Here is a 57,671-nt window from a genome sequence, read left to right as displayed (position 1 = left end):
AGCGCTTCGGCACCCAGTGCCGCTGCTACATCGCTAGAAGCCGGGAAAAGCCCGGTAGCCACAGGAAAGCCATTCGGCAGTCGCGTGGACACGTTGGTAGTCCCCTGCTGACCAGGTGTTGGTGCACGGAAGCCGGTACCGATGGAGGAGCGCAGCCCGATACTATCGGTGATGTCATATTGCATCGCCAGCTTGCCGACGAGTTCGGAATCAAAATCCGAATAATCTTCAAACCGCATCGCAGCCTGCACAAACAACTGGTCACTGAGGTCGGTACTCAGATCGCCATAGACAGCATAGGAATCGCGAGAATAGCTGCCGCTGTATTCCGGTGAGTAACCGGGGAAACCGTTCGATCCTACTCCGACCACGGTGTACACCGGGTCGTCGGGGTTGTCACAGGCGAGACTCGAGCCGGCAAGAATCGCGGCGTTCCCCGCTTCCGTGGCTGTACCGTCGTCGTTACAAAGATTCCAGGGGTCCTGAGTGGCGTAGGGTCCAGCAGCATAGGAATCTGCGTCACCGCCAGTCAGCTCATAGGACTCATCCATATAACTCAGGCCAAACGCAGCCACCACCGGGCTGGAAAGTCCCAGCATCAGCTCCTTGGAGAAGTCCGCCTGAATCTGAAATTCCTCGTTGGCCAATGTGCCCGGTTGAAACGAAGTAGGGCTATCGGGCCCCATTGATGGGTTAATGGTATTTTTCAGAGTGTAAGCCACTTCCGAAAAACCATAGCGTGCACTGAAATCGTACAGCAGTCCGGACGTCATTTCTCCTTTTAGGCCGGATGCCAGGGAGTAATCGGTTACCTCACCGAAAAAGCGCGGGGTAAAGCCTCCGGGAAATTTCTCTAGTGGGCTATAGATGGACCCGTCTTCCTCACGGAGATCCATGATGGTGCCATTGTTGGGATAGCGGTAGTAGAAACTGCCATCTGCTTCACTCTGCGAATAGTTACCGAAAGCGTAAAGCTCTTTGCCATTACCTAAATCGTAGCCGGCATTAAAGAACAATCGCGCCGCCTCCGTGTTTGGCTGCCCCCACGGCTGCACCACATCGCCTTCCAGTGAAGCATTTTTTGCCGCTTCAATAAAATCTGCATCCTGATCATTCAGGCAGAACCAGCTTTCACAATATTGCTCACTGCGCGAGGTAAAATCAGACTGGGAGACTTCGCCAGATATACTCAGGAATCCCTCGCTACCCAGGGGCATCCCCACGTTACCGGTTGCGGTACTTTGAAATCCATCGCCCTCGCTATACTCACCGGCACGCACACCGATGGAACCACCCTCCGCATTATCTTTCAGAATAAAATTGATTACCCCGGCGATGGCATCGGAGCCGTACTGAGCAGCAGCGCCATCGCGCAAGACCTCGACAGATTTCAACGCTGAACTGGGAATGGTGGCAATGTCTGGCCCCTGGGTTCCGGAACCGCCAATCTCAACCAATGCCGCACGGTGACGACGCTTGGAGTTCACCAAAACCAGAGTTTTGTCTGTAGGCATTCCACGCAACTGTGCGGGACGAATGAAAGTACCACCGTCACTGATCGGCTGGCGGGACACGTTATAGGAGGGGACCAGGGTCTTCAGTACATCGTTGGTATCGGTGTGTGATACCGACTCCAGCGCTTCACTACCAAATACATCCACCGGCACCGGAGAATCGGATACGGAACGCGGTTTGCCGCGCAGACCGGTCACCGCCACCTCCTCTATTTCCTCTGCCAATACCGGCGCACTCGGTGCCGTTATTCCACTGGCGATGATTGCTACCACGGCACAACTCAGTACTTTCTTTTGCGTAAGTGACTGCTTCATTAGCGACCCCTTGGTTTGAACGAATGCCATAACGATTATTATTTTTCAGACAAAAGAACCCCCTGCCACGCACACGCTTGGTGCTGACATAGAAACCACATACCAATCCGGCTTTGCTAAAAGGTTCTTAACTAGTGCAGGGCAGCCACCCTGATGGTCGCTGCAGAATCTTTGGTGCCGGCTTCCGCCGATCACTTTCCGGGTTTAGAAATCATTATCCCGGAGGGTCTCACCCTATTGATCAATCTCGAGCAATATGCGTGCCAAATTTTTTTTGCATCTCCCGCATCCAGGAGGTAGCCAGGCCACGTCCTAGAGAAAACCACTGAATTGGATCGAGTAATGAAACCCCTGCTCCCCCTAGTGTTCTCCGCCGCATTCACCTTCGCCACGGTCTCTGTACCAATGGCGGCAGCAGCGACCGAGGAGAATAAAGCTACTGAGGCGTACTCCCGGCAGTGCAATATCGATATTCACCACCAGGTTACCGTCGGCCCCGGCTTCCTCGAAGTTTGGGATGTAGACAGTGGCGGGCCACTGTTTGCCTTCAATGCGCCAGACCAGCTCGCGGTGGGTAACACTGGTCTGCTCCTTACCGCCCAGCAGCAGGAGTTGATGGAGGGCTACCAGCAGGGGCTGCACAGTGCGGGACGGGAAGTCTCCGCTCTTGCCATCGCGGCGGTTGATGTTGCCACCGAAGGCATGGGCATCGCCCTTGTGGCGCTCGCCGGCCCCGATGATTCAGACACCCGCGCCTACCTCGCCGACGCTCGGCGCCTGCGCGATACTGCTGCCAAAGAAATGGAACAACCGGGAGAAGTGTTTACTTATGGCAGCCCCTGGGTGGAGGGCAACTTCAGTACAAAGCTCGAAAGTGAACTGGAGCCGCAGATCGCAGATCTCACTACACGCTTTGCCGGCAAGATTGCCTGGCATGCGATGAAAGCCGCGTTAACCGGTGGGGCCAGTATCGAGGAGCGCGCCGAAGCTGCGGCAGAAGAAGCGGAGAAGATTGTGGAAGCGAAAGCCGAAGTGTTAGAAGCCCGCGCGGACAGCCTGTGTGAACAGGTACAAGAACTGGACCAGCTCGAGCTGGCCCTGCACAAGGCAATTCCGGAGTTAAATGGTATCGAACTGATCAATACCAAGTAACCCCGCTAAACAGATACCCCCTAGTACTCGGCCGCCTGAATCGAATTCTGCGCGGCCTTTTTTAGGGATCAGGATTTCTTGGCCACGCCCAGCTCACCTAATGTACGTGCCATATCCTGAGCACTGGTGGCTGGTTTGATGTCCTTGTCGATCTTGGCAACGTTACCGTCCTTGTCGATGTATATCGTAATCCGCTTGGCCATATTCAGCACCGGCATTTTCACGTCGTAGGCCGCTGCCACTTCCCCCGAGGGATCGCTGAGTAACGGAAAATCGGCCTTCTGCTCCGCGGCGAACTTGGCGTTTTCTTCCACCTCGTCGGTGCTGGCCATAAAATAGGCCACATCGTATTCGCGAATCAGGTGGCCGTTTTCGGCCAGGGATTTGCACTCGATGGTGCAACCTTTGGTAAACGCCTTCGGATACCAGGCAATCACTACCGCCTGCTTACCTTTGAAATCGGCCAGTTTGTAGGTTTTTCCATCCGACGCCTGCAGGGAAAACTCCGGTGCTGGGCTTCCCACTTCCAGTGCCAAAGCGGGAACAGTGATTACCAGCATCCCCAGCCAAAGAAACAGTTTTCTCACATTCCTCTCCTCAAACGATGTTTATTTCACCAGGTCCTACGGCCGGCAAAAAGTGACTTGATATTCAGCTGCAGTTTCAGGCTTTTTACCTCTGGCTTCAACGGGATTCACCTCATAAAATGGCGCAATTTTGCGCAATCAGCATCAGGGAAAAGGGCACCAGGCAGTCATTTACTTGCCGCGCATGGACAACACACAATAATTGATAGCCCCAGCCCTGACATGCCTGAATTCTCCGTTCGCCGAAACCTTACCCTGCGCGTGCTCTGCGCCATCGCCTTCCTGACATTGACCGCCTGTGGCGGCGGCGGTGGCGGAAACGACGCCGTCGAAGACACGGAGTTGCAGCCTCCAGCACCATCTTACGCTCCGGGAGACGACCTGGATTCGTCCGACGGCAACACTCCAGCCTCCGGTAGTGGAGAATCAGAAAATCCGCTGAATCCTGGTGAATATGCCCAGCTGACTTCATGCACGCCGTTTACCGGCAATAACGAGGCCCCTTTCAAGGTGCTTTTTGCCAATCTGGATTCAGCGCCCTTCTTCAATGAAATAGTACAGGATGCCGTAACCAATCAGTTTCGCGCCCTGACGCCTTTCTCCGAATTCCAAAGCCAGTTTGCTTTCTATGAAATCGATCTGCAGGGCTTTTCCGCTCTGGGGTGTTCCCACAAGGACAAGGGCGGATTCAGTTGTGACACTGAGCAGGTGCACCGAGCCATTTTAGAGCAGTGCGCCAGTGATGATATTCACGGGATTCTGAAAGTCGTTATCGGTGAAAGTGATTACGGCGCGTCCGGTGGCGAGATCATCTACGTTGCCAGCGACAGGGACTGGCTGAATATCGAAACCACCCTGCACCAGCTGCGCAATATCATCATCCATGAGATCGGCCATAATTTCGGTCTCGCCGATCTATACGACAGCCCCATTAGTAAGGACGGTATAAGTGCAGAGGGATGGCCCAGTAAATTATCCAGAGAGTGGGCGAATCTGGACGGACCTGGATGCAGTAAATGGTGCAATAGTTTCAAACCAGCATCCGAGTATGTGCAGTCCGCAAACGCCACCTGCCCGACGCTCACCGACAGAGAAAGCTGTACCAGTTATAACCGCACCGCAGATGGCACGTGTGAAACCGATGAGAATGGCAACTACAGTTGCTGCGGCTGGTCAGAGGATACCGTTGACGATTACTTCGGTTCTCAATGTACCCCGGCGTGGGGCTCTGAAAACATTGGCCAAGATTGCCTACAGGGTACCGGCTGCTATTACGGCGGCGCCCATGGCAATAATTCCTGGCGACCAGTAAAAACCTGGGAGGACAGTATTATGTACGGCGCAGGACATTCTCAGTCCTTCGACGCGGTATCGGAGCAGGCGTTGCGTGAGGCCATTCGATGCTGCGGTACCTCGGATGACAGTACAGAGTCCTGCGCAGTATTTCGCGCGGATTACAATACATTTCTTCTCGACTACCAGCCGTTTAAAAATCGCCTGGGTTCCTGCGGTACTTTTTAGTACCACCAGTATTAGTACTGCCAGCACTCTGGAAACCCGTTGATCGACCGCCGTCGTCAGGGGCTCTCTAGCAGAAACCGATCGAACGCAGTCTCTAATCGACGAGCAGCCCCGTGCAGCCCCTTCGCCTGCAGCAGGTGAGCAATACACTCCGCCGTGCACAAACAACCCTCCCGCTGATTACGCCGCAAGGTAAAGCGGGAGGGCTTTGGGGTATCCAGTTCGATTCTTGGTAGTTTGTGCAGGTAGGGGCTACGGTTGTACATTTTGCGGGCCTCCTGCCAGGTGCCGTCTAGCAGGATAAAGGTGTCACACTCTGCGATCCTCAAGGGGCCGGCCTCGCGGCCATCGCATTGAACCTCACTGGCGGGATATAGCAGGGCAGTGCGCGGTCTCTTTAGCAAAGCGAGCAGAGAATCATCCGGCTCCTTACGACGCCACAGGACACGCCGCACCCTGTTGGACACAGGCTCCCCAACTACTTCCAACACCAACCGCCCGGTATTGGTTGGTCGATCCAGCTCGCGCTCGTGGGTGAGCAGGATTACCTGCACATTTCTCACTGTCTACTACCGACTATAAATCACTGAGATTGCAGTACGCGCGTAACATCCAGCATACGATTGGCAAACCCCCATTCGTTATCAAACCAGATCAATACTTTGACCAGTCTGTTGCCGGCAACGCGGGTCTGGCTGGCGTCGACAATGCCGGAACGGGGATCGTGGTTGTAGTCACAGGAGGTGAGGGGCTCTTCACTGTAACCGAGGACGCCACAGAAGCGGGTTTCCGCTGCGGTTTTCAACACGGAATTAACCTCGGCTTGGGTGACGGTCTTTTTCAATTGCACCGAAAGGTCGATGGCGGAGACGTTGATAGTGGGCACGCGCATGGCCTGGGCTTCGAATTTGCCGGCCATGTCGGGGAGCACCCGTTCGATGCCGCGGGCGAGCCCGGTGTCCACCGGAATAATCGACGAGATGGCGGAGCGGGTTTTACGCAGGTCGGTGTGGTGGTAGGCGTCGTTTACCGGTTGGTCGTTCATCGCGGAGTGGATGGTGGTGATGACGCCGGCTTCGATGCCGAAGGCGCTCTCCAGGGCGGCGATGACGGGGATGCTGCAGTTGGTGGTGCAGGAGGCGGCGGAGATGATGGTTTCATTGCCCGTGAGCGCGGTGTCGTTGACGCCGTATACGATGGTGGCGTCGACGTCACTTTGCGCGGGTTGGGAGAAGATGACTTTTTTGGCCCCCGCTTTTAAATGCAGTTCGGCGCGCTGGCGCTCGGTGAAGCTGCCGGTGCATTCGAGGACGATGTCGACCTGGGGATTGCGCCAGTCGAGGTCTTCGAGGTCTCGGTAATGGGTGACGGCGATCTGGTCGTTGTTGATGTGCAGGGTTTCGTTATGCACTTCGACTTTGCCGTGGAAGCGGCCGTGGACGGTGTCGTATTTGGTGAGGTGCGCAATGGTGGCGCAGTCGGCCAGTTCGTTGATGGCGACGATCTGCAATTGGTCGCGCAGGTTGGATTCGTACAGAGCTCTCAGGACGCTGCGTCCGATACGGCCGTAGCCGTTTATCGCGAGTCTTATTGGTGCTTGGTTGGGCATGTATTCCTCGGGCCTTTTCCACCGCCTTCGATCAATGCTCTGTTCCCGTGCGGTGGCGGTCAAGCACCGGGCATAAGGTTTAGGAACCGCTGTGAATACATCCCTGTACGCTGCGTCGGCGACGTCCCTGTCGCCGACGCTTCCGAAACCCTATGCCCGGCACTTGCCCTTCTCGATGGGCCGCTGAACTACGTTAGCAGCTTACCTAGTAATTACTTCAGCAACCCTTCGACAGCTTCAGTAACTTTCTCAGCAGTGATGCCGAAGTGCTTCATCAGGTCACCGGCCGGTGCGGATTCACCGAAGGTGTCCATGCCAATGATGGCACCGTCGAAACCAACGAACTTGTACCAGTAGTCCTTGTGGCCGGCTTCTACGGCGACGCGGGCGCGCACGCTGGAAGGCAGTACGGATTCGCGGTAGTCGGCGGGCTGGGCGCAGAAGGCTTCGGCGCAAGGCATCGAGACGACGCGCACTTTGCGGCCGGACAGTTGTTCGGCGGCGGCGGTGGCGAGCTCTACTTCGGAGCCGGTGGCGATGATGATGGCTTCGGGCTCGCCGTCGCAATCGCGCAGGATGTAACCACCCTTTTCGACGTTGGCCAGCTGCTCTTCGGTGCGCGCCTGCGGGGCGAGGCCCTGGCGGCTGAAGATGAGGGCGCTGGGGCCGTCGTTGCGGGATACGGCCATTTTCCAGCTAACCGCAGATTCGGTGGCGTCACAGGGGCGCCAGGTCTGCAGGTTTGGTGTAGCGCGCAGGGCGGTCAGCTGCTCTACCGGCTGGTGGGTGGGGCCGTCTTCGCCCAGACCGATGGAGTCGTGGGTGTAGACGAAGATGACTTTCTGCTTCATCAGCGCGGCCATACGCACGGCGTTGCGGGCGTATTCCATAAACATCAGGAAGGTCGCGCCGTAGGGCACGAAGCCGCCGTGCAGGGCGATGCCGTTCATGATGGCGCTCATGCCGAATTCGCGCACGCCGTAGTAGACGTAGTTGCCGCTGGCGTCGTCGGCGCTCACGCCTTTGGAGCCGGACCAGATGGTGAGGTTGGAGCCAGCGAGGTCGGCGGAGCCGCCGAGGAATTCCGGCAGCAGCGGGCCATAGGCGTTCAGGCTGTTCTGGCTGGCTTTACGGGAAGCAATTTTCTCGCCGTCGGCCTGACACTGTTTGATGTATTCGTCGGCCTTGGCGAGGAAGTCCGCGGGCAGGTCGCCTTTCATACGGCGTACAAACTCTTCCGCCAGTTCCGGGTGGGCTTCTTTATAGTCTTCGAAGATATCGTTCCACTCGTCTTCCTGTTCGGCGCCTTTGGCGCGGCCGTCCCAGGCGTGATACAGGTCTTCGGGGATAACGAATGGCTCGTGCTTCCAGCCCAGGGTTTCGCGTACCAGTGCGATCTCTTCGTCGCCCAGCGGCGCGCCGTGACACTCTTCGCGGCCCTGCTTGTTGGGGGAGCCGAAACCAATCACGGTCTTGCAGCAGATGATGGTGGGCTTGCGGGTCTCAGAGCGGGCTTCTTCGATGGCGGCCTTAATCGCAGCCGGATCGTGACCGTCCACGTTCGGGATTACGTGCCAGCCATAGGATTCAAAGCGCTTGGGCGTGTCGTCGGTGAACCAGCCTTCTACTTCACCGTCGATGGAGATGCCGTTGTCGTCATAGAAGGCGATCAGCTTGCCCAGGCCCAGGGTACCGGCGAGGGAGCAGGCTTCGTGGGAGATACCTTCCATCAGGCAGCCGTCACCCAGGAAGCAGTAGGTGTTATGGTCAACCAGCTCGTAGCCTTCACGGTTAAACTGGGCGGCGAGGACCTTCTCGGCAAGCGCCATACCCACGGCATTGGTGATGCCCTGCCCCAGGGGGCCGGTAGTGGTTTCTACACCCGGGGCGTAACCGTATTCCGGGTGGCCCGGGGTCTTGGAATGCAGCTGACGGAAGTTCTGCAGCTCGTGGATGGACAGGTCATAGCCGGACAAATGCAACAGGGAATACAGCAGCATGGAACCGTGGCCATTGGACAGCACAAAGCGGTCGCGGTCCGCCCACTCGGGGTTGGCCGGGTTGTGTTTCAGATAGTCGTTCCACAGCACTTCGGCGATATCTGCCATACCCATGGGGGCGCCCGGGTGGCCGCTTTTGGCTTTCTGGACCGCGTCCATGGCGAGGGCGCGGATGGCGTTAGCCTTTTCTGTGCGAGACGGAGTAGAAGACATAGGGATCTCTCGGTTTGGGATCTTCGGTTCATCAGATGCGCTGCGGGCCCGGCTCTGACGGCCAGCTTGCCGCGACCCGTCGGCCGGAGGTTGTCGATGACCGGCAAAACGGGGGCAGTATTTTCCCGTAAACCCCCGCCGGGCGCAAAGGCCGCGGGTTCAATTCTTTACCGAAGGCAGCAACATTTTCCTAATAGATAGCGCTCCTGACGCGGTTCCATCCGCCCGGGCGGCGTTAGTTACATCTGCATCAAATTATTTCGATACACCTTTATCGAAATATTTTGATATAGCCTGAAAGCGCTGCTAGACTCCGCGCCATGCTTGACTCCAGCCAACCGTCTGCGACGGGTGATGCCAACAAAGAATCACACGCCAGCGACCCGATCCCGCAACTGGCGGCGACCCTGAAGGCCGCCGGCGATCCGCTGCGGCTGGAGATACTGCGCCTGCTGAGCCAGGACTCCTACAGCGTGCTGGAGCTGTGCCGCATCTTCGAGCTGCGCCAGCCGGCCCTGTCCCACCACCTCAAGGTATTGGCGCAGGCGGGACTGGTGAGCAAACGCCGCGAGGGCAATAACCTGTTCTACCGCCGCACCGCGGGCAGTGTGCTGCTGCAGCAGCTGTTCAGCGGCTTGGATCAGCTGCCACTGAGTGCATCCCGCGCGGCCACTGTGGATCAGATCGCGTCCGAGCGCGCCGAGGCCTCACGCCGTTTCTTCGCGGATTACGGCAACCGCTTCCGCGAGCAGCAGGAGTTGATCGCCAGTTATAGCGTCTACGGTCCACAGGTAGCACAGCTGCTGAAACCGGGCCGTCACGCACTGGAAGTGGGCCCCGGTGAGGGAGAGTTTCTGGAGGAGCTGGCGAACCGGTTTGGTACGGTGACGGCGCTGGACCTGTCGGAGACGATGCTTACGCGGGCGCAGGCGTTTGCCGATGAGCGGGGGCTGCAGAATATCGAGTTCGTGTGTGACGACACCCGCGCGGCGGCATCCCGTCCGGAAAGTGCGGACTGCATTGTGGTAAATATGGTGCTGCACCACACCCCGGAGCCGGCGCAGATTTTTCACGATTTACAGAAGGCGTTGAAGCCGGGCGGACAACTGCTGATTACCGAGCTGCACGATCACGGGCAGGACTGGGCGAGAGATGCCTGCGGGGATTTGTGGCTGGGGTTTGCGCCTCAGCAACTGGTTGAGTGGGCCGCAGAGGCGGGCCTGCAGAAAGGGCGCAGTGAACACAGCGCCCTGCGCAATGGGTTTCAGATTCAGATTCAGGAATTTTTGAAGCTTTGAGCTTCGTCGCTTTTTGTATGAGCTCTTTTTTAGCTCTGGCTTCACGAACAACATATTTACTTCGTAAGCAGCTTTCGCAAACAGCAACAAAGTCGCGAAATAGGAATTGAAGGCCGAGGGGCCGGGGAAAGGTTTCAAAAGCGTCGGCGACAGGGACGTCGCCGACGCAGCGTACAGGGATGTATTCACAGCGGTTTTGAAACCTTTCACCGGCCCCTTGGCCGCCACAGAACCAGCACCAGTGCTCCGGACTGAAAAGCTACGAAGCACGAAACAAGATTGACGCCAACCGCCGGAAGCGGAAAAAGGAGAAGCTCAAAATGAGTGAATACAGCATTTTTACTTCGGAGTCGGTATCCGAAGGCCATCCGGACAAAATTGCCGATCAGATTTCCGATGCGGTTCTGGACGCCCTGCTGGCGCGTGACAAGAACGCGCGGGTTGCCTGTGAGACGCTGGTGAAAACCGGTATCGCAGTAATTGCCGGTGAGATCAGCACCTCTGCATGGGTGGATCTGGAAGATCTGGTACGCAAGGTAATTACCGATATCGGCTACACCTCTTCCGCCGTGGGTTACGACGGTGAAACCTGTGGTGTGATCAACGTCATCGGCAAACAGTCGGTGGATATCGCCCAGGGCGTTGACCGGGTGAAACCGGAAGACCAGGGTGCCGGTGACCAGGGCCTGATGTTTGGCTACGCCACCGATGAGACCCCAACCTTTATGCCTTCTCCGGTGTACTACGCACACCGTCTGGTAGAGCGTCAGGCGGAAGCGCGCAAGTCCGGTCTGCTGCCGTGGCTGCGCCCGGATGCAAAAAGTCAGGTGACTTTCCGCTACGACGAAAACGGCAAGCCCTGCGCGATCGACGCGGTGGTTCTGTCCACCCAGCACAACGAAGAAGTCACTCAGGAAGACCTGCGCGAAGCGGTGCTGGAACTGATCGTGCACCATGTACTGCCGGCCGACCTGCTGCATGAAAACACCAAGTACCACATCAACCCTACCGGCAAATTTGTCATCGGCGGCCCAGTGGGCGACTGTGGACTGACCGGGCGCAAGATTATCGTGGACACCTACGGCGGTTCCGCACGTCACGGCGGCGGTGCTTTCTCCGGCAAGGACCCGTCCAAAGTGGACCGCTCTGCGGCCTACGCCGGTCGTTACGTGGCAAAAAATATCGTCGCCGCCGGCCTCGCCAACCGCTGTGAGATTCAGGTGTCTTACGCCATCGGCGTCGCCGAACCGACCTCGGTTTCCATCAACACCTTCGGCACCGGCAAGGTGAGCGACGAGCGCCTGATCGAACTGGTTCGGGAAAACTTCGACCTACGCCCCTACGCAATCTCCAAAGCGCTGGACCTGTTGCACCCCATGTATCAGCTCACCGCCGCCTACGGCCATTTTGGTCGCGATCCGTTTGAGCACAGCTACAAATGGATTGATACCAACGGCAAAGAGCAGGTGGAAACCTTTACCGCTTTCCCGTGGGAGAAGACCGACAAGGCTGAGACCCTGCGCGCACAGGCTGGTATTTAATTCATATTGTCGTCATTCCGGCGCAGGCCGGAATCCAGCGCCACGAAACTGGATACCGGCCTTCGCCGGTATGACGGGGAAAAACTTCAAAGATTTAGGTAATGAACCAAATGAGCACCGAATTCAAAGACTTCAAAGTCGCCGACATTTCCCTGGCCGACTGGGGCCGCATGGAAATTGAAATCGCCGAAGGCGAGATGCCCGCGCTGATCACCCTGCGTGAAAAATACCGCGCTGAACAGCCGCTGGCGGGCGCCCGTATCATGGGCTGTATCCACATGACCATCCAGACCGCGGTCCTGATCGAGACCCTGGTGGCCCTGGGCGCGGAAGTGCGCTGGTCGTCCTGCAATATTTTCTCTACCCAGGATCACGCTGCTGCGGCAATTGCCGCCTCCGGCATTCCGGTATTCGCATGGAAAGGTGAAACGGAAGAAGAATACGAGTGGTGTCTGGAACGCACCATCGGCGCAGACGTACCCGGCTGGCAGCCAAACCTGATTCTGGATGACGGCGGCGACCTCACCGAGCTGCTGCACCGCAAATACCCGGAGCTGCTGGATAAGTGCCACGGTATCAGCGAAGAGACCACCACCGGCGTACACCGCCTGCAGGACATGCTGAAAGCAGGCACCCTGAAAGTACCGGCGATCAACGTAAACGACTCAGTAACCAAAAGTAAAAATGACAACAAATACGGTTGTCGCCATAGTCTGAACGACGCCATTAAGCGCGGCACCGACCACCTGCTGTCCGGCAAGAAAGCGCTGGTCATTGGGTACGGTGATGTGGGCAAAGGTTCCGCTGCTTCCCTGCGTCAGGAAGGCATGATCGTAAAAGTCACCGAAGTGGACCCCATCTGCGCCATGCAGGCGTGCATGGACGGCTTCGAGCTGGTTTCCCCGTATATCAACGGCGTCAACGACGGCACCGAGTCCTGCATCAACAAGGAACTGCTGGCGAACACCGATCTGATCGTCACCACCACCGGCAACGTCAATGTGTGCGACGCAAATATGCTGAAGGCACTGAAGTCCGGCGCGGTAGTTTCCAATATCGGTCACTTCGATAACGAAATTGATACCGCGTTTATGCGCGAAAACTGGCAGTGGCAGGAAGTAAAACCGCAGGTGCACAAGATCGTGCGCGACGCGGCCACTAACGACCACCTGTTGCTGTTGTCCGAAGGCCGCCTGGTTAACCTGGGTAACGCCACCGGTCACCCGAGCCGCATTATGGATGGCTCCTTTGCCAACCAGGTGCTGGCGCAGATCCACCTGTACAACGAGAAGTTTGCCGACCTGCCGGCGGACCAGAAGGTTTCCGCGCTCTACGTAAAAGTACTGCCGAAGCACCTGGACGAGGAAGTGGCCAAGTACATGGTCGAAGGCTTTGGTGGTGTGATTACCCGCATGACCGAAGACCAGGCCAAGTACATCGGTGTTTCCGTGGATGGCCCGTACAAGCCGGAAAGCTACAAGTATTAATTGACCTCTCAGGTACTGGATGCCGGCCTGCGCCGGCATGACCAAGCAACGTCATCCCGGACGTGAGCCGGGATCCGGCAAACCGAGGGAATGGAACAGAATAATGAGTGATTTACGCATCAGCTTTGAATTTTTCCCGCCCAAGACCGAAGAGGGTCGGGAAAAACTGAAGAACACCCGCGAAGAACTGCAGGCCTTCGACCCCGCATTCTTCTCGGTCACCTACGGTGCCGGCGGCACCACCCGCGATACCACCGCAAACATCGTGTGCGAGCTGCGCGGAAAGGGTGTTTCCATCGCGCCGCACCTGTCATTTGGTGGCGACAACGAAGAGATCGTTCTCGGCCTGTTGAACCGCTACAAAGAAGCCGGTGTCGATCGCATCGTCGCCCTGCGCGGTGATATGCCGTCCGGTATGGGCTCCGTGGCGCAGCTGGTATATGCCAACGAACTGGTGGCATTTATCCGCCGCCACACCGGTGATCACTTCCACCTGGAAGTGGCGGCTTACCCTGAAATCCATCCGGAAGCGGACAGCTATGATGCGGACATCCGATTCCTGAAAGGCAAGTTCGAGGCCGGCGCCAACAGTGCCCTGACCCAGTACTTCTACAATCCGGATGCCTATTTCTACTTCCTGGATCAGTGTGAAAAGGCAGGTATCGATGCGCCGATCTATCCGGGTATCATGCCGATTACCAACTTCACCAATCTGGCGCGCTTCTCCCGCAACTGTGGTGCGGAGATTCCGCGCTGGTTGAGGTACCGCATGGAGAGTTTCAGCAATCCGGAAGATGTGAAAAAGCTAGGACTGGAGATCGTGACCGACCTGTGCGAGACGCTACTGGAAGGCGGCGCACCGGGGCTGCATTTCTACACCATGAATCAGGTGGGGCCGACGGCCGACATCCTGAACGCTCTGGAGCTATCCAAAGAAGCTTGAATTAATTCCCGGGCGGTGCCGCTACCGGGTATACCCGGTAGCGGCACCTTCGCGGCAACCTTCTTAGAAAATAATTTATTAATTACTCTGCAGCTTCTGCGGATTCCCCAACCGCACATTAATCGGCTTGCCATTAAAGTCGATCACCCGCACCACCAGCCTGCGATTCTGCTCCCTGCCCCGCTGGGTATTGTTGTCTGCGATCGGGTCCGAATCACCCAGCCCGGTGGCCTCTACCCGTTCTGAGTTTATCCCTCGCTCCAGCAAAAACTGTTTCACCCAGTTCGCCCGCCACTGGGATAACTTTCGGTTCTTGTCCGGGTCACCCGCATTGTCGGTGTGGCCCTCCACAACGATTTTCAGCGCAGGGAAGTCCCGCATGATCACCAACAGCGCTTCGATGTCAGCCAAGGTGTCCATCTTCGGCGCAAAGCCGCCGGGGTCAAAGTCCACATTCAGCACAAATGCATCGCCGCGTTCGCGGGTCTGGCCCATCAGGTAGCGGACCATGTCGTCACCGAACGGGGCCGCCTCGCGGGCACTTTTTTCGCCCAGACCATTGCTCACCAAGTCGCGGGGATCCAGGGAATACTTTTTTGTAGGATCTGGGCAACCGCTTACAAGCAGAGCACTCAACACGACGCCGAATGCGACACAGTGACGCAATAGTGGCTGACGGGAAACGACAATTGGCATAGGGGCCGACTCCTTCGAATGGCTGCAATCTATTTCGCGTGGATCGGTAAGCTGAATTTTGAGGAATTCTAGGGTGCGAAACATGTTTTCCCTAGCTGGCTCACCGCGGCGCAATACCACAACGCCATTCGCTATATCCGACGTTCTGAGTGATTCAACGGGACCCTAACCTATGTCACCTATGTCAAAATCCGTACTCACGTGAAAACTTGTACCGAACAGGCTTAAATGCCGGTGCCGGTATCGATACCTGTAGCCCTCAGGGAGATGCAATGAACAAACAGCTTCTGCTTACCATCCTCGGGATCGGCGCTATTGCGCTTTCTCTGGTATTTGGCTCTCGGGTCACAGCGCAGCAGATTGTGACCGTAGATCCCGGTGATGCCTGGCTGAACGCCAGCGAGGGATACCAGGAGAAGGTGACCTGGCGGGTAGCCAGCAAAGGGGGCGCAGCGTCGCCGCGGGGCGTGTTTGTGAACCTGGACAACAACCAGGAGCTGGCGGTGGTGGATCAGATTCTGGAATTCAGCGGCGACCGCGGCGAGGTTACCGAAATCGTGCAGATTTCCCCGGTGCAGGCGCGCAGCTGGCACGCCAAGGGCGTGCGCCGCGTGGGCTACCGCCGGGTATTCGCCGGTGCCGCGGGCAGCCTGTCGAACCATGTGCTGTTTGACCTGGATGCCAGTGGCCGCCTGGCACAGGTTCAGGCCTCACCGCCCTCGCAAACCGTGAGCGATAAGTCACGCAAACTGATGATGGCATGGAACCTGGACAGCGATCTCGGGGAAATCCGGGCATCTTCTGCGAGCGGACAGTTTATGGTGGGTGACCAGGTGATATATGAGGTAACGGAGCCGCTTACCGCACAGGCGGGAAAACCGCTTCGAGAAACAGTGGAACTGCCTCAGGGGCTGGTAAGTACGCTGATTGCCCAGGGAATATACGAAGTACGCTACACCCGCACCTTTGTGGATGACAAAGACACGCGCCGCAGTGCATCGGTGCAGGTACGCCTCACAGACTGAGATGGTAACCGAGTGTTAGCCGGCCCGCTTACGGCGGGTCAGCTGGAACCAGAAGGCCCCTTCCAGGAGGATGCCCAGTACCAGGAAAATCGCTCCACCGGCAGGAATACCAAATACATAGCAGGCAATCGCGGCAAACAGACAGACAACGGCAGCAGGATTCTTTTCAGCGCATCCAATTTTTGCATCTCCCGTTTTTTTAACAGTATTTGGTTGAACCCGGTGGCCGGAGGTTGTCACCGAACGTAGTCCAGCAGCAACTGCATATCATTGATGACCCGTGCTCCTTCCGCCTCAAGCTGGCGCGCGCGCGTGTCATTGTGGCTGTACCCTATCACCGGCATGCCCGCCGCCACCGCGGCTTTCACACCGGCGATGGAATCTTCCACCACCAGACAGTGCGCTGGGTCCATATCGAACTGCGCGGCGCTGTGAAGAAACAGGTCCGGCCAGGGCTTGCCGCGACCAACGTCGTCGGCACTGTAGATACGCCCGTCGAAATAATCCCACAGACCGGTCTTGTTCAGTGTGATCTGCATCTTGGCGTGGGGCCCTGATGAGGCGACACAGGTTTGCAGATCCGTGGTCTGCAGCTTATCCAATACCTCGTGGATGCCGGATACCGCTTCCAGCTCAGTATGAAAAGCCTCGCGAATACGGCTTTCGGTGGCATTGAAGTAGGACTGCGGCAGCGGGCCGCCATAGCGGGTTTCAATGTCGATAATGCAATCCCTCGACGGACGACCACTGAACTGTTCGTCCAGGTCCTCGGCGGTCGCCGGCATTCCCAACTTGGTCATTTCCTCGGCCAGCACCCGGCAGACAATACTTTCACTGTCCACCAGGACTCCATCACAATCGAAAATGACCAGACGGGTATTTGACGCAAACCTTTCCATTACTCTTCTACTTTCCGTTCCGCTATCGATTCTGTTTACGGTTTTTCAGGTAGCGGAAATCAGCAAAATACCAATCAACACACCAACCGCACCGGCTACACGTACAAGGTTTTCATTGCCGTGGACTATACCAAGTACAAATTCCTTGGTGCGCTCGTACCCCGACTGCAATGCATAGGCACCGATTACGATCAGGAAGATACCCAGTACATTGAACAGGGTTCCCCAGCTACGGGTATCAGAGATCAGCAGAAACACCATGCCGATCACAATGCGCGCCCAGCATCCGAAGTAGAACATCTGCGGATTCATCCGCTCGCCGATATCCCGCGCGACCTGCGGTTTTAGAATCACAAGAACAGACATGGCGATGATAGCCACACCGATCAGCCAGACTAATGCTTTCATAAAATATTCCTGTTAAATATCACCCCATTGAAATTGCAGCACTGATAGCGCGGCAACCGGCGCCGTCTCCGTGCGCAACACCCGCGGCCCCAGGCGCAGTGGATGAAAGCCCTGTTGCAACGCCAGCTCGATTTCCTCGACAGACAGCCCACCTTCCGGCCCCACCAATAATAGCGCGCTATCCGGTCGGCCGGACTTTTGCTCCATTTCCGCCAATGTAGACTCGGTGCGATGGTGCAGTACCAGCCTGAGAGTGTCGCCCTGTGTTGTTTGATCCAGTAACTGTGGATACTTCAGCGGCGGCAAAATTGCCGGCACGCGATTGCGCGCACACTGCTCACAGGCACTGATCGCTATCTGCTGCCATTGCCCCAGTTTCTTCTGCAGCCGGTCCCCGGATAGCTTCACTTCACAGCGCTCGGTAAACAACGGCTGAATCCGCGCCACCCCCAGCTCCGTGGCCTTCTGGATAACCCAGTCAAAGCGATCCCCACGGGAAATACCAATCGCCAGGGTAATCGCCAGTGGCGACTCCCGCTCCTCACCAGCAAAGGCACCAAGCTTAACCCGCGCCTTCTTCCCAGCCTCAAGCAACTCCGCCTCATACTCCCCACCCAGCCCATCAAACAGAATCAACGGACGACCAGGCCCCAGGCGCAGCACTTTCACCAGATGGCGCGAAGCGGCCTCATCTAACTGAACTTCAGATTGGCCGGACAACGGCTCGGAGGAAAAAATACGAGGAATACGCAAAGGGAGTTCCAACTCTAGGAAAACATTGCGTGAAGGGTAATACAGGACAGAAAATGTTTGTAGGGCACTTCGGGCCCCAGAAGAGCTCTGTTTGGAGCTCGGTGGCGGGGAAGCACCGGGTACTAGTTTTCAAAACCGAGCTAAGCGCCCCCCTGTGAACCCCCGCAAGCGGGCCCGGCCGCCAATCATAGATTGGCGTCGTTCGGCTGCGCACGAAGCGGTGCTTCGTAAACGCTTGCCTCACCCCTGGGCGCTGCGGCGCAAACATCCTGTTTGCGACGCTTTCAAAAACCAATCCCCGGCACTCCCCCTTCATTCCTTTGTTCGCGCTTCGTAAGAAGTAAAACGCGAAGCCCCTGATCGGGGCGGGGTGATTCGATACGGAACGATTGCCGATGAGGTTGTGGAGTATCGGATTACCCCGTCCCAATCCGGGGCGCCACAGGACCGCCAAACGGCCGCCACTGCACTCCACAATTGCATCAGACTTTCTCGAAGCTCACCGGTAACTCTTCCGAAGCCTTTTCGCCTTTAAACTTGACCCGCAGCACCTCAATCACCTTATACAGGTTCGGCACCAGAATCAGAGTAACGAAAGTCGCACAAAGCACGCCAAACGCCAGGCTCACCACCATCGGGATCAGGAACTGCGCCTGAATCGAACGCTCGAACATAATCGGTACCAGACCGATAAATGTCGTAATGGAAGTCAGGATAATCGGGCGGAAGCGATCGCGTCCCGCCTGTACCACCGCATCCATCACCGCCAGCCCCTGGGCCCGCAGCTGATTGATCCGATCCATCAATACCAGGTTATCGTTCACCACCACACCCGCAGCCGCCAGGAAACCCAGCATCGACATAATGCTGATGTCATAGCCCATCAACAGGTGGCCCAGAATCGCACCGAAGAAACCGAACGGCACCGCCGTCAGAATCAGCAGTGGCTGAGAGTACGAGCGGAACGCGATCGCCAGCAGCGCATAGATTGCAAACAGCGACAGAATAAAGAACGCCAGAATTGCCGTGCCAAATTCCGCCTCTTCCTGCATCTCGCCCGCAGTCTTCAGGCTGAAGCCCGGGAAGCGCGCCTCCCACTGCTTCAGGTTCTCATCCCGCAGCTGCTTCAGGATCTCGAATGCCGGCGCCGAGCCCGGGATCAGCTCCGCAGTCACCTGCACCGTGCGCTCGCGATCGTTGCGACGGATGGTGGTGTAACCCGGCACGTAGACCGCATCGGCCACCGCACTGAACGGCACTTCACCTTCCGCGGTACGCACGCGAATCCGGTCGATCTGGTCCTCGTTGGCGCGCTCTTCCTGTGGATAACGCACCATCACCCGCACGTCTTCACGGCCGCGGGGAATACGCTGGACTTCTTCTCCATAGAAACCCTGGCGCACCTGTTTGGCCACATCGGCAAGGCCGATACCCATGTTGGTGGCGTGAGGCTTCAGCTGGATCTCGATGTCCTGACGGGCAGCCACCAGGTTGTCACGCACATCGTAGACACCGGCAAAGTTGTTCAGCGCCTCTTTCACCGCATCCGCTGCGCGTCGCAGTTCGTCCATATCACCGGATGACGTACTCAGGTTCAGGGACATGCCCGCACCGCCGTCATTGATGGTGTGGTGGATCTTCATTTCTTCCACGCTGGCCGGCAGCTCACCCACGTACTCGCGCCATTTCAGCGCCAGCTGTTCCGAGGTCACATCCCGCTGCTCGCCGTCGGTCAGCTGCAGGAGAACGGTGACGTTGCCGCGCCACAGGAACACCATGGTGTTTTCCACAAACGGTTTGCCACCGTTCAGTGCCAGCATTTCCGGGTCCTTGGCGAGCTGGGCACCGGCGCGCTCAAACTTCTGCAGTACCCGCTTGGATTCCTCGAAGGACTCTCCCTGAGCCATGGTGGTGCGAAGCTCAAGCATGTCCGAAGGCACTTCGGGAGAGAAGGCGGAGCCGATATAGCCGCCCTTGAACACCGCGAAGGACAGGATCAGCGCCACAAAGAAGATCATTACCGTTGCGCGGCTGTTGCCGAGGGATTTTTCCAGTAGCGGCATATAGTATTTGTCGCCGGCCTGCTGCATTGCGGCGGCGAACTTGCCGCGCACGGACTGCAGTTTCATGCCGATCCCGGAGGTCGCTTTTTTCTCGGGCTTTAGGTTCACCAGGTGCGCCGGCAGGATCAGCAGGGACTCCACCAGTGAAAACGCCAGACACAGCAGTACCACCACCGGCAGCGCCAGCATCATCTGCGAGGTCACTCCGGGTAGAAACAGCATGGGCACAAAGAACACCATGGTGGAAACCACGGCAAAGATGACCGGTGCGGAAACGGTTTTCACCCCCGCCTCGGCCGCTTTCAGCCCGGTTTCGCCACGGTCGTGGGCGGCGTGCACCGCCTCCCCCACGATAATCGCATCGTCCACCACAATCCCGAGAATCATCAGGAAGGCGAACAGCGACAGCATATTCAGGGTCACACCGGTAATCGGCAGCAACCAGAAGGCCCCCATAAAGGCGGTGAAAATACCGATGGTCACCCATACCGCCAGCGCCGGGCGCAGGAACAGCATCAACAACACGAACACCAGCGCGAGACCGGTCACCGCATTCCAGAACAGCATGCTCATGCGGCTTTCATAGGCCTCGGAGAAGTCGAACCAGGTCTCGAATTCCATACCCGGAGGCAGGGTTTCCCGCGCCTCTTTCATAAACTCACGGATCGCTTCGGCGGTGGCCACTACGTCCAGTGGCTCGCCCTGCATTACCCGCAGGTTCATCGCCGATTCGCCGTTGAAGCGGATAATCGAACCCTCTTCCTCAAAGCCGTCGTTGACCGTGGCCACGTCCCCCAGTAGCAGCTGGGTGCCGTCGGCGCGGCTCAACAGCGGGATGCGCTCGAAGTCCGCCTGGGTATAGGCCTGACCGCGGGTCTGCACCTGGATATCGCCGCGGTCGGAGCGCACACGGCCCGCCGGCAGGTCCAGGGAGGAGCGGCGCACCGCATTGGCCACGTCATCGAAGGTCAGGTTGTAGCGGCGCAGATTGACCTCGGATACCTCGATAGACACTTCGTCCGCGCGGTCACCCCACACGTCGACCCGGCGCACACCGGGCAGCAGCATCAGTTTGTCGCGCAGGTCCAGCGCGGTCTGCTTCAGCTGACGGTCGGAAACCGGACCGCCGATGGCGATCATCATCATCTGCTGTTCCCACTCTTCCAGAGCGATCACCGGGCGCTCGATGTCCGAGGGGAAGGTGCTGATGGAGTCCACCTGCACCTTGATGTCGTTCAGCAGGCGCAGCTCGTCGTAGCCCTCCTGGGCTTCGATACGCACGGTACTGTGACTGCGGGAAGACCAGGAGTTGATCTCCTTGATCCCTTTCACTTCCGCAATCGCCTGCTCCACCCGCAGGGTAACCTGCTGCTCAACCTCGGCGGGACCCGCGCCGGGATAACTGATATCGACCTTGACGATACCCGGGTTGATGGCCGGGAAGACTTCGCGGCCGACGTGGGAGATACCAAACAGACCGCCGATGATGATCATGATCATCAGCAGGTTGGCGGCCTTACTGTTGCGGACGAACCACCCGATGATGCCCTGCATGATCAGTACGCTCCCTTCGCCGAAACCGTTTTGCTACCCGCCTCTGTTGCACTTTCATCGGCGTCGCTTTCAGGCTGCTCACCGAGCAGCAGCCCGGATGGCTTTTCGTTCAACGGATTGGGGGTCAGTACCATACCCTCGCGGGAGTAGCCGAGGCTGGAAACGACCACCTTTTCACCCGCCGCCAGATCGCCGCGCAACCAGACCTGGTCACCCACCGCCTGCAGCAGGTCCATGTCGCGGAAGCCCAGCTGATTCTCCTCATTCAGCACCAGAATGTGGCCACCTTCATGCAGCGCCTGACGCGGCAGCACGCTGATATCGTCATAGGTTTTGCCAGCAATCTGTGCTTCCACGAAAAGACCGTTAATCAACGGCGCTTCACCGGCGTAGGGGTTCTGGATCTGGGCGACGGCATAGACAAAGCGGCTGTTTGGATCGATCGCCGCCTCGGTGCGCACGATCTGTCCGCGCCACTCCCGCTGCTTACCGGCGAGGCTCGCAGTTACCCGCACCGCCGGGCCATTTTCAATCGCACTGCCCAAGGGCAATTCCAGCAGGGACAGCTGGTGATCGGTCAGCGGCAGCCGCACCTCCGCCACTCCGGTGCTGTGAATACGTGCCAACTTGGTTCCCGGGGTCACGTACTGGCCAATATCCACCAGGGTTTCCACCACACGGCCGGCAAACGGCGCCTTCACCGCGGTGCGCTCCAGGTCCAGTCTGGCCTGGTCGCGATCCGCTTTGGCAGCGGCCAGGCCGGCTTCGGCGGCAGCCAGCTGCGGCTTGCGCAGGAACAGATTGTTCGCGGTTTTGGTGCCCAGGTCGCGCCACTCGCGCTGGGCCTGTTTGGCCATGCCCTGCTCCTGGGCCAGGGTGGCGGCAGCATTGGCCACCTGGGATTCAGCACGGGTTAGGGCGTGCCGGTAGTCCGCCGCTTCGATCTGGATCAGGGAATCGCCCTGCTGAAAGAATCCTCCGGGAACGAACGCGTTGTTCACACTCTCGATGACACCCCCCACCCGCGCTACCACTTCAATCTCGTGACGAGCGCGCACCGAGCCCTGGCTCGGTACCAGCAGGGTCTGGCGACCGGGGTTGGCGTATACCACATCGGCCACCGGCGGAAGTGCTGCCTCAGCAACTTTTTCCTCAGGTTTCGGGGCGAGCAGGGTTACAGCTGCTACGGCGAGCACACCAACCGCTACAACGATTCCTAAGATTTTATTTTTACTGGTGTTTTTATTCGAAGGATTCACAGGCAATTCCGCTGATCAAAATTTAACTAGCTGGGCATTCTACAGGGCTTGCACAACTTTGGAACTGTTCACAGATACCAGCCGTCGCAGCAGAATGCGCTTGACCGCAAAAGACCTCTATGCGCAATTCTGCGCCGCGACCACCCGGTTTAAAAAGGCGCGGTTTTCAATCTTGGTCAGTGGCGTCGCATGGCCCATAATGGCCGCCCTTTTTACACGGCCGGCACCGCCGTCGATTTCGTGAAATACCCATGACTCTGTGTAAGTGACTCTCTGTTAATGACTCTCCGAGGAAGTAGATAACAAGATGTTGGATATCAACGCCCGTATCGCCGAAGAACTGAACGTGCGCCCACAACAGGTGGCCGCGGCCGTAGGACTGCTGGACGAGGGCGCCACGGTGCCGTTTATCGCCCGCTACCGGAAGGAGGTCACCGGTGAACTGGATGACACCCAGTTGCGCACCCTGGAAGACCGCCTGCGCTATCTGCGTGAAATGGAAGAGCGCCGCGCCGCGATCCTGAAAAGCATCGACGAGCAGGGCAAACTGACCCCGGAACTGGCCCAGCAGATCAACGCCGCCGACACCAAAAACCGCCTCGAAGACCTCTACCTCCCCTACAAACCGAAACGCCGCACCAAGGGCCAGATCGCCATCGAAGCGGGCCTGGAGCCTCTCGCCGACGCCCTCTACGCCGACCCGAGCCTGAACCCGGAAGAGGAAGCGCAAAAGTACCTCAACAGCGACAACGAGGATTCCGCCCTGCACGTCAAGGACATCAAGAGTGCCCTCGACGGTGCCAAGTTCATTCTGATGGAGCGCTTCGCCGAAGACGCCGAGCTGCTGGGCAAGCTGCGGGACTTCCTCAGCCGCGAAGGCCAGGTCAAATCCAAGCTGCTTCCCGGCAAGGAAGAGGAAGGAGCCAAGTTCCGCGACTACTTCGAATATGCGGAAGACTGGGCCAAGGTGCCAAGCCATCGCGCCCTGGCGATTTTCCGCGGCCGCAACGAAGGCATTCTGGCTATCAATCTCGGCCTCGAGGGCGACGAAGAGCGCGCACCGACTCAGGCCCACCCCTGCGAGGCGATGATTGCCCGTCATGTGGAGATCGAGGACCAGGGGCGTCCGGCGGACAAATGGCTGGGTGAAGTGGTGCGCTGGACCTGGCGCATCAAGTTGCTGACCAGTCTGGAAACCGACCTGCTGAGCCAGCTGCGCGAGAAGGCGGAAGAGGAAGCCATCAAGGTGTTCTCCCGCAACCTGAAGGACCTGCTGCTGTCCGCCCCCGCCGGCCAGAAAGCCACCATCGGCCTGGACCCGGGCCTGCGCACCGGGGTGAAAGTGGCCGTGGTGGACGCCACCGGCAAGGTGCTGGATCACACCGCCATCTACCCGAATCCGCCGCAAAACAAGCTGGCGGAATCCGCTGCGGTGATCGCCACCCTGTGCAAAAAGTACGACGTGGGCCTGATCGCAATCGGCAATGGCACCGCCAGCCGCGAGACCGACAAGTTTGTCGGCGAGACCATCAAACAATTCAAGCTCACCGCCCAGAAGGTGATGGTGAACGAGGCCGGCGCCTCCGTGTACTCCGCCTCTGAATTCGCCGCCAAGGAATTTCCGGACCTGGACGTGACCATCCGCGGTGCCATCTCCATCGCCCGTCGCTTACAGGATCCGCTCGCCGAGCTGGTGAAGATCGAACCCAAATCCATCGGTGTGGGCCAGTACCAGCACGACGTATCCCAGTCCCAGCTGGCGCGTTCCCTGGACGCGGTGGTGGAAGACTGTGTGAACGGCGTCGGCGCCGAGCTGAACTCTGCCTCCGCGCCACTGCTGACCCGCGTGTCCGGCCTGTCCGCCTCCATCGCCGCCAATATCGTCAGCTACCGCGACCAGAATGGCGCCTTCAAGAGTCGCGACCAGCTGAAAGAAGTTCCGCGCCTCGGACCCAAGGCGTTCGAACAGGCGGCCGGCTTCCTGCGTATCAACAACGGCGAGAATCCACTGGACCGCTCTGGTGTGCACCCGGAGTCCTACATCGTGGTCAAACGCATTGCCGAGAAGAACGGCCGCGAGATCAACAGCCTGATCGGCGATTCCGCTTTTCTGCGCAGGCTGAACCCGATGGACTATACCGATGAAAAATTCGGTCTGCCCACGGTAAAAGACATCATCGCCGAACTGGAAAAACCCGGCCGCGACCCGCGCCCGGAATTCCGCACCGCCAAGTTCGAAGACGGCGTGGAAGAAATCAAGGACCTGCGTCCGGGCATGGTGCTGGAAGGCACCGTCACCAACGTCACCAACTTCGGTGCCTTTGTGGATATCGGTGTGCATCAGGACGGCCTGGTGCACATCTCCGCACTGAGCGAGAAGTTCGTAAAAGACCCGCACGAAGTAGTGAAGGCGAACGACATCGTCAAGGTGAAGGTGATGGAAGTGGACGTGGCGCGCAAGCGTATCGGCCTATCCATGCGCATGAGCGACGAGCCCGGTGAGCAGGGCAGCGGCGGCGTCAAGAAAGGCGACCACCGCGAATCCCGTCAAGCGACCCGCCACAACAACCGCAGCCGCCAGCAACAGGGGAGCGGCAACGGTGGTCGCGGCAGCATGGGTGACCTGCTGGCGGCGGCAATGAAGGGTAAGAAGTAAACCTTTTATTTCCGGCAAAGCAAAATGGGCGGCCAGTGGCCGCCCATTTTTTTGTCCGAGATATTCTCCCCCGGACATGGTGCTACCCCGACCCTAGACGGCCAGTCTCCTGCGCGTCCAGGGTTGCCCCAGCGCGCCGGGCTCGTCAAACAACAAGTTCGAGATGGCCTGCATGATTCGGGTTTGGTCTCCAGTATGAAAATTCACGTTGCGCAGCTCATCCAGATACAGGTTGAACGTGGGCCGCACAACACCACCCTGCGGTGGCCGGAAGATCAGCTGATGCCAGGAGTATTCAGGTTTATAACCGAAGAAATACAGTCCGAGCAGCTCGCGGGCGAACACCCGTGGATTGCCGCCATCGAAGAACATTTTTTTACTGGCGTTAAAAAAAGACTTCCACGCACTTTTCAACGCCGGCGTTTCACCAAACCGCGAAGCATTCACCGCAAAGCGGGTCACCTTATCACCATTGATCCGCTCCCAGCGCAATTGCTCCGCCGAAGTGAGCGCGAGCGCAAACTGTTGCCGGCCCGCGGCGGCGCCAATAATCAACGCATCGTTCAAAATAGGGGTCCACCCTTTTTCACTCAAGATACTGCCGCTGCGCACAACCGGCGCGGGGTTTCTGTCTGCAGTGGGGCTGGGGTTGGTGGTACGTCCGATACGCCGCATGACTTCTGCGTACACATGCTCCTTGGTAGTCCTGTCCTGAATCCCATTGGCGCCGGTGATCCCAAAATTGCGGATATAGGCATCATCCAGTCGAATTTGCGTACCGCCGAGTACCGTAAGCTTCAACATATTGGTCGCTGTCGCGCGATACAGGTTATAGGCACAGTGGATGTAGTGCGCCATGGTATTTTCGTCATTCCAGCTGCCGCTGCGCCAGTTGCCGACCCAGGCATTATCCGCCCGGTATTGATCCCTCAACCCCATTAGTTGACGGGTAAACTCCGTTGCCGTAAGCATCGTGACTAGACTCCCTGTAGCGTTTCCCGAGTGATTCATTTGCCACAAGGTTACAGAGATGACGTGGTAGCCAGCATTTGAAAAAGCGTGGTAATCGGGCAGAAGTTGAGGTTCCCTCGATATCAGTGGTGCGCGATAAACTCGCGCACCGCCCGCACGAAGTCGCGAGAAGCGGCTTCGCGCCCCAGCAGAAGATGGCCGTTGCTATCCAGCCCGACAAATTCCGCACCGGGGATGGAGGCAGCCAGTTCCCGTCCTATATGGACGGGAATGCGCTGGTCACCAAGCGAGTGAATCACCAGGGTAGGCACCTGCACCTGCGCCAGGCGTGCGCGCACATCGATATCACTGAACACGGACAGAAAACGCACCGCATTTTCCGGCGAGGTCGTGCGCCGCTGAAACTCATTGAACCAGGCGAACTCTTCCGCGTTGGCAGACGGCATAAAAGTGGATGAGAAAATTTGCCGGTAAGCTGGATTATCCTGCCCCCAACCCGTGGCAGTGAGTGTCATCACCGCTTCGCGCTCGCGGGTCACCGCCTCACTGGCACCCACTCGCCAGCCAGCGGCGTAGCCGCCAAACAGAATCAGGTGCTTGACCCGCTCCGGGTAGCGCACCGCGTACTCAATAGAGACTGCCGCGCCCTGGGAAATACCCAGCAGGGAAAACCGCTGCTCCCCACAGGCATCGACCACAGTTTCCAGATCGGTCACAAACGACTCAAATGAGATTTCCCCCACATTCCAGTCGGACAGACCATTGCCCCGTTCATCGTAACGGATAAAGCGGTGATCGGAGGCGAGATCACGAAACAGCGGGCTCCATATCGGTGCATCCCAGTCGTGCTCGAGATGTGTCAGCCAGTTGGCAGCTTTGATTATTGTCGGCCCTTCGCCCACGGAGGCGTAGGCGATGCGAGCGCCATCGCGGGCACGGCAGAAATGAATTTTCTGGCGCGCCAACAGCTCGCGACCGGTGAACCCCTTTTCATCCGAGGGCGGTCCGGCTTCGGTTTGTGCCCGCGCTGCTGCTGACCAGGAGATGGCTGCACGCCGGAAGCGGTGGTCGAGCTCCCGCGCAGTGCGGTCAAGTTCCGCGGTAAGCCCCATGCGATCCAAAAGAGTCACCAGCACCGTTGCCGCGCTGGGGCACAAGGGCGCGAGCTCCTGCCAGCGTTGTGCCCACAGCAGCTGCTCATCCAGTGCGTTGTCGGGGTGCTGAGCCAGTCGCGAACAGACCTGTGTGAGTCGCCGCTCCTGTTCGCGACGCTCGCCATTCAGCCAGCGCTGATAGATATCCTGCTCTGGTAACTCCAGCCCCTCGAGAAAAGGAGCGTTGAGGCGCGCAGCAATGTCACAGAGACGGGAAACACAGAGAGTGGGGGCGCGCAACTCATCCGCAAGAATCCGGGTGTCGATAGCGATATCGCCGGCTTCCAGTACCACCCGCTCACGGTCGGCCTGCAGCCGTTCACACTCGGGGGTATTCACCAACGGCCGCAGTTTGCTCAGGGACCAGCGCAATGACCCTTTTGGGTCATTCGGTGACTCCCAGAAAGCCTCGCACAAGCTGTCACGACGGTGTGGACGGGCGGTGATCGCGAGATATGCCAGCAGGGCACGGGTGCGCTTCGATGCCGGTAATCTGACTTCATTACCATCACGATAGAGTGCAAGACCACCCAGGGTATTGATCGCAACCGCCACCGGCAAACTCCTTCTGAATCGGCAAGTGCACTTTTGTATTTACTGTATTCACGATTGGTGCAATGAATGCTTGCTACCCACCGGAACTCCTTGTGCAACGCGCCCAATAATACCCGGTCACGCTATATCAGATCATAAAATTTATCCTGGATTGGGACCTTTTCCCTGCGGGGACGCATTTTCCAGCGAGATCCCTGCAGCCCAGTCTCGATTATTCTGTCGGCCACTCAAATGCTGGCCCGGCGTCGCAGAAAAAGTGCATGGGGTGCCCAAGTGCGGGGTGCTCAAATCCGAGCTCCTGCGCGTGCAATAGCAGCCGCGATGCCGCTCCCTGGGCTTCGGGGTGGGCGTAAAAGGGATCACCGAGTATAGGGTGGCCCATGGCCTGCATATGCACCCGCAGCTGGTGTGAGCGCCCCGTTACCGGCAACAGCTCTAACAGTGCCGTTTGGCCATCACCAGCAAGCTTTCGCCAACGGGTGAGAGACGCTTTGCCGGAATCAAAGCACACCTTCTGCCGCGGCCGGTTGGGCCAGTCGCAGATGAGGGGTAAATCCACTTCGCCTTCATCCTGTCCCGGTTCCCCCCACACCCGGGCGACATAGCGCTTCTCCACCCGCCGGTTCTGGAACAGGCCGCTGAGCTGGCGATGTATCTCTGCGCCCCTCGCCATCACCACCAGGCCGGAGGTATCCATATCCAGGCGGTGCACAATCAGCGCGTCTGGGTAATCCTGCTGAGCGCGGCTGGCCAGACTGTCCTTGTGGGAAGGGTCCCGCCCGGGCACAGTCAGCAGACCACTGGGTTTATCCAGCACCAGCAGCTGGGCATCGCTGTAAACCACATCGAGAAAGGGGTGGGCAGGCGGGGTATAAGGACGCAAGTTTGACCTCGGCTCAACGACAAATACGCGCAAGCTTACGCAATTCCGCCTCCCCGGCACACAGGATTCATTGCCAAGCCAACTCGCACAATATACGATTCACATATATTTCATATAACCCGATTACTTGATCGCCAGAGGAGCTCCCCGTGGGCATCGTAAAAATCTCCGACGCATTGCACGATGAAATACGTCAGGCAAGCACCGTCATGTCACGCTCCATCAATGCCCAGGCCGAATTCTGGGTGAGAATCGGTATGCTCGCGGAGCTGCACCCAAACCTGAACTACAACCAGCTTTGCAGGATGCTGTTACGCAATCCGACCCCCAGCCTGCAAGCCCTGGCCCAAGAGGTGAGCGAAACCGGTGAATAAGGTGCAATTGAAAACGCCTGAGGAACAGGCACTGATACGCGAATCCGGCCGCCTGCTCAGCCAGGTCTTCGCGATGCTGGACGATTTCGTTGCAGCGGGTGTGAGCACCATGGAGATCGACCGTCAGGTGGATCACTATATCGTCAATACACTCAAAGCTCGCCCAGCCAGCAAAGGCCAGTATGACTACCCCTATACGCTCAATTGCTCCATCAACGAAGTGGTCTGCCACGGTATGCCCAGCGCAACGCGCAAGCTGAAAAACGGGGATATCGTGAACCTGGACATCACCCTGGAGAAAAACGGCTTTGTCGCCGACTCCAGCAAGATGTATCTGATTGGTGAGGTTGCTCCCGCCGCACACAAGCTCGTCAAAACCACTTATACGGCCATGTGGGAGGGCATTAAAAAAGTGCGCCCCGGAGCCAGGCTTGGGGATATTGGCCACGCAATCCAGAAGCATGCCGAGGAGCGGGGCTACAGCGTGGTGCGGGAATACTGCGGACACGGTATCGGCCGGGAGATGCACGAAGCTCCACAGGTGCTGCACTTCGGCCGCCAGAATACCGGGGAGATCCTGAAGGAAGGCATGACCTTCACCATTGAGCCAATGATCAATCAGGGCACCCACAAAACCAAAACCCTGAAAGACGGTTGGACAGTAGTCACCCGTGACAGCAAGCTGTCCGCCCAGTGGGAACACACGGTACTGGTGACCGCAGAGGGCTGCGAAGTGCTGACACTGCGAGCCGAGGAGCGGGAACACGGAAAGCAACGAACGGGATGACAGTGAAAGAAATCGAATTTACCAAAGATCAGAAGGAACGGATGGCCGCAAAGATCAAGTCCTACTTTATGGACGAGCTGCAGCAGGATATTGGCGGTTTCGAGGCGGAGTTTTTAATCGATTTTTTCGCGAAGGAATTGGGCCCCTTTTTCTATAACCGCGGGATTTACGATGCGCAGCAGGTTTTCCTCGAGAAAGCCGAAGAGGTGGGATACGTGATTCAAGAGCTCGAACAGCCGGAAGGTTACTGATTCACCCGAAACATCTGCGCGCGGATATGGGGATAGCCCGGCCCAGTGGGGCGGGCTGGCCCATCAGCCCAGCATGCCACGCAGCATGCGCAGTAATACCTGACGGCTATTGGCGCCGTCGATTCCCACACTGGTCACTGCAGAAAACTCCAGACACTGCACCATCCACATAAACATCTGCGCATCCAGCGCCGGGGCATCGGAGCCCAGAGGTTCGATAAACTCACGGGCGATACCGGAAAGCCAATCGTTATATCCGTGAATTTTTTCCGCCAGGGCCTCGGACGGATGCTGCTCGTACAGGTACTGGCATTCGATCCGCAATTGCCGCAAGCGTGCGGTCGGGCCGGTATCAATCAATTGCGCAAAGACCTCGGCAACGCCCTCAATGTACTGCCTGCGATCCTTCAGCTCGCCGTTCTCGTCCACGGAGCTGGACAACAGAGCCTGTTGCGCCCGCCGCAAGTCCTCATTCACCGGCTCCATGGACTTACAGTACTCTTCAAACGCCGCCACCAGGATATTGTCGATGGTGCCGAAATAGTAAGTGGTCATCGCCAGCTGCACACCGGCCTCACTGGCAATGGAACGATGGGACAGGGCTGCAAGCCCTTTGCGGGCAATCAGATCCAGAGTGGCATTCAGGATCTTCGCCTTGGCGATCTCTCGCTTCTCGGCCTTCTTGTTCGTTGCCGCAGGCCTGCGGGAAGAAGCAGCGGAAAAATTCTCGCCAGCTCCGCTACTGGAAACCATGTCAATTCCTCGAAAGGGACTATTTTCGGGTGCACCTGAGGCACGAAACACGCACCCTATACAATGGTCAATTATCGGTCAATCGTACAAGGAACGCACAAAGTTCGGGCAGCTTGTCATCAAGTGCCACAACTACCGGTACTATGGCACCATTTTCGCGCCATATTAGCCGTTATTCCGTAAAATCTGCCAAAAATCGGTGCAGCGCTGCATCACAAATTCCGCTCCAGCCGCTCGAGGGCCAGCTGTGCGCGCGAATGCCCACGCATTGCCGCCTCGTGAAAAGCCTGACGCGCGGTCTCCGGGTCACGATCCACACCTTCGCCGCTCAGGAACAGACTCCCCAACTGGTAGAGACATTCACTGTCGCCATGGCTGCCACACATCATGAACCAGAGTGACCCATGCACCGGATCGGAGTCAGGCAGGCGCTGTTGCTGATGTAACAGTGCCATTCCCAACTGGCTCGCCGTGGCCGATGCACCGCGCAGATAGGACGCTCTCGCCGCGACATATTCCCGGTTACTTCGATGTATATCGCCCTGCAGGGCATACGCCATATCGGAGTGGACCGCCAACGCACCTTCCAGATACCGGGTTGCATTCAGCACCCGTTCGACCGCCTGGGACGCTGGCGCGGTCAGCACGCGTCGGGCGTAGATTACACCGGCTTCGATATCGCCCGCTTCAGCCAGCTCCTGCAGCGGGGGCAACAGCGCGTCCAGATCGGCTTCCTCCCAGAAGCTGTTGAGTTCTGCCTGCAGCGCTATCCTCCGTGCGGGCAGATACCCCTCTGCCGCGGCTTTTTTTACATAGCGCATCCCGGCAGTCACCGAGCTCCCCAACTCCTCATCGAGATAGAACGCAGACAGAAGCAACCATGCCTTACCTGGCTCTAGCCGCTGACTGGCAGCCGCCATAAATTGTTCAGATAGTACTTCGCTGGGCTCTACCCCAAGCCCCTGCTGATAGACAAATGCCAGCGCAACCATCGCGTTGGCACTACCCTGCTCGGCAGAGGTTATCAGCAGATCCACGGCATTTTCCCGGGAGTAGCCTGGCAACACACCCTTGAGTGCCGCCACGCCCAGACGCAATTGCGCGATTTCGCTACCGGAGCTGATCGCGCTGGCGTACTGCCTCGCGGCTCCCTCCACATCCTCGGTTTCCTCTAGCAGGCGGCCCAAGCCAATTTGCGCCGAACTCACACCACCTTCGGCCAGCGGTCGCAGCACCTGTGGCACATAATTTCCACCAACGCCGGCGAAGGGGTAAGTGGCCCCGAGCAACACATTGATGACCCGTTGATTCTCAAAATAAAACTCGTGTTGAACACCCGTGTCCGGATCTTCGGCAATGACGATATAAATCAGGCCGATACCACTGGCCACCGGTTGCAGGAGAGCATCGCGTACACGGTATCCCGCCAGTTGCAGGATCTCTTCCGCATGATCCAGCAGTGCAATTTCGTAGGCTGTATCAATGCTCGCCCCATCGCCGCTACCCAGCACACCACGCAGAATGTACTGAACGGAATTTTCATGCTGTAAGGCCAACGCAGTCTCACCAATCGACTCGTAGCACGCCTGAGCCGCAAGATGGGGTTCCAGCTCCATGAAATTGCGCTGACTCCAATACGCCCAGTCAATCTGCGTACATTCGCCATCTTTACCACTCGCCAGTGCAGCCAATTCCTGTTGGAATTCCGCGCGTACATCGACCGCGCTGTGCAGGTAAGAGGTGTCCAGATAGGCCTCCCAGAAGTCAAAAAACTCCACCGAACCCGGGTTCTGTCTCACCTTGCGTGTCAGCGCATCGAACCGTTCGTCGGCTGACATATAACGCTGCAAGAGCTCCGCGTCAGCAACTATCGGGGCACGTGACTGCTTACCAGAATCTCCCTGCGACCGCCCGGCGGATCCACCATCGAGATTATTCGAGGTTGCACATCCTCCCAGAGTTGCAGTCAAGAAAACTGCCACGGTGATCCGGCGGGATAAATCAACAAGCCTGGTGCACATACTGTTTCTCAAGTTTTATTTTTTAACGGCGCTTCAGAAGATCTCTTGCCAGGCTACTGGCGCGATCCCGTCGTTCATCGGCGGATACAGCTGCTGGTGCCAACCATACGGAATAAGTCAGCCCGCCATCCATTCGGTTGATTGCCTGCAGGTATTCGGAGAAGTCTTGCGGTTCGACCGATTTTTCCAGCGAATCGTAGCGGTAGTCGATGACCAACTGCTTTTTCTCTTTACTGACTTCTCTTGAAAATTCGAACCAGGGTGTATGCACATCGGTGTCGCCCTGCCCTTCCAACCAGCGCAAATCCTCGTCGTTCTGTGCGACAACGGTGATGCGTTCGTCCACGCGCATGTGGCCGGGCAAGCGGAATGGATATTTACGCTGGCGAGTCTGAGGCAAAGACAGATTACTTGCGATACTGGCAGCAGAGAGTTTGAGCAACGTCTGCCCTCCCACGTTATCTCCCAAGTTGTTCAGGCGATAGCGCTCACGTACCCGTAACTCATTGCGCCCCTCCACTTCATCAATCTCGGTCGATTCCAGCAATTCGATACCAGGGAAAAATCGTGCATAGAATTGCAGAAAGTCGTTGCTGATAGTCTGCACATCCCGGTAGCCAGCGTAACTACGCAACCCCTCTGCGCTCTGACCCACATAGTGACTGACTACGCTCAGCTCCGCGGAACGCCGATTGCGATCCAGGACGAGGGTTTCCTCCACCAGAATCTGGCCGCGGGTCTGTGCTTCGGTGGCAGGTTCGATTGCTGTGAGCTTGGAGGATTCACCATTAACCACCAAAGCCCAGTGAAAATCGGGCAATGACATCGCATCGAGAGAGCCCATCTGATTATTGGCAGTGGGATCCACCCAATATCGCTGCCCCCCCAGCTTCAGTGTTGTAATCACATGATCGAATTGGCCGGGGGATGGCAGCCGCTGGTCAAGGTCCATATTTTCTATGGACGAAACCAGCGCGGGGTATGCCTCTATACCAAGCCTGCGCAACGCGGCAACAAGCAACACCGTTTTGTCTTTGCAGTCACCAAAACGCCGTTCAAAGGTTTCCAGGGGAGAGGATGGCAGATGGGAGTTAACTCCATGCTCGATACCGAAATAGCGGATATGCTCCTGAATCCATTGGGTTGTCGCGGCGGCCTTTTCCGCGGGCGTACCGCGCAATTCTTCCAGCCACAGTGAAAATTCCGCCGGCAGCTGGTCCGTCATGGGCGCGTAGAGATTGTGAGCCCACTGATTGACCTCTCGCCAATCCGCGTACTGAGTGAACTCGATATAAGGATAGGGAGAAAGCCACTCCGGCACGCCGTCTTCAAGCTGAAGTGCGGCATTGTTGTGCAGATCAACATAATAGCGGGTGATGGCACCCAGTTGCTGCTTGCGAATCTCGACGTCGTCGCGACCGGTACTCCGCAAGTACAAAGGCTTTTCGCTCGGAGTCAACACGGAAAGGTGCAGGCGCTCGATGGCCACCCCCCAGCTCAGTAACTCACGACCAAAATAGGCATCACCGAGAACCGGGTTGCTCCCGCTTACCGTGTAGCTGTATTCAATGATATCGCCAATGCGCAGGTCCTTGAGCAGTAGCATTGCGGTCCAGCGCTCTGCATAAAGGTCTTTTTCCAGCTCTTCTTCCCGCTGAAACAGTTTGATTTCCGCAGATTGCAATCGATCGGACCGCACACCATCGCGCACAACGGTCACATCGTGAATGACAAGATCTTCATAGGCGGGAGAAAAGCCGAGACTGATACTGGATATTTGCTGCAAGCCCTGCTGTCGTAGCGGCTGCATGGCAAACCGGAAAAAGCGTTCTTTCCGCGGCCCCGCCAGGTTGGTCTGAGCATCCAGCAACAGGTTGCGCAGGCCATCATCCGCCTCTGCCCTGGCGGACAGGCTTGGCAACTCTACCGGCTGCACCCAGCTCGGGCGAGCCGCGAGTTGATACTCAGGCTGGGAGGAAGCCGCTGCCGGGGTAGCGGGGTACAGGATCAGGGTGAGGGCGAAGCACAGAAAATGTGCAACACCTCCAAGAGAGAGCAACTGCTTCATTATTGTCATCTTTCATCGCATACAACCACCTGACCACGCCCACTGCATGGCCAGCAAACCCATCATATAAGTTGTAAGCAATGAGCACCATGTCCGCGGCCCCTCCTCTCTCACCAGAGCCTGGTTGGTTTATTGCGAACGACTACGCGTGCTTGGCACCAGCTCCTTTCGGCACAGTTCACACCAGACTGATGACCAATCATTCCTCCGCACCTGCGCCCCCCTGTTTCAGTAGCGCCTGCCGCTCCCGCTCATAGGTCCGATAATCTTTCTGATAATCGGCCACACATTCCTCGTACTGGGCATCCGGGTACTTTTCACAATTGTGCAGCCGGTTTTGCTGGATTCCGTCGTAGATCTGTTGGTTGCTGCAGGCCACCAGGAACAATGGGGCAAGTACCAGTGACGACAGGGCAATTCCAGATTTCATCAATCAATCCTCTGTGGAGCTGGAAGTGGTGACTTCCGGTAGAAGCGTTTCCAGTATTTTATACAGTACGTCGACGCGCTCATCATTGGGGAAATACTTGTTGGCCAGCAGCACAAAACCAAATCGTTGCTGGGGAATAAATGCCAGGTAAGCGGAGAAGCCTCCAGTGGAACCGGTCTTGTTGATCAGCACGTTGTCCTGTGGCGCCAGTGGGCCAATGGCGCTGACCTCACGATCACCGCTGATCATCTCGCGGGAATTCCCGGCCAGCAACCCCGTGTGAGACACCGGCAGCGTGTATTGCTCCCACACCATATCCTGCACGTAGTAATCGGTTTCAAAATAGCCAGTGCGGGTCTTTGCAAGCGCCTTCTGCAGGTCGCCGTCGACATTGACCAGTTGCATCTGTGCCGCCAGATAGCGAGTGAGATCTGCGGCACTGGAGCGCACCCCGTAGGCCTCCTCACTTAGCAGCCGAATATTCACCCGCACCGGCTCATGCTTACTGTTGTGCCCGACGGCATAATCGTCCACCTTGCTTTTCGGTACTCTGATAAAGGTGTCCGATAAACCCAGGCCACGAAAGATCTCCTTTTCAATCACCTGAGCAAAGGGCTGATTGAGGCTGCGCGCAGCCACAAACCCAAGCAGGCCAATGCCTGGGTTTGAATAGGTCCGTTTGGTGCCCGGAGTATATTGCGGTTGCCAATTGCGGTAATACCCCAAAAGTTGAGTATCACTTTCGATATCCTCTGGTAACTGTAAGGGGAAGTGGCCAGCAGTGTGGGTGGCGAGATTGAGCACGGAAACCCGATCCATGGCGCTGCCGCGCAGTGGCGGCAAGTAGGCGCTGACCGGCTTGTGGAAATCCAGCGCACCTTTTACCTCGGCGTAGGCTGCGAGCGTGGCGGTAAAGGTCTTGCTGACAGAGCCCACCTCAAACAGGGTGTGCTCGGTAACGGGTGCCCCGCCGTCCAATGCAGTTTCCCCAAAGGTAAAGAAGTGCGGCTCACCGTCGATGGTGAGTGCCAGGGCCATCCCCGGGACCTGGTACTTTTCCACCACAGGCTGAATGGCCTCTACCACCACGGACGCCAGCCGATCGGGTGCTGCACTGGCGCCCGATTCCGCCTGCGCAATCGCGCCACTCAGGAAGCCGGCCGACGCCAGCAACCCTTTGGCAAATTGGAATAGAGAAATGGGCTGAGGCATGGAGCTTCCTTATTGTGTGGGTGGCTGAAACCACCGGGTCTTGTATGTGTCTGACTATAAAGCCGTCAGAAAGTGCAGTGGAGACTGCACTATAGCCCGGAAATTTTCCCCAGCGGGCAACAACTACTCGAAAGCCCCGGCTCTGGTCGGATACACTTTACCCATTCACCCGAGAAGTAGACCGCGAGCAAGCCGTACCGGACATGCGATCATTTTTAGTTAAAGCCTTCCTGATACTTCTGCTGCTGGGCGCGCTGGTAGTGGGGGCGTTTGTGGCTTTTCCCGGTCTGAAGTACGAGCTCTATCGCAAACTGCCCCCCAAGATCCGCTGGAATATCTCCTACGCACTCACTGACAAATTCGTAGTGGGCATGGTCTACTTTGTCGAGCGCAACAATCAGCTGTTGCTGGTGCGCCATACCTATCAGGATAAGTGGGCCCTGCCCGGGGGCTGGGTGGAGCGCAACGAATCATTCGAGGAATCGGCGCGGCGCGAGCTGAGCGAGGAACTGGATATCAAGATCGACGACTTCGAGGTGCTGGAAGTGAACAAGGTACCGCGCTCGGGAATCATCAACATCGCAGTTCGCGGCCGCCTCAAGGACAAGCAGGTGGCGATCCGCGACGGAGAAATCTACGGCTACCGTTTCTTCGATCTGCATCGCCTGCCGGACGATGTGATCTATACCCACAAGCCCTATATCAAGCGTTACCTGGAGGCGCGGCGACCACCGAGAGAGTTACCGCCGGAAGAGCCGATACCGGCATCGCCGCCGGAACGACAGTCTCCCTAGACGACGCTATCTCATCCCTTGATGCCATTGGCAATCTGGAACACCACCCGTGCGGCCGTGCGCGCCGCGTGATCCTCGATATCAAAGTAGGGATTGAATTCCGCGATATCTGCCAGGCACACCTTCTTCGATTCCAGCACCGTATCCAGTAGCGGTTCGAACAATTCAAACGCCACGCCGCGCCCGGCCGGTGCAGACACCGCGGGCATCACGGCCGCCGGAAGCACATCCAGGTCGATGGTGAGGTACACATAATCCACCCGGTCGATAAAGTCGGCGATCTGCTTTTGCACCAGCTCGATCCGCCAGGGCACAATTTCCCGGTCGGAAATCACCTGTGCCCCCAGCTCTTCCGCCCGGTGATACAGGGCAGGGGTGTTCGCGGTGGCGGCGGCGCCAACGCAAAGGTAATTGAAGGGACGGCCGTTCAGATCGCACTGTTCGGCGATCTGGTAAAACGGGGTGCCCGAAGACCCCTGGGGGGCAGGCAGGCGGATATCCAGGTGCGCATCAAAGTTGATAATGCCGAGGGTCTTGTCCCGGTGCTGTTCGCGCATCCAGCGGGCGATCCCCTGATAGCTACCATAGGCGATCTCGTGGCCACCGCCGAGTACCATGGGGAAGTGCCCGGCACTCATCAACTCGGTAACGCGCGCCCCGAGCATGGCCTGCCCGGACTCGAGGTCGTCCTTTTCCACCCGCACGTTGCCGGCATCGTACAAAGGTGCACCAAAGGTTTTCGGCAGATTCGCCAGGGCCAGGCGCAAAATCCGCGGCCCCTTGGCGGCGCCGATACGGCCCTTGTTGCGGCGCACTCCCTCATCGGAGGCGAAGCCGAGAATGGCAAAGCCCGGCGGACTGTCCAGGTGCAGCGGCACTATGTCCTGGTGCCAGCGCTTGCCGGCCTTGCCATCCTCACTGTCAACCCGTCCGCTCCAAAGGCGCATATCAGCCAGCTGTAACATGAAGCCCCCCAACAAAGATTTCGGCCGGTTTCAGCGCGCCCACCTCGTAGGCAAGCTGGTCCGGAGTTTCCATCGGCCACAGAGCCATATCCGCACGCAGCCCCGCGCGCAGTACCCCTCGGGAACAGCAGATTCCCAGGGCGCGGGCCGCGGACCGGGTGACGCCGGCGAGCGCTTCCGCCGGTGTCAGGCCAAACAGGTTGCAACTCATATTCATCATCAGTCTCAGGGAGGCGATGGGGCAGCTACCGGGGTTCAGGTCGGTGGAAATCGCCATGGGGACACCGGCAGTGCGCAGGGTTTCCACCGGCGGTACACGGGTTTCCTTCAGGGTGTAAAAGGCGCCGGGCAACAGCACGGCGGCGGTGCCGCTTTCGGCCATGGCGGCGACGTCTTCGTCGGTGATGTACTCAATATGTTCTACCGAGAGGGCACCGGCGCGGGCAGCCATTTTGGTGGCACCGGTTGCGGCGAGCTGTTCGGCGTGCACTTTTACCGGCAGATCCAGCTGCTGCGCGGCCTTGATGACCCGTTCGCACTGTTCCACCGAGAAGGCGATATGTTCACAGAACATGTCCACGGCATCGGCCAACTGCTCCTTGGCGACAGCGGGCAGAATCTCGTTGCACACCAGGTCGATATAATCGTCGGCGCGGCCGTCGTATTCCGGCGGCAGAGCGTGGGCGGCAAGGCAGGTGGTAAGGATATTCACCGGGTGATGCTGAGCGAGACGGCGGGCGACACGCAACTGCTTGAGCTCGGTGTCGAGGTCCAGGCCGTAGCCGGATTTGACCTCGACGGTGGTGACACCCTCGCCCATCAGGGCTTTGAGGCGCGGCTGGGCCTTGCGGTACAGGTCGTCGGCGCTGGCGGCACGGGTGGCGCGCACGGTAGACAGGATACCGCCACCGGCGCGGGCAACTTCTTCATAGCTTTCACCGCCGAGGCGACGGGCAAATTCCCCGGCGCGGTGGCCGCCGTACACGAGATGGGTGTGACAGTCGATCAACCCCGGCGTGAGCCACTGACCTTCGCCGTCGACAACCTGGTCGGCGGTACATTCCGGCAGTTCGCGGCGCGGCCCTATCCAGACGATTTTGTTGCCCGTCACCGCCACCGCGGCATCCTCTACCGCGCCATATGCGCCGGGCAGGGACGGGTCCATGGTGGCCGCGTGGACATTGGTAATCAGCAGATCACAGCGTTCAGTCATAGTCGCTCACTGAATTGGCGTTATTTGTAACGATAGCCCTGTTGGGAGAGTTTGGCGCGGATTCTCACAGCGCTTGAACTTCGTTTCTTGGCGGCCGGGCACCTTGGTCTCGTGCGTTGGCCGCCAATCACAGATTGGCGTCGTTAGGCTGCGCGCGAAGCAGTGCTTCGCAAACACTTGCCTAACCCATGTACGCTTCGTCGGCAACGTCCCTGTTGCCGACGATCCTGAAACCCTGCCCCCAGCACCTGACCTTCGATTCATACTTCTGCACTTCGGCCCTCGTCATCCCGGACTTGATCCGGGATCCAGTGCCACTGAACTGGCCGAGCTTCTGGATGCCGGATCATGACAACAACAATCCGATCCTTTTGTAGGAACCTGCCCTGCAGGCGAACAACCACCCACCTATTGACAGCCTCCCACATCAAATCCATAGTTGCCCCACCAACAAACTTGTATATACAAGAATGTACAACCAGGCGGACACTCTACCCGAGCAGGTAAAGACCACACAAGTATGAGCAGTCAGTTATCCACAACCACCGCCACCACAGATCTCGGCAGCCAGCCCCGCTACGCCGCCATCAAGGCGCATATCCGCGCGCAGATCGAATCCGGTGAATGGCCCGCGCACTTTCGCGTGCCCTCGGAAAACCAGCTCGCCCAGGACTTCAACGTCAGCCGTATGACCGCCCGCCGTGCACTCAGCGAACTCACCGACGAAGGCGTACTGATCCGCTCCCAGGGCCTCGGCACCTTCGTCGCCGAACCGTTGCCTGCCGGCTCCCTGCTGGAAGTCCGCAACATCGCCGACGAAGTTGCCGCCCGCGGTCACAGTTATAGCAACCGCATCCTCAAACTGGAGCAGACCGAAGCCAACACCGAAGTCGCCGTCGCCCTCGGTCTCGCCGAAGGCGCTGCGGTCTACCACTCCATCATCGTGCACCTGGACAACGACCTGCCGATCCAGTTCGAAGAACGCTATACCAACCCCACACTGGTGCCGGAATACCTGCACCAGAACTTCCACGCGGCTACACCCAATGAATACCTGACCCGTGTGGCACCGCTGACGGAGGTGGATACCACGGTTGAAGCGATTGGTGCGGATGAAGCAGTTGGTACGGCGCTGGAAATCAAGCAGGGGACGGCGTGCCTGCAGATCTGGCGGCGTACAAAAAGCAGTGCGGGCACGGTGAGTTTTGCGCGGCTGGTGCACCCGGGGAATCGGTACCGGTTGGGCGCACAACTCCGGTTTTAAAAGTTCGTCATGCCGGTACCGGATCGAGTCCGGCATGACAAAAGCATCCGGCATCCAGATGTGTTGCCAGTTCGGAGGCACTGGATCCCGGATCAAGTCCGGGATGACGAGACTCGAAGGACAGAAGCACGAATTGAAGGCGGGGTGCCGGGTAGAGGTTTTCAGGATCGTCGCAAACAGGATGTTTGCGCCGAAGCGCCCAGGGATGGGTTCACAGCGGTCCTGAAAACCTCTACCCGGTGCCTCGCCGCCACAGAACCAGATTTAAAACTGCGGGCCAAAAACCCACCAAACTCCAATTCAAACTATCCACAGAATTTGGAAATAGACGAGGCAACCATGACCGACAAACGGCACGACCCCAGCCGCAAAATTGCCGCCCCCACCGGCACCAAGCTGAATGCCAAAAGCTGGCTCACCGAAGCTCCCCTGCGTATGCTGATGAACAACCTGCACCCGGACGTTGCCGAACGCCCGGAAGACCTGGTGGTTTACGGCGGCATCGGCCGCGCCGCGCGGGACTGGGAGTGCTACGACAAAATCGTCGAAGTCCTCAAGCGCCTCGAAAACGACGAAACTTTATTGGTCCAGTCGGGCAAACCCGTCGGCGTCTTCAAAACCCACGCCGACGCCCCGCGCGTATTGATCGCCAACTCCAACCTGGTCCCCCACTGGGCCAACTGGGAACACTTCAACGAGCTGGATAAAAAAGGCCTCGCCATGTACGGCCAGATGACCGCCGGCTCCTGGATCTACATCGGCTCCCAGGGCATCGTCCAGGGCACCTACGAAACCTTCGCCGCGGTTGCACGCAAACATTTCGACGGGATTGCCAAAGGCAAATGGGTATTGACCGGCGGCCTAGGCGGCATGGGTGGCGCCCAGCCGCTGGCGGCCACCATGGCCGGCTTCTGCATGATTGCCGTCGAGTGCGATGAAACCCGCATCGACTTCCGCCTGCGCACCGGCTACGTGGACAAAAAAGCCACCAGCCTCGACGAAGCCCTGGCGATGATCAACGAAGCCATGGAAAAGGGGGAAGCCATCTCCGTCGGCCTGCTCGGCAACGCCGCCGATGTATTCCCGGAAATTGTCGAGCGCGGCATTGTCCCGGACTGCGTTACCGACCAGACCTCCGCCCACGACCCGCTGAATGGCTACCTGCCGCAAGGCTGGACCATGGACCACGCCGCCGAAATGCGTAAGCGCGACGAAGCGCTGGTAGTCAAAGAAGCGAAAAAATCCATGGGTGTGCAGGTGCAGGCCATGCTCACTCTTCAAGAGCGCGGCGCCGCCACCCTCGACTACGGCAACAACATTCGCCAGATGGCGTTTGAAGTGGGTGTGGAAAACGCCTTCGACTTCCCCGGCTTCGTACCCGCCTACATCCGTCCACTGTTCTGCGAAGGCGTCGGTCCCTTCCGCTGGGCGGCGCTTTCCGGCAACCCGGAAGACATTTACAAAACCGACGCGAAAGTAAAAGAACTGATCCCGGATAATCCCCAGTTGCACACCTGGCTGGACATGGCCCGCGAGCGCATTCAGTTCCAGGGACTGCCCGCACGTATCTGCTGGGTCGGTCTGAAAGACCGCGCACGCCTGGCACTGGCGTTCAACGAAATGGTGGCCAAAGGCGAACTGGAAGCACCGGTGGTGATCGGTCGCGATCACCTGGACTCCGGCTCCGTCGCCAGTCCCAACCGCGAAACCGAATCCATGATGGACGGTTCCGATGCCGTTTCCGACTGGCCGCTGCTGAACGCGCTGCTGAATACTGCCTCAGGCGCCACCTGGGTGAGCCTGCACCACGGCGGTGGCGTGGGCATGGGCTTCTCCCAGCACTCCGGTGTGGTGATCGTGTGTGACGGTACCGAAGCCGCGAAAAAACGCATCGAGCGCGTGCTGTGGAACGACCCGGCCACCGGCGTTATGCGCCATGCGGATGCGGGCTATGACATTGCCAAAAACTGTGCGAAAGAGCAGGGTCTGGACCTGCCGATGCTAAAAAACTGATCAATCTTATTTAAATCGTCATCCCGGACTTGATCCGGGATCCAGCATCGGCGCCTGAAAAAACTCCGCTGCCAAATCACTGGATACCGGCCTTCGCCGGTATGACGGGGCAATCAAAAATTCTCGGTGAAAAATTTTATGTACCAACTGGAAATCACCCCCGGCCAACTGAGCCTGGAACAACTGCGCCGCGTCGCCCGCGAGCCGGTCAAACTGACCCTGAACAGAGACGCACACGCAGCCATCGAAGCGTCCGCGAAAACTGTTGCCGACGTACTGGAACAGGGCCGCACCGTATACGGCATCAACACCGGTTTTGGCCTGCTGGCCAACACCCGCATTGAAAAGAAAGACCTGGAAACCCTGCAGCGCGCCATCGTTCTTTCCCATGCCGCCGGCACCGGTAACTTCATGAGCGAAGGCACCGTGCGCCTGCTGATGGTACTGAAAATCAACTCCCTGGCGCGCGGCTTTTCCGGTATCCGCCTGGAGGTGATTCAGGCACTGATCAAACTGGTCAACGCCGGTGTCTACCCCGCCATTCCGGAAAAAGGCTCCGTGGGCGCCTCCGGTGACCTGGCGCCGCTGGCACATATGAGCGTGGTACTGCTGGGCGAAGGTGAGTGCTTTATCAATGGCGAGCGCAAGGCCGCGTCCGAAGGCCTGCGTTTTGCAGAAATGCGCCCGCTGGTGTTGGCGCCGAAGGAAGGCTTGGCACTGCTGAACGGCACCCAGGCATCCACCGCGTTTGCCCTGCAGGGTCTGTTCAGCGCGGAAGACCTGTTCGCCGGTGCTGTGGTAACCGGAGCGCTGACCCTGGAAGCCGCCAAAGGCTCCCGCCGCCCCTTCGACGACCGCATCCACGCCGCCCGCGGCCAGGTTGCCCAGCGCGACGTGGCCGCGAGCTTCCGCGACCTGCTGGGAGATGAAAGTGAAATTGGCGAGTCCCACGAGAATTGCGAAAAAGTGCAGGATCCCTACTCCCTGCGCTGCCAACCCCAGGTGATGGGCGCCTGCCTGCAGCAGATTCGCTTCGCATCTGAAGTGTTGCTGGCGGAAGCCAACGGCGTGTCCGACAACCCGCTCGTGTTTACCGACCAAGAGAACCCGGAAAACTCCGACATCATTTCCGGTGGTAACTTCCACGCAGAACCGGTGGCGATGGTGGCAGACAATCTGGCGCTGGCGATTGCCGAGATCGGCTCCCTGTCCGAGCGCCGCATGGCCCTGCTGATCGACTCCAACCTGTCCGGCCTGCCGCCGTTTTTGGTGGACAACGGCGGGGTCAACTCCGGCTTTATGATCGCGCAAGTCACTTCCGCGGCACTGGCCAGCGAGAACAAGACCTTCGCCCACCCGGCAAGCGTGGACTCACTGCCCACCTCCGCCAACCAGGAAGACCACGTCTCCATGGCCACCTTCGCCGGCCGCCGCCTGCGGGATATGGCGGACAACACCTGTGGCATCCTCGCGGTGGAACTGCTGGCGGCCTGCCAGGGCCTCGACTTCCGCGCACCGCTGAAAACCACCGAGAAACTGGAAAGCGCCAAGGCCGCCCTGCGCGAGCGCGTACCTTTCTACGATAAGGACCGCTACTTCGCACCGGATATTGAGGAAGCCAAGCAGTTGCTGGCAAGTGCGTATTACCGCGAATACCTGGCAACCGAAATGTTGCCAAGCAACCGGTAACGCCTGAACCACCAAGCCTGAATCGGCTGTCTTCGCTTGTACACACCCTGTGCGCAGGCGAAGACAGACTTTTGAAAACGCTTCCCCGCCAAACGCGCCGGGGTTAACCCTCCGCCTTCATTGCCACCGGTGCTCCTTCGGCCTTGTATTTTTTGGCCAGCTTGCCACTCATCTTTCCCGTAGCCGCCCACACCAGCAGCGCCACCCACGCAATCCACGACAGTCCGGCCGGGATATTGGCGAGGAAAATTTTCCCCAGGTGCCCGCGATTGAAAAAGATTGCCAGAAGGCTCGGCAGAAACCAGATCGCGAAAAAGAAAATGACGAAACCGACGGTCTGGACCGGATCCATTTGTGCAAGCAGCTCGAGAAAATCGGAAAACTTTTGTTCAAGGTTCGACAACATGGTTAATGTCTCTTTAATGATAGAAATTCGCTATTCGCTGATCGATCGACACCTTCTGTAGTACCCGCACATATCGCTTTCTTACAATTTAATTTTCAGTTACTGCGATATTTTCCTGCTGCCATTTCGCGATCTGCTGCTCGCTGCTCTTTATGCGGCGCCAGTACCAGAAACTCCAGATACCCATGGCCAGCGAAAACACAGAAATCCAGGTAAGGGCAAAGCGGCCTGAATCGGCGAATACTGGCTCCAGCCAGCCATAGGCCGACAGCCATTGCCACACCGCAAAAATCCCCAGCTCTGCGATAAAAAACAGCCAGGCAAAAATCAACATGCGCCGCTTGCGCACGAGGCGCAGTCGCGCCAGGTCCAGATAACCGCGTACCGACTCTTCCAGCGGTTCCCACACACCGCGGCGGTTAACAACCGAAAACGCCATGGCAAAGGCCAACAACACAACGACCAGCAACGCGCGCCAGAGGGCATCACCGGCCTCGCTTCTCAGCACCAGGTAGACGCCGCCTACGCCGACGACGAGGGATGTCCCCCATTCAAACCAAGCGTACCAGCGCATGCGTCGCTCCTGCCGGCCTACGTGCGCACGAATGGCTTCGGGTACTGGCGCCGCAACCGGAGCCTGTTGCCACAGATTGGCGAGATCCTGCAGTCCATCCTCTGCATTTTGATCCGCGCTGGGCCCGCCGCCTGCTCGATTGTTCATCTGCTGATTCACACCGTGTTACTCAATTTTGTGTTCAGGCGGTCGCGCGCCCGGTTTAGACGTACCGCCACATTGGACTCGCTGATCCCCAGCACCTCGGAAATCTCGCTATAGCTCAGGCCCTCGAAGCGCAGGGTCAGTACCTGCCGCATACCCAGGGGCAACAGGGAAATCGCCCTCATCAATCGTTCCGCGTCGCGACTCCGCTCCAGTTGCGCCTCGGGGCCCGGCCGCTCATCGGCGACCGTTTCCAGCACCTCACTGTCTTCACTGTCGCGGCGACGGGCCAATTGGGTAACGCTGCGGTTGTGGGCAATACGGTAGGCGAAGGTGCGCAGGCTGGAGTCTCCACGGAAACCGGGCAGCGCCCGCCATATGGCCAGCCAGATCTCCTGCACCAGGTCTTCGCGCTCGGCCTGATTGCGCACATAACTGCCCGCAAGGCGGGCAATACCGCCGCCGCACTCCTCGATCAGCTGCTGGAAAAGTTGTTCGCGCGCGTCCAAGTTGTGGTTCTTCTTTCCATGTCGTTGGGGCCGCCTGAGGCGGGTAGTGCCAGTTACTGTACCCAGTGACGCCAAAACCTTACATAAATTTTCCGCCACTGCCGCCGGCGGGTAATCCGGCGTCAGCGAGACCGGTGAGGCGCCCCCAGTCACAATTTGGCCCAGATTGACGTTTACGTTAACGTAAACGTCAACTAGACTTCGGGCAAATCTGAGGACTATCCATGAGCGCCCCAGCCATATGAGCAGCACTGTGACCCAAAGCTACAGCATCTCCGAGCTGGCCCAGGAGTTCGGGATTACCACCCGCACCATCCGTTTCTATGAGGACAAGGGACTGATCAGCCCAGAGCGCCGTGGGCAGACGCGGGTGTACACAGCGGAAGACCGGGTGCGCCTGAAGCTGATCCTGCGCGGCAAGCGCCTCGGGTTCTCGCTGGATGAGAGCCGGGAAATCATCGATATGTACGACCCGGCCCACGGCAATGTGGAGCAGCTCAATCGCCTCCTCGACCGTATCGACGCCAAGCGCCAACAGCTGCGCCAGCAGCAGCGGGATATCGAGAAGATGCTCGCGCAGCTGGACGAGGCGGCAGCCCGCACCCAGGCGGCGCTGAAAGAACACAACAACTGACACTTACTCGAACAATACTCTGACTGATTCACTGCGGAGCAGCCCATGAATACCCCTTACCCAACCCTGAACTTCGACCTCGGTGAAGACATCGATATGCTGCGGGATATGGTCTACAAGTTCTGTCAGGCAGAACTGGCCCCGCGCGCGGCGCAGATCGACGAGGACAATCTGTTCCCCGCCGATATGTGGAAGAAGTTTGGCGAGCTGGGCCTGCTGGGCATGACTGTGGAAGAGGAGTACGGCGGCTCCAATATGGGCTACCTGGCCCATGCGGTGGCGATGGAGGAGATCTCCCGCGCGTCTGCGTCTGTCGGTCTGTCCTACGGCGCCCACTCCAATTTGTGTGTAAACCAGATTCGCAAGAACGGCACTCCGGAGCAGAAGGCGAAGTATCTGCCGAAGCTGTGTTCCGGTGAACATATCGGTGCGCTGGCGATGAGTGAGCCGAACTCCGGTTCCGATGTGGTGAGCCTGCAGTTGAAGGCGGAAAAGAAGGGTGACCGTTTTATCCTGAACGGCAACAAGATGTGGATCACCAATGGTCCGGATGCGCACACTTATGTGATCTATGCGCGTACCGAGCCGGGTATCAGTTCTGGTGGTATTACGGCGTTTATTGTTGAGCGCGGTTTTAAAGGTTTCACTCAGGCGCAGAAGCTGGACAAGCTGGGTATGCGCGGTTCCAACACTTGTGAGCTGGTGTTTGAGGACTGTGAGGTGCCGGAGGAAAATATTCTGGGCCAGCTGAACGGCGGCGTGCGCGTGCTGATGAGCGGTCTGGATTACGAGCGTACGATCCTGTCTGGTGGCCCAGTGGGGATTATGCAGGCGTGTATGGATATCGTGGTGCCATACATTCATGAGCGCAAGCAGTTTGGCAAGGCGATCGGTGAGTTCCAGCTGATGCAGGGCAAGGTTGCGGATATGTATGCGGATCTGAATGCGAGCCGCGCTTATTTGTACGCTGTAGCCAAGGCTTGTGACCGCGGTGAGGATTCGCGCAAGGATTCTGCGGCGGTGATCCTGTTTACTGCGGAGCGTGCGACGCAGATGGCGCTGCAGGCGATTCAGACTCTCGGTGGTAACGGTTATATCAACGAATACGCGACCGGCCGCCTGCTGCGCGATGCCAAGTTGTACGAGATTGGCGCGGGCACTTCCGAGATCCGTCGCATGTTGATCGGGCGCGAGCTGTTTAACGAGACTCGCTAAGCTTCGTAGGTATGAACGGGGCGGCACTACTGCCGGGATGGGTTCGCTGGACACGCCGTGAACCCATCCATGGGGGCTCTGCAAAAACATCCTGTTTTTGAAGGTCCAACGAACCCATCCCGGCAGCAGCGCCTGCGCATTTTATTTCTGTGTTCTAACCAACCAAACTATTTCTATGAACCAGATTCAGACCAAGATTAATTCCCGGGATCCGGCGTTTGCGGAAAACCGCGAGCAGATGCAGAGCATTGTGGATGACCTGCGGGAGAAGCTGGAAACCATCGCCAAGGGCGGCAGTGAGCGGGCTCGGGAGAAGCATGTCTCCCGCGGAAAATTACTACCGCGCGATCGCATCGACGCGCTACTGGATCCGGGCAGTCCGTTCCTGGAGTTCTCCCAACTGGCCGCTTTCGACGTTTACGATGAAGACGTGCCGGCGGCAGGGATTCTGACGGGCATCGGTACCGTTGCCGGCCAGCCCTGTGTGATTGTCGCCAACGATGCGACGGTGAAAGGTGGAACCTATTACCCGCTGACGGTGAAGAAACACCTGCGTGCACAGGCGATTGCCGAGCAGAACAACCTGCCCTGTATTTATCTGGTGGATTCCGGCGGTGCCAACCTGCCGCGCCAGGACGATGTGTTTCCGGATCGCGAGCATTTCGGGCGTATCTTCTTCAATCAGGCGAACCTGTCTGCGCAGAACATTCCGCAGATCGCGGTGGTGATGGGCAGCTGTACCGCCGGTGGCGCTTATGTGCCGGCGATGGCGGATGAGTCGATTATGGTGAAGGAGCAGGCGACGATTTTCCTGGCGGGGCCACCGCTGGTGAAGGCGGCTACGGGGGAAGAGGTTTCTGCGGAGGAGCTGGGTGGTGCGGAGGTGCACTGCAAGACTTCCGGCGTTTCCGATCACTTTGCCAATAACGATACCCACGCGCTGCAGATTGCGCGCAATTCGGTATCGCGACTGAACCGGGTGAAGAATCCCGGTCTCGATGTGCAGAAGCCGATCGAGCCGATTTATCCGCCGGAAGAGATCTACGGCATTGTGCCCAAGGACTCTCGCCAGCCGTTTGATGTGCGCGAAATTATTGCGCGGGTTGTGGACGGTTCTGAATTTGATGAATTCAAGGCGATGTACGGCACTACCCTGGTGACGGGTTTTGCGCGGATTCACGGTTACCCGGTGGGTATTGTTGCCAACAACGGCATTCTGTTTGCCGAGAGCGCGCAGAAAGGCGCGCACTTTATCGAGCTGTGTGCACAGCGCAATATTCCGCTGGTGTTCCTGCAGAACATCACCGGCTTTATGGTGGGCAAGCAGTACGAGGCCGGCGGTATTGCCAAGCACGGCGCCAAGATGGTGACCGCGGTTGCCACCGCGAAGGTGCCCAAGATCACCATTCTGATCGGCGGCTCTTTCGGTGCCGGCAATTACGGTATGTGTGGCCGCGCCTACGATCCCAACTTCCTGTTTATGTGGCCGAACGCGCGCATCTCGGTGATGGGCGGCGAACAGGCGGCCGGTGTGTTGGCACAGGTGAAGAAAGATCAGATGGCGGCAAAAGGTGAGGACTGGAGCGAGGAAGAGATCGCCAAGTTCAAGCAGCCGATCATCGATGACTACGAACACCAGGGGCACCCCTATTACGCATCCGCGCGGCTGTGGGACGACGGCGTCATCGATCCGAAAGATACCCGCCAGGTGCTGGGTCTGTGTCTGGCCGCGGCCACACACAAAGAACCCGAAGAGACCAAGTTTGGGGTCTTTCGAATGTAGTTCTGAGCACTGGGATAGTATGGTGCGGGTCCTGCTGCCAGTATTGGTTTGCTGGACACGCCGTGAACCCATCCCTGGGGGCTCTGCAAAAACATCCTGTTTTTGAAGGTCCAGCAAACCAATACCGGCATCAGAACCTTACCGACTCCGTAGCTATAGCCAATTTCAAGGAATCACCATGACCGAAAAAATGCTGTGCGAAATCGACAACGAAGGCGTTGCCACGGTTACTTTAAACCGCCCGGAAATCCACAACGCCTTCGACGACGACCTGATTCGCCAGCTGGGCGAAACCTTCGACAACCTCGCCCGCAGTGGTGGGGTGCGCGCGCTGGTTCTCGCGTCCAACGGCAAAAACTTCTCCGCCGGCGCCGACCTGAACTGGATGAAGCGCATGGCGGACTACAGCGAAGAACAAAACCGCCAGGACGCCGCCGCTCTCGCCGCCATGCTGCACAAGCTCGACCAGTTCCCCGCCCCCACCATCGCCCGCGTACAGGGTGCTGCGTTTGGCGGTGCGGTTGGCCTGGTTAGCTGCTGCGACATCGCCGTCGCCGCCGAGCGCGCCAGCTTCTGTCTGAGTGAAGTAAAAATCGGCCTGCTGCCAGCCACCATCAGCCCTTATGTCATCAACGCCATCGGCACTCGCCAGGCGCGCCGATACTTTGTGACGGCCGAGCGCTTTTCCGCAGAACGCGCAAAAGAAATCGGCCTGGTTTCCGAAGTCGTGCAGGAAGCCGAACTGGATCTGACGGTACAGAAGCTGGTGAACAGCATTACCGACAACGGCCCCAACGCCGTAACCATGGCCAAGCAACTGGCGATGTCCATGTCTAACCGTGTTGTTAATGACGAGCTGCAGGGGCAGACCAGCGCACTGATCGCTGCCGTTCGTGTGTCGCCGGAAGGACAGGAAGGGCTGAGTGCGTTTCTGGAGAAGCGCGCGCCTAGTTGGATGAATTCGAGCGAGGATTAAGCCTCGCAGGCTGGATCCCGGATCAAGTCCGGGATGACGATGCTCAAAGTGATACAGAAATTTCGTCATTCCGGACTTGATCCGGAATCCAGAACTTACGAAGTACAAATATTTCGACTGAAGGCAAAGTACTGGGGGCTGGTTTTTGAAAGCGTCGGCGACAGGGACGTCGCCGACGCAGCGTACAAGGATGTATTGAAGGGGGGCGCCTAGCCCGGTTTCAAAAACCAGCACCCAGTGCTTCGCCGCCACCGTAGAAGAACAGAGCACCAAACAGAGCCAGCTATGATTCGCAAACTGCTGATCGCCAACCGCGGCGAAATTGCCTGTCGTATTATCCGCACCGCGCGTCGCCTCGGCGTCGCCACCGTCGCGGTTTATTCCGACGCAGATGCCAACGCCCTGCACGTCCAGCAGGCCGACGAAGCCGTACACCTCGGCCCCGCCCCGGCCAAAGAATCCTACCTGGACATCGACAAAGTCCTCGCCGCCGCCAAACGCACCGGCGCCGACGCCATCCACCCCGGCTACGGATTCCTCTCCGAGAACGCCCACTTCTGCCGCGCCTGCGAAGAAGCCGGCATCATCTTTGTCGGCCCACCCGCCGCCGCCATCGACGCCATGGGCTCCAAATCCGCCGCCAAGCGGATCATGGAAGAAGCCAATGTACCCCTGGTGCCCGGCTACCACGGCCAAAACCAGGACCCCGGCATTCTCGAAGGCCACGCCAACCGCATCGGCTACCCGGTACTACTCAAAGCCGCCGCCGGTGGCGGTGGTAAAGGTATGCGCCGCGTAGACAACCCCGACGACTTCCACGCAGCACTGGACGCCGCCAAGCGCGAAGCGCGCAACGCCTTCAACGATGACATCATGTTGATCGAGCGCTACGTGGTGAATCCACGCCACGTGGAAATCCAGGTGTTCTGCGACAAACAGGGCAAAGGCGTATATCTGTTCGAACGCGACTGTTCGGTACAGCGCCGCCACCAGAAAGTGGTGGAAGAAGCCCCGGCGCCCGGCTTGTCCGCCGAGACCCGCAAGAAAATGGGCGAGGCCGCCCTGCGCGCCGCTCACGCCATCGGCTATGTGGGCGCCGGTACCGTCGAATTCCTGCTGGATGCCGGCGGCTCATTTTACTTCATGGAAATGAACACCCGCCTGCAGGTAGAGCACCCGGTAACCGAAATGATTACCGGCCAGGACCTGGTTGCCTGGCAGCTGTCTGTCGCCGCCGGCGAATCCCTGCCGCTGGCCCAGGACGACCTGCATATCGTCGGCCACGCATTTGAAGTGCGCATCTACGCGGAAGACCCGGACAACGATTTCCTGCCCGCCACCGGAAAACTGCTGCGCCACCAGCCTCCGGCGGAAACCCAATCGGTACGTGTGGATACCGGCGTGCAGACCGGCGACGAAATCAGTGTGCACTACGACCCGATGATTTCCAAACTCATCGTGCACGGTCGCAACCGCCGCGAGGCCCTGGCAAAAATGGATCGCGCCCTGCAGCAGTATCAGATTGCCGGGCTGCGCCACAATATTGAATTCCTGCGCAGAGTCATCAACCACACCGCCTTCGTGAATGGTCGCGTCAACACGCATTTTATCGAAGATCACGAACAGGAAATCCTCCAGCAGGAGCAACAGCTGCGCTCCCAGCAGTGTGCCGCCATTGCCGCCTTTCTGTTCCACAGCGAGGCGCGCGCGCAACACCGCTCCGCGCCAAAAGCCGACCCTTTCTCCCCCTGGCACAGCGGCAACAACTGGCGCAATGGCCTCACCGTTTGGCGCAGCAAAAAAATCGAAGTGCATGGCCGTGAGATTGAAATCCGTTTCTCCGGCAGCGAAGACAACCTGCGCTGGCAGTGCAGCGCCGCCGTGGACAATCAGAGCGGCACCGTCGCCGCTCTACACGGTCAGAATGTGGCAGTGCTCGACGGGCGCCGGGTGAACTATTCCAGCGTGGCTCATGACAGTGAGGGTACGGTATTTGTCAGTGGTGAGCAGGTGGACTTCAAGATCCTGCCACCAGACACCGGCGAAAGCGCCGATGCCGCCCACGGTCTGGAAGCGCCGATGAACGGCACCATCGTCACCCTGCTGGCGGAGCCCGGTGACAAGGTCAGCCGGGATCAGCCCCTGCTGGTGATGGAGGCCATGAAAATGGAACACACCCTGCGCGCGCCGGCAGACGGCACCGTCAACCAGTTCTTCTGCGCTGCTGGCGAACTGGTGGATGGCGGCAGCCTGTTGATCGATTTCAGCGCTGAAACCGCAAACGCTTAAGGAGTTGTTGAAACATGGCTCTTCCGGATCGCGTAAAAATTGTCGAAGTGGGCCCGCGGGATGGCCTGCAGAATGAGAAACAACCCATCTCCGTAGAGACCCGGGTGCAGCTCATCGACCTGCTGAGCGACAGCGGTCTCAAGGTGATCGAGGCGGGCAGTTTCGTCAGCCCGAAATGGGTGCCGCAGATGGCATCCAGCGAGGAAGTCCTTGCCGGTATCCGCCGCGAGCCCGGTATCACCTACAGCGCACTCACCCCCAATATGGTGGGCTACGAGCGCGCACGGGATGCAAAGGCGGACGAAGTCGCGGTGTTTGGCGCGGCGTCCGAGAGCTTCACCCGCAAGAACATCAACTGCTCCATCGAGGAAAGCCTGGAGCGCTTTCGCCCGCTGGCGGAGCAGGCGCGCATCGACGGCATTCCGGTGCGCGGCTATGTATCCTGTGTGCTCGGCTGCCCCTACGAGGGCGACATCAGGGCCGAAAAGGTGGCCGAGGTCAGCAAAGCGCTGCTGGATATGGGCTGCTACGAGATCAGCCTCGGCGACACCATCGGCGTCGGCACACCGGACAAAGCCCGCTATATGATCGAGACAGTAGCGCAGCAGGTGCCCATAGAAAAGCTCGCGGTGCACTTCCACGATACCTATGGCCAGGCCCTGGCAAACATCTACGCTGCACTGCAGGCCGGTGTGGCCGTGGTGGATTCCGCGGTGGCAGGCCTCGGAGGCTGCCCCTACGCCTGCGGCGCCTCCGGCAATGTGGCCAGCGAAGACGTCCTCTACATGCTGGATGGACTGGGGATTCGCACCGGTGTGGATCTCGCACGACTGGCCAAGGCGGGCAACTTTATTTCCCGCGCACTGGGTCGTGAAAGCGGCTCGAAAGTCGCACGCGCTATCGCCGGTGAACCCGGGGTCATCAAGGGGGACTGACATCTCTCAGGGTCGATCTTGATCACAAGGTCACCAGATTCATTGCGATCTGATACTATCGGGCGCTTCGATTCAAAGCGCCCGAATTTTGACCACATGAAAGCCCTACGTTTACTTCTTGTTACCCTCACCGCACTGCTGTTGCTGGCAGCGCTGATTGCCCCCGGCCTGATTGGCCCCAAAGTCGAGGAGGCAGTGCAACAGCAGCTTACCCTGCAGCCAAATATCGACCTCTCCGGCTACCAGCGCGGCTGGTTCGGCGCCGAGGCGCTGGCCCTGCTTAAAGGTAAGGACGGTGCCACCGAAACCATCAGCGAGATCCAGCACGGCCCGGTCCTGTTCACCCGCAGCGGCCTCAGAGTGGGCGCTCTATACGTGGAGACCCGCCTTACCGGCGAACAGCTGGAGCCGGTGTTACGCCACCAACTGGAGGCCTACTATGGTCCTATTGGTGCGAATGTGGACGACAGCCCGGTAGTGCTGGAAACCCTGGTCGCCGCCAACAACCGTGTCATCAACACCCTGTATCTTGAGCCAATTGACCGCGCCGTGGCGGACCAGCAGATCCTGTTCAAGGGTGGTGAGATCCGCTTTGTGACGGACTATCGGGGCAGGCAGCAGGACAGCCGTTTTGATCTTGGCGAATTCGTACGTATGGACGGCCACCGCGAGGCTTTGTATGTGCAATCTGCCCAGGGTGATTTTGCCCTGGCGCCCTCCGGCGCCGGCACCCTGCATGCCACCTTGCCACTGGTGCGCACCAATAACGACAACGGCCCCCTGGAACTGCGGGACGTGCAGCTGGAGTACGCCAGCGAACTGGTGGCACCGCGCACACTCAAGGTTCAGGCCGGAGTAAAGCTGCCGGAAATTCAGTCATCCACACCGGCCCGCAGCCTGACCCAGCAGATCAACCTGCCATCCATCAGCTACGACGACCTGCACCACTTCCTCTACAACCTGATGTTGACCCCTTCTCACCAGCGCAGCTGGCCCGTGGTCTTCCAACGCCCACTGCAAGCGCAGCAGCAGCTGGACATTCAGACCGCCAATGGCCCGATGCAGCTGCAGCTGGATGTCGACTGGAAGGGCATGCCACGCAGCCGCAACATTCCCGAGAAAAAACTGTCCTGGCTGGACAACCTGAACGGCAGCGCCAATATTTCCGCCGCAGAGCAGGCGCTGATGCAGTCACCTCTGATCATGCAGGCCAGCGCCCTGAAACAGTACGGATTTATGCAGGAGCAAGATGGCCAGCTGACCATGCACCTGCAGCTGGACCGAGGCAACCTGGAAGTGAACGGCCAGCTGTTGCCCGCGGACCTGTTTGTACTGGCATTGATGGGCGGTATCTGAAAGCGGCAGGTAAAAGAGCCAGAGAACAGACAAAAAAAGAGCGGCCAATTGGCCGCTCCAACGGTTTCTCTCACCGTTTATCGGTACTACTAAAATTGGTACTACTAGAATCGGTACATCAAAATTCTGTCACCGTACCGTCTCAGGGATAGGCCGGTCGGTTCTCCGACAAGGTCAACCAGCCGCGTATCACGCGATAGCACACCCACACCCAGCTGATTCCCCAGACCACGAAGCCCACCAGAATCCACACGGTTGCCCAGCCAATCACAAACCACAACAGGCTGTACCAGAAGGTGCGAATCTGCCAGCGGAAGTGTGACTCGGCAACGGTGCCACGCACATCCCCCATCTTCACATAGTTGATAATCACGCCAACAAAAAAGGGCACGGCGGTGAAGATACTGATTGCCTGGATCAGGTATACCAGGGTCGCGATGTCGCGCCCGGCGCGCTCGCGTTCGGATTGCTGTTCGGCGGGATACTGCTCGGACATGGTCGGGGTTCCAATCGATTATTCAGCGCTTAAGTGTAAGCGTTAATTCCATCACCGATAAACACACTGTCGTGTCCTTCCCGTTATTTATCGCACGCTGGCCGGCAAACGGGCTAGCGCAGCGCCCACTCAGTGTGCACATTTTTCTCCCGCCAGGCTTTCAACTGCTGAATGGAAGAGCGCATCAGCCCGAGAATTTCTGTGCGCTGGTGGCGACAGTATTCGCGCTCACTATCGATGGTCAGCCGCGACGACAACGCCTGCAGACGCGCGGCAATCACTTCCAGCCCGACACTTTCTGCCTCCGCGGCAATCGCCTGGGCCTGATGCTGTGCATCGAGCCAATGCCGGCCAGTGAGAGCGCTGGTAAAGGCCGTGATCTTCTTCGGCAGACTGGCCAGGCGATCACCCAACAGCTCAGCAAATGTCAGATGGCCCAGAGTATCCCGCTGGCGCTCCAGAGTACTTGCGTTCAACACCTTGCTGGCTCGAGACGGTTTGCCCGCCGGGGACTTGGGTTGGGTCTTCTGATCCACCCAACTCAACAGCTGTATCAACTGTGCATCCGACGGGTTGCAAGGGAGCACACCGGAAAGGCCGCGCCCGGCGAAGCGCTCGCGATCGTCCTTGCTGACGCTGTCCAGCATTCCAAAAATGAACAGGTTTTCATTGGAAAAATCACCACGCATCTTGCGCGCAGTCTCGACTCCGTCAATCAAGGGCAGGCGCACATCGATGAGCACCAGATCATACTTGGCCCTGAGTGCCGCCTCGGCACCATCGATACCATTGGTTTCCCGGCGTACCTTGTGGCCGCCGGCCTCGAGACGGGGGCGCAGGCTGGGGTGGCTGTCGTTCTCCACCAACAGGATATGCAGCGCACGCCGAGGCTCTTCAACCGCCACGGGAGGGGCGGCAATGGCCTCATGCCCGTCGGCGCTGCCCTGACCCGCGCGCTGGATTTCTTCTATGTTGCTGCGCAGCGTACGGCACTGCCCGAGTGCGGCGTCGGCCAGGTGGCGGGTCTCATCATCGCCGCCGCGGGACAGCAGGTTCATGGTGCTCACCAGGGTTTCCAGTGGCTTGCGCATCCGGTGCCCGGTGAGCGAGAGAAAGTCCCGATACTGTTCCTCTGCCTGCTCGGCAGCAATCCTGGTTTCTTCGAGCAGTTTGTCACGCTCCATCAGCTCGTGCATTCGGGTTTGCACCTGACGGAACAGCTTGCCATTTTCCGCCTGTAGATCGGACACTCGGGTACCCGCCGCATCCTGGGCGATTTGCAGCCGGGTGCGCAGGCGTATGTTCAGCAGCACCGTCACAACCAGTGCGACTACGACCAACAGGGTCCAGAAGAGAGGTACGTGGATCTCGAGCAGAAGCTCCTGCCCGGGAAAAGCGCAGGCAATGGCAGGAGTCAGCGTGGTAATCGCCACAGTAACACGGCCACCTGTTGCCCTTCGCTG

The 57,671-nt window shown here is 58.5% G+C and carries 48 protein-coding genes and 1 pseudogene (2 of these 49 running past the window's edge); 22 read left to right on the top strand and 27 right to left on the bottom strand.

Annotation, left to right across the window (positions count from 1 at the left end):
* On the bottom strand, positions 1-1,829 hold the 5' portion of the coding sequence (locus AAFH99_RS04500) for a TonB-dependent receptor plug domain-containing protein (protein ID WP_406828781.1). 739 nt of this gene lie to the left of the window's left edge; only the first 1,829 of its 2,568 coding nucleotides appear in the window; the start codon lies at positions 1,827-1,829; the stop codon falls past the left edge of the window.
* Between the two features lie 342 nt (positions 1,830-2,171).
* Between AAFH99_RS04500 and AAFH99_RS04495 the strand changes: the two genes are divergently transcribed.
* Entirely contained in the window at positions 2,172-2,981 is an 810-nt protein-coding gene (locus tag AAFH99_RS04495; RefSeq protein ID WP_406828780.1) for a DUF2884 family protein, read from the top strand.
* Positions 2,982-3,049: 68 nt separating this feature from the next.
* On the opposite strand, the gene AAFH99_RS04490 is transcribed toward AAFH99_RS04495, so the two are convergent.
* Entirely contained in the window at positions 3,050-3,568 is a 519-nt protein-coding gene (locus AAFH99_RS04490) for a peroxiredoxin (RefSeq protein ID WP_231491977.1), read from the bottom strand.
* A gap of 222 nt (positions 3,569-3,790) precedes the next feature.
* Here AAFH99_RS04490 and AAFH99_RS04485 point away from each other — a divergent pair, with 222 nt between their 5' ends.
* The gene (locus AAFH99_RS04485) at positions 3,791-5,089 is read left to right on the top strand and encodes a hypothetical protein (protein ID WP_406828779.1); all 1,299 of its coding nucleotides are present in this window, start codon (positions 3,791-3,793) and stop codon (positions 5,087-5,089) included.
* 56 nt (positions 5,090-5,145) lie between these two features.
* Here AAFH99_RS04485 and AAFH99_RS04480 read toward each other — a convergent pair whose 3' ends face one another.
* From AAFH99_RS04480 to tkt, 3 genes are all read right to left on the bottom strand, one after another.
* A complete protein-coding gene (locus tag AAFH99_RS04480; RefSeq protein WP_406828778.1) occupies positions 5,146-5,643 on the bottom strand; it encodes a tRNA-uridine aminocarboxypropyltransferase in 498 nt (165 codons plus the stop codon).
* A 29-nt stretch (positions 5,644-5,672) separates the two neighbouring features.
* Entirely contained in the window at positions 5,673-6,698 is a 1,026-nt protein-coding gene (gap, locus tag AAFH99_RS04475; protein WP_043320172.1) for a type I glyceraldehyde-3-phosphate dehydrogenase, read from the bottom strand.
* Positions 6,699-6,910: 212 nt separating this feature from the next.
* Positions 6,911-8,911: a transketolase gene (gene tkt, locus AAFH99_RS04470; RefSeq protein ID WP_406828777.1), complete on the bottom strand. Its 2,001-nt coding sequence runs from the start codon at positions 8,909-8,911 to the stop codon at positions 6,911-6,913.
* A gap of 320 nt (positions 8,912-9,231) precedes the next feature.
* Between tkt and AAFH99_RS04465 the strand changes: the two genes are divergently transcribed.
* The 4 genes from AAFH99_RS04465 (at position 9,232) to metF (ending at position 14,180) form a co-directional block, all read left to right on the top strand.
* Positions 9,232-10,209: a metalloregulator ArsR/SmtB family transcription factor gene (locus tag AAFH99_RS04465; protein ID WP_081848159.1), complete on the top strand. Its 978-nt coding sequence runs from the start codon at positions 9,232-9,234 to the stop codon at positions 10,207-10,209.
* Positions 10,210-10,529: 320 nt separating this feature from the next.
* Positions 10,530-11,750 carry a methionine adenosyltransferase gene (gene metK, locus AAFH99_RS04460; RefSeq protein WP_043320170.1) on the top strand — a complete coding sequence of 407 codons (1,221 nt, stop codon included), beginning with the start codon at positions 10,530-10,532 and terminating at the stop codon, positions 11,748-11,750.
* Between the two features lie 101 nt (positions 11,751-11,851).
* Positions 11,852-13,237, top strand: coding sequence for an adenosylhomocysteinase (gene ahcY / locus AAFH99_RS04455; RefSeq protein WP_406828776.1), 1,386 nt, complete (start codon positions 11,852-11,854; stop codon positions 13,235-13,237).
* A gap of 103 nt (positions 13,238-13,340) precedes the next feature.
* The gene (gene metF, locus AAFH99_RS04450; RefSeq protein ID WP_043320169.1) at positions 13,341-14,180 is read left to right on the top strand and encodes a methylenetetrahydrofolate reductase [NAD(P)H]; all 840 of its coding nucleotides are present in this window, start codon (positions 13,341-13,343) and stop codon (positions 14,178-14,180) included.
* Between the two features lie 78 nt (positions 14,181-14,258).
* Here metF and AAFH99_RS04445 read toward each other — a convergent pair whose 3' ends face one another.
* A complete protein-coding gene (locus AAFH99_RS04445; RefSeq protein WP_406828775.1) occupies positions 14,259-14,876 on the bottom strand; it encodes an OmpA family protein in 618 nt (205 codons plus the stop codon).
* A 272-nt stretch (positions 14,877-15,148) separates the two neighbouring features.
* Here AAFH99_RS04445 and AAFH99_RS04440 point away from each other — a divergent pair, with 272 nt between their 5' ends.
* Positions 15,149-15,901: a hypothetical protein gene (locus tag AAFH99_RS04440; protein ID WP_043320167.1), complete on the top strand. Its 753-nt coding sequence runs from the start codon at positions 15,149-15,151 to the stop codon at positions 15,899-15,901.
* A gap of 236 nt (positions 15,902-16,137) precedes the next feature.
* Here the strand turns inward: AAFH99_RS04440 and AAFH99_RS04435 are convergent, their stop codons facing one another.
* The 5 genes from AAFH99_RS04435 to AAFH99_RS04415 all read right to left on the bottom strand — a co-directional run bounded on the left by AAFH99_RS04435 (position 16,138) and on the right by AAFH99_RS04415 (position 22,774).
* The gene (locus tag AAFH99_RS04435; protein WP_406828774.1) at positions 16,138-16,800 is read right to left on the bottom strand and encodes an HAD family hydrolase; all 663 of its coding nucleotides are present in this window, start codon (positions 16,798-16,800) and stop codon (positions 16,138-16,140) included.
* 45 nt (positions 16,801-16,845) lie between these two features.
* Complete coding sequence (locus AAFH99_RS04430; RefSeq protein WP_043320165.1) at positions 16,846-17,208, bottom strand: hypothetical protein; 363 nt, start codon at positions 17,206-17,208, stop codon at positions 16,846-16,848.
* 12 nt (positions 17,209-17,220) lie between these two features.
* Positions 17,221-17,961 carry a 16S rRNA (uracil(1498)-N(3))-methyltransferase gene (locus AAFH99_RS04425; protein WP_043320164.1) on the bottom strand — a complete coding sequence of 247 codons (741 nt, stop codon included), beginning with the start codon at positions 17,959-17,961 and terminating at the stop codon, positions 17,221-17,223.
* A gap of 482 nt (positions 17,962-18,443) precedes the next feature.
* Entirely contained in the window at positions 18,444-21,578 is a 3,135-nt protein-coding gene (locus AAFH99_RS04420; protein ID WP_043320163.1) for an efflux RND transporter permease subunit, read from the bottom strand.
* A 2-nt stretch (positions 21,579-21,580) separates the two neighbouring features.
* A complete protein-coding gene (locus tag AAFH99_RS04415) occupies positions 21,581-22,774 on the bottom strand; it encodes an efflux RND transporter periplasmic adaptor subunit (protein ID WP_406828773.1) in 1,194 nt (397 codons plus the stop codon).
* A gap of 370 nt (positions 22,775-23,144) precedes the next feature.
* Between AAFH99_RS04415 and AAFH99_RS04410 the strand changes: the two genes are divergently transcribed.
* On the top strand, positions 23,145-25,493 hold the full coding sequence (locus AAFH99_RS04410; protein WP_406828772.1) for a Tex family protein: 2,349 nt from the start codon (positions 23,145-23,147) through the stop codon (positions 25,491-25,493).
* Between the two features lie 93 nt (positions 25,494-25,586).
* On the opposite strand, the gene AAFH99_RS04405 is transcribed toward AAFH99_RS04410, so the two are convergent.
* From AAFH99_RS04405 to AAFH99_RS04395, 3 genes are all read right to left on the bottom strand, one after another.
* Positions 25,587-26,465: a hypothetical protein gene (locus AAFH99_RS04405; RefSeq protein ID WP_406828771.1), complete on the bottom strand. Its 879-nt coding sequence runs from the start codon at positions 26,463-26,465 to the stop codon at positions 25,587-25,589.
* A 122-nt stretch (positions 26,466-26,587) separates the two neighbouring features.
* Entirely contained in the window at positions 26,588-28,174 is a 1,587-nt protein-coding gene (locus tag AAFH99_RS04400) for an alpha/beta hydrolase (RefSeq protein ID WP_231491973.1), read from the bottom strand.
* 211 nt (positions 28,175-28,385) lie between these two features.
* Positions 28,386-29,057: a pseudouridine synthase gene (locus AAFH99_RS04395; RefSeq protein WP_406828770.1), complete on the bottom strand. Its 672-nt coding sequence runs from the start codon at positions 29,055-29,057 to the stop codon at positions 28,386-28,388.
* 149 nt (positions 29,058-29,206) lie between these two features.
* On the opposite strand from AAFH99_RS04395, the gene AAFH99_RS04390 reads away from it, so the two are divergent.
* From AAFH99_RS04390 to AAFH99_RS04380, 3 genes are read left to right on the top strand one after another with little or no spacing between them, the layout of a single operon-like run.
* A complete protein-coding gene (locus tag AAFH99_RS04390; RefSeq protein WP_043320158.1) occupies positions 29,207-29,431 on the top strand; it encodes a ParD-like family protein in 225 nt (74 codons plus the stop codon).
* Positions 29,424-30,218 (top strand): type I methionyl aminopeptidase, encoded by a 795-nt coding sequence (map, locus tag AAFH99_RS04385; protein WP_406828769.1) that lies wholly within the window; start codon positions 29,424-29,426, stop codon positions 30,216-30,218. The genes AAFH99_RS04390 and map overlap by 8 nt, the downstream gene beginning before the upstream one ends.
* On the top strand, positions 30,215-30,469 hold the full coding sequence (locus AAFH99_RS04380) for a DUF2164 domain-containing protein (protein WP_406828768.1): 255 nt from the start codon (positions 30,215-30,217) through the stop codon (positions 30,467-30,469). Before map ends, AAFH99_RS04380 begins: the two co-directional genes overlap by 4 nt.
* Before the next feature lie 106 nt (positions 30,470-30,575).
* Here AAFH99_RS04380 and AAFH99_RS04375 read toward each other — a convergent pair whose 3' ends face one another.
* The 6 genes and pseudogenes from AAFH99_RS04375 to ampC all read right to left on the bottom strand — a co-directional run bounded on the left by AAFH99_RS04375 (position 30,576) and on the right by ampC (position 36,953).
* On the bottom strand, positions 30,576-30,638 hold the full coding sequence (locus AAFH99_RS04375) for a hypothetical protein (protein ID WP_369797833.1): 63 nt from the start codon (positions 30,636-30,638) through the stop codon (positions 30,576-30,578).
* A 353-nt stretch (positions 30,639-30,991) separates the two neighbouring features.
* Positions 30,992-31,222 (bottom strand): annotated as a pseudogene (locus AAFH99_RS04370) (TetR/AcrR family transcriptional regulator); the annotation flags it as partial.
* A 212-nt stretch (positions 31,223-31,434) separates the two neighbouring features.
* Positions 31,435-33,060, bottom strand: coding sequence for a hypothetical protein (locus tag AAFH99_RS04365; RefSeq protein ID WP_406828767.1), 1,626 nt, complete (start codon positions 33,058-33,060; stop codon positions 31,435-31,437).
* A 205-nt stretch (positions 33,061-33,265) separates the two neighbouring features.
* The gene (locus AAFH99_RS04360; protein ID WP_406828766.1) at positions 33,266-35,311 is read right to left on the bottom strand and encodes a DUF3857 domain-containing transglutaminase family protein; all 2,046 of its coding nucleotides are present in this window, start codon (positions 35,309-35,311) and stop codon (positions 33,266-33,268) included.
* Positions 35,312-35,510: 199 nt separating this feature from the next.
* A complete protein-coding gene (locus tag AAFH99_RS04355) occupies positions 35,511-35,741 on the bottom strand; it encodes a hypothetical protein (RefSeq protein ID WP_043320152.1) in 231 nt (76 codons plus the stop codon).
* Positions 35,742-35,744: 3 nt separating this feature from the next.
* Positions 35,745-36,953, bottom strand: coding sequence for a class C beta-lactamase (gene ampC, locus AAFH99_RS04350; protein WP_406828765.1), 1,209 nt, complete (start codon positions 36,951-36,953; stop codon positions 35,745-35,747).
* 203 nt (positions 36,954-37,156) lie between these two features.
* Here ampC and AAFH99_RS04345 point away from each other — a divergent pair, with 203 nt between their 5' ends.
* On the top strand, positions 37,157-37,747 hold the full coding sequence (locus tag AAFH99_RS04345) for an NUDIX hydrolase (protein WP_043320150.1): 591 nt from the start codon (positions 37,157-37,159) through the stop codon (positions 37,745-37,747).
* An 11-nt stretch (positions 37,748-37,758) separates the two neighbouring features.
* On the opposite strand, the gene hutG is transcribed toward AAFH99_RS04345, so the two are convergent.
* Positions 37,759-38,712: a formimidoylglutamase gene (gene hutG, locus AAFH99_RS04340; protein ID WP_043320149.1), complete on the bottom strand. Its 954-nt coding sequence runs from the start codon at positions 38,710-38,712 to the stop codon at positions 37,759-37,761.
* Positions 38,696-39,925 (bottom strand): imidazolonepropionase, encoded by a 1,230-nt coding sequence (hutI, locus tag AAFH99_RS04335; RefSeq protein ID WP_406828764.1) that lies wholly within the window; start codon positions 39,923-39,925, stop codon positions 38,696-38,698. Before hutI ends, hutG begins: the two co-directional genes overlap by 17 nt.
* Before the next feature lie 520 nt (positions 39,926-40,445).
* Between hutI and hutC the strand changes: the two genes are divergently transcribed.
* The 3 genes from hutC (at position 40,446) to hutH (ending at position 44,891) form a co-directional block, all read left to right on the top strand.
* Positions 40,446-41,189 carry a histidine utilization repressor gene (gene hutC, locus AAFH99_RS04330; protein ID WP_406828763.1) on the top strand — a complete coding sequence of 248 codons (744 nt, stop codon included), beginning with the start codon at positions 40,446-40,448 and terminating at the stop codon, positions 41,187-41,189.
* Between the two features lie 339 nt (positions 41,190-41,528).
* Entirely contained in the window at positions 41,529-43,202 is a 1,674-nt protein-coding gene (hutU, locus tag AAFH99_RS04325; protein WP_406828762.1) for a urocanate hydratase, read from the top strand.
* A gap of 126 nt (positions 43,203-43,328) precedes the next feature.
* A complete protein-coding gene (gene hutH, locus AAFH99_RS04320; protein ID WP_406828761.1) occupies positions 43,329-44,891 on the top strand; it encodes a histidine ammonia-lyase in 1,563 nt (520 codons plus the stop codon).
* 103 nt (positions 44,892-44,994) lie between these two features.
* Here hutH and AAFH99_RS04315 read toward each other — a convergent pair whose 3' ends face one another.
* The 3 genes from AAFH99_RS04315 to AAFH99_RS04305 all read right to left on the bottom strand — a co-directional run bounded on the left by AAFH99_RS04315 (position 44,995) and on the right by AAFH99_RS04305 (position 46,524).
* A complete protein-coding gene (locus AAFH99_RS04315) occupies positions 44,995-45,297 on the bottom strand; it encodes a superinfection immunity protein (protein WP_406828760.1) in 303 nt (100 codons plus the stop codon).
* Between the two features lie 88 nt (positions 45,298-45,385).
* Entirely contained in the window at positions 45,386-46,018 is a 633-nt protein-coding gene (locus tag AAFH99_RS04310; RefSeq protein ID WP_406828759.1) for a hypothetical protein, read from the bottom strand.
* A gap of 8 nt (positions 46,019-46,026) precedes the next feature.
* Positions 46,027-46,524, bottom strand: coding sequence for an RNA polymerase sigma factor (locus AAFH99_RS04305; RefSeq protein ID WP_406828758.1), 498 nt, complete (start codon positions 46,522-46,524; stop codon positions 46,027-46,029).
* Between the two features lie 241 nt (positions 46,525-46,765).
* Here AAFH99_RS04305 and AAFH99_RS04300 point away from each other — a divergent pair, with 241 nt between their 5' ends.
* The 7 genes from AAFH99_RS04300 to AAFH99_RS04270 all read left to right on the top strand — a co-directional run bounded on the left by AAFH99_RS04300 (position 46,766) and on the right by AAFH99_RS04270 (position 55,712).
* Positions 46,766-47,158 carry a MerR family DNA-binding transcriptional regulator gene (locus AAFH99_RS04300; RefSeq protein WP_043320143.1) on the top strand — a complete coding sequence of 131 codons (393 nt, stop codon included), beginning with the start codon at positions 46,766-46,768 and terminating at the stop codon, positions 47,156-47,158.
* A gap of 45 nt (positions 47,159-47,203) precedes the next feature.
* A complete protein-coding gene (locus AAFH99_RS04295) occupies positions 47,204-48,373 on the top strand; it encodes an isovaleryl-CoA dehydrogenase (protein WP_043320142.1) in 1,170 nt (389 codons plus the stop codon).
* Positions 48,374-48,548: 175 nt separating this feature from the next.
* Complete coding sequence (locus AAFH99_RS04290; protein ID WP_406828757.1) at positions 48,549-50,156, top strand: carboxyl transferase domain-containing protein; 1,608 nt, start codon at positions 48,549-48,551, stop codon at positions 50,154-50,156.
* Positions 50,157-50,334: 178 nt separating this feature from the next.
* On the top strand, positions 50,335-51,132 hold the full coding sequence (locus AAFH99_RS04285; protein ID WP_043320140.1) for an enoyl-CoA hydratase/isomerase family protein: 798 nt from the start codon (positions 50,335-50,337) through the stop codon (positions 51,130-51,132).
* A gap of 285 nt (positions 51,133-51,417) precedes the next feature.
* On the top strand, positions 51,418-53,421 hold the full coding sequence (locus AAFH99_RS04280) for an acetyl/propionyl/methylcrotonyl-CoA carboxylase subunit alpha (RefSeq protein ID WP_043320139.1): 2,004 nt from the start codon (positions 51,418-51,420) through the stop codon (positions 53,419-53,421).
* A 14-nt stretch (positions 53,422-53,435) separates the two neighbouring features.
* Positions 53,436-54,356, top strand: a complete 921-nt coding sequence (locus tag AAFH99_RS04275; protein ID WP_406828756.1) for a hydroxymethylglutaryl-CoA lyase — start codon at positions 53,436-53,438, stop codon at positions 54,354-54,356.
* Positions 54,357-54,452: 96 nt separating this feature from the next.
* Positions 54,453-55,712: a DUF945 family protein gene (locus AAFH99_RS04270; protein WP_406828755.1), complete on the top strand. Its 1,260-nt coding sequence runs from the start codon at positions 54,453-54,455 to the stop codon at positions 55,710-55,712.
* Between the two features lie 142 nt (positions 55,713-55,854).
* On the opposite strand, the gene AAFH99_RS04265 is transcribed toward AAFH99_RS04270, so the two are convergent.
* Entirely contained in the window at positions 55,855-56,208 is a 354-nt protein-coding gene (locus AAFH99_RS04265; RefSeq protein WP_043320136.1) for a membrane protein, read from the bottom strand.
* Between the two features lie 113 nt (positions 56,209-56,321).
* Positions 56,322-57,671, bottom strand: the 3' portion of a protein-coding gene (locus tag AAFH99_RS04260) for a hypothetical protein (RefSeq protein WP_406828754.1). 78 nt of this gene lie beyond the right edge of the window; only the last 1,350 of its 1,428 coding nucleotides appear in the window; the start codon falls outside the window, past its right edge; it ends in the stop codon at positions 56,322-56,324.

The organism is Microbulbifer sp. ARAS458-1, assembly GCF_045348205.1.
Lineage (GTDB): Bacteria > Pseudomonadota > Gammaproteobacteria > Pseudomonadales > Cellvibrionaceae > Microbulbifer.
Note: the sequence above shows the minus strand (reverse complement) of the source record. Positions and strands in the feature narration are given on the sequence as shown.

Excerpts from the sequence above, each read along its gene's own strand:
- AAFH99_RS04495 (WP_406828780.1), top strand. The coding sequence starts at position 2,172 with ATGAAACCCCTGCTCCCCCTAGTGTTCTCCGCCGCATTCACCTTCGCC.
- AAFH99_RS04485 (WP_406828779.1), top strand. The coding sequence starts at position 3,791 with ATGCCTGAATTCTCCGTTCGCCGAAACCTTACCCTGCGCGTGCTCTGC.
- gap (WP_043320172.1), bottom strand. The coding sequence starts at position 6,698 with ATGCCCAACCAAGCACCAATAAGACTCGCGATAAACGGCTACGGCCGT.
- tkt (WP_406828777.1), bottom strand. The coding sequence starts at position 8,911 with ATGTCTTCTACTCCGTCTCGCACAGAAAAGGCTAACGCCATCCGCGCC.
- AAFH99_RS04465 (WP_081848159.1), top strand. The coding sequence starts at position 9,232 with ATGCTTGACTCCAGCCAACCGTCTGCGACGGGTGATGCCAACAAAGAA.
- metK (WP_043320170.1), top strand. The coding sequence starts at position 10,530 with ATGAGTGAATACAGCATTTTTACTTCGGAGTCGGTATCCGAAGGCCAT.
- ahcY (WP_406828776.1), top strand. The coding sequence starts at position 11,852 with ATGAACCAAATGAGCACCGAATTCAAAGACTTCAAAGTCGCCGACATT.
- metF (WP_043320169.1), top strand. The coding sequence starts at position 13,341 with ATGAGTGATTTACGCATCAGCTTTGAATTTTTCCCGCCCAAGACCGAA.
- AAFH99_RS04445 (WP_406828775.1), bottom strand. The coding sequence starts at position 14,876 with ATGCCAATTGTCGTTTCCCGTCAGCCACTATTGCGTCACTGTGTCGCA.
- AAFH99_RS04440 (WP_043320167.1), top strand. The coding sequence starts at position 15,149 with ATGAACAAACAGCTTCTGCTTACCATCCTCGGGATCGGCGCTATTGCG.
- AAFH99_RS04435 (WP_406828774.1), bottom strand. The coding sequence starts at position 16,800 with ATGGAAAGGTTTGCGTCAAATACCCGTCTGGTCATTTTCGATTGTGAT.
- AAFH99_RS04430 (WP_043320165.1), bottom strand. The coding sequence starts at position 17,208 with ATGAAAGCATTAGTCTGGCTGATCGGTGTGGCTATCATCGCCATGTCT.
- AAFH99_RS04420 (WP_043320163.1), bottom strand. The coding sequence starts at position 21,578 with ATGCAGGGCATCATCGGGTGGTTCGTCCGCAACAGTAAGGCCGCCAAC.
- AAFH99_RS04410 (WP_406828772.1), top strand. The coding sequence starts at position 23,145 with ATGTTGGATATCAACGCCCGTATCGCCGAAGAACTGAACGTGCGCCCA.
- AAFH99_RS04405 (WP_406828771.1), bottom strand. The coding sequence starts at position 26,465 with ATGCTTACGGCAACGGAGTTTACCCGTCAACTAATGGGGTTGAGGGAT.
- AAFH99_RS04380 (WP_406828768.1), top strand. The coding sequence starts at position 30,215 with ATGACAGTGAAAGAAATCGAATTTACCAAAGATCAGAAGGAACGGATG.
- AAFH99_RS04365 (WP_406828767.1), bottom strand. The coding sequence starts at position 33,060 with ATGTCAGCCGACGAACGGTTCGATGCGCTGACACGCAAGGTGAGACAG.
- AAFH99_RS04360 (WP_406828766.1), bottom strand. The coding sequence starts at position 35,311 with ATGAAGCAGTTGCTCTCTCTTGGAGGTGTTGCACATTTTCTGTGCTTC.
- AAFH99_RS04355 (WP_043320152.1), bottom strand. The coding sequence starts at position 35,741 with ATGAAATCTGGAATTGCCCTGTCGTCACTGGTACTTGCCCCATTGTTC.
- ampC (WP_406828765.1), bottom strand. The coding sequence starts at position 36,953 with ATGCCTCAGCCCATTTCTCTATTCCAATTTGCCAAAGGGTTGCTGGCG.
- AAFH99_RS04345 (WP_043320150.1), top strand. The coding sequence starts at position 37,157 with ATGCGATCATTTTTAGTTAAAGCCTTCCTGATACTTCTGCTGCTGGGC.
- hutG (WP_043320149.1), bottom strand. The coding sequence starts at position 38,712 with ATGTTACAGCTGGCTGATATGCGCCTTTGGAGCGGACGGGTTGACAGT.
- hutI (WP_406828764.1), bottom strand. The coding sequence starts at position 39,925 with ATGACTGAACGCTGTGATCTGCTGATTACCAATGTCCACGCGGCCACC.
- hutC (WP_406828763.1), top strand. The coding sequence starts at position 40,446 with ATGAGCAGTCAGTTATCCACAACCACCGCCACCACAGATCTCGGCAGC.
- hutU (WP_406828762.1), top strand. The coding sequence starts at position 41,529 with ATGACCGACAAACGGCACGACCCCAGCCGCAAAATTGCCGCCCCCACC.
- AAFH99_RS04315 (WP_406828760.1), bottom strand. The coding sequence starts at position 45,297 with ATGTTGTCGAACCTTGAACAAAAGTTTTCCGATTTTCTCGAGCTGCTT.
- AAFH99_RS04310 (WP_406828759.1), bottom strand. The coding sequence starts at position 46,018 with ATGAACAATCGAGCAGGCGGCGGGCCCAGCGCGGATCAAAATGCAGAG.
- AAFH99_RS04300 (WP_043320143.1), top strand. The coding sequence starts at position 46,766 with ATGAGCAGCACTGTGACCCAAAGCTACAGCATCTCCGAGCTGGCCCAG.
- AAFH99_RS04295 (WP_043320142.1), top strand. The coding sequence starts at position 47,204 with ATGAATACCCCTTACCCAACCCTGAACTTCGACCTCGGTGAAGACATC.
- AAFH99_RS04290 (WP_406828757.1), top strand. The coding sequence starts at position 48,549 with ATGAACCAGATTCAGACCAAGATTAATTCCCGGGATCCGGCGTTTGCG.
- AAFH99_RS04285 (WP_043320140.1), top strand. The coding sequence starts at position 50,335 with ATGACCGAAAAAATGCTGTGCGAAATCGACAACGAAGGCGTTGCCACG.
- AAFH99_RS04280 (WP_043320139.1), top strand. The coding sequence starts at position 51,418 with ATGATTCGCAAACTGCTGATCGCCAACCGCGGCGAAATTGCCTGTCGT.
- AAFH99_RS04275 (WP_406828756.1), top strand. The coding sequence starts at position 53,436 with ATGGCTCTTCCGGATCGCGTAAAAATTGTCGAAGTGGGCCCGCGGGAT.
- AAFH99_RS04270 (WP_406828755.1), top strand. The coding sequence starts at position 54,453 with ATGAAAGCCCTACGTTTACTTCTTGTTACCCTCACCGCACTGCTGTTG.
- AAFH99_RS04265 (WP_043320136.1), bottom strand. The coding sequence starts at position 56,208 with ATGTCCGAGCAGTATCCCGCCGAACAGCAATCCGAACGCGAGCGCGCC.